General features: G+C 61.2%; 52 protein-coding genes, 1 tRNA gene and 1 pseudogene (1 of these 54 only partly in view). 31 read left to right on the forward strand and 23 right to left on the reverse strand.

All coding sequences use genetic code 11. The features are described from left to right. On the reverse strand, positions 1-76 hold the 5' end (the start) of the coding sequence (locus HRU82_11580) for a ribonuclease (GenBank protein QOJ35540.1). The gene continues 353 nt to the left of window position 1, outside the view; 76 of the gene's 429 nt are visible here — the first part of the coding sequence; it begins with the start codon at positions 74-76; its stop codon lies beyond the left edge, outside the window. A gap of 174 nt (positions 77-250) precedes the next feature. Here HRU82_11580 and pyk point away from each other — a divergent pair, with 174 nt between their 5' ends. From pyk to HRU82_11695, 23 genes are all read left to right on the forward strand, one after another. Further along, complete coding sequence (pyk, locus tag HRU82_11585; GenBank protein ID QOJ35541.1) at positions 251-1,702, forward strand: pyruvate kinase; 1,452 nt, start codon at positions 251-253, stop codon at positions 1,700-1,702. Between the two features lie 3 nt (positions 1,703-1,705). After that, positions 1,706-2,266, forward strand: a complete 561-nt coding sequence (locus HRU82_11590) for a hypothetical protein (GenBank protein QOJ35542.1) — start codon at positions 1,706-1,708, stop codon at positions 2,264-2,266. Next, positions 2,263-2,913 carry an HAD-IA family hydrolase gene (locus HRU82_11595; protein ID QOJ35543.1) on the forward strand — a complete coding sequence of 217 codons (651 nt, stop codon included), beginning with the start codon at positions 2,263-2,265 and terminating at the stop codon, positions 2,911-2,913. Before HRU82_11590 ends, HRU82_11595 begins: the two co-directional genes overlap by 4 nt. Next, the gene (locus tag HRU82_11600; GenBank protein QOJ35544.1) at positions 2,910-4,481 is read left to right on the forward strand and encodes an insulinase family protein; all 1,572 of its coding nucleotides are present in this window, start codon (positions 2,910-2,912) and stop codon (positions 4,479-4,481) included. Before HRU82_11595 ends, HRU82_11600 begins: the two co-directional genes overlap by 4 nt. 56 nt (positions 4,482-4,537) lie before the next feature. Then, complete coding sequence (locus HRU82_11605) at positions 4,538-5,986, forward strand: insulinase family protein (protein ID QOJ35545.1); 1,449 nt, start codon at positions 4,538-4,540, stop codon at positions 5,984-5,986. Between the two features lie 296 nt (positions 5,987-6,282). Further along, positions 6,283-6,807, forward strand: a complete 525-nt coding sequence (locus tag HRU82_11610; protein ID QOJ35546.1) for a macro domain-containing protein — start codon at positions 6,283-6,285, stop codon at positions 6,805-6,807. Positions 6,808-6,813: 6 nt separating this feature from the next. Further along, positions 6,814-7,650, forward strand: a complete 837-nt coding sequence (locus HRU82_11615; protein QOJ35547.1) for an MBL fold metallo-hydrolase — start codon at positions 6,814-6,816, stop codon at positions 7,648-7,650. Positions 7,651-7,668: 18 nt separating this feature from the next. Continuing rightward, positions 7,669-8,625, forward strand: a complete 957-nt coding sequence (locus tag HRU82_11620) for a site-2 protease family protein (protein QOJ35548.1) — start codon at positions 7,669-7,671, stop codon at positions 8,623-8,625. 2 nt (positions 8,626-8,627) lie between these two features. After that, positions 8,628-9,356: a zinc ribbon domain-containing protein gene (locus HRU82_11625; GenBank protein ID QOJ35549.1), complete on the forward strand. Its 729-nt coding sequence runs from the start codon at positions 8,628-8,630 to the stop codon at positions 9,354-9,356. Between the two features lie 70 nt (positions 9,357-9,426). Continuing rightward, on the forward strand, positions 9,427-9,897 hold the full coding sequence (locus HRU82_11630; protein ID QOJ35550.1) for a DUF1566 domain-containing protein: 471 nt from the start codon (positions 9,427-9,429) through the stop codon (positions 9,895-9,897). 204 nt (positions 9,898-10,101) lie between these two features. Further along, on the forward strand, positions 10,102-12,129 hold the full coding sequence (gene hyfB, locus HRU82_11635; GenBank protein QOJ35551.1) for a hydrogenase 4 subunit B: 2,028 nt from the start codon (positions 10,102-10,104) through the stop codon (positions 12,127-12,129). Then, entirely contained in the window at positions 12,117-13,085 is a 969-nt protein-coding gene (locus HRU82_11640; GenBank protein QOJ35552.1) for an NADH-quinone oxidoreductase subunit H, read from the forward strand. Before hyfB ends, HRU82_11640 begins: the two co-directional genes overlap by 13 nt. Positions 13,086-13,087: 2 nt before the next feature. After that, positions 13,088-13,753: a hydrogenase gene (locus HRU82_11645; GenBank protein ID QOJ35553.1), complete on the forward strand. Its 666-nt coding sequence runs from the start codon at positions 13,088-13,090 to the stop codon at positions 13,751-13,753. A gap of 37 nt (positions 13,754-13,790) precedes the next feature. Further along, positions 13,791-15,323, forward strand: coding sequence for a hydrogenase 4 subunit F (locus tag HRU82_11650; protein QOJ35554.1), 1,533 nt, complete (start codon positions 13,791-13,793; stop codon positions 15,321-15,323). Between the two features lie 4 nt (positions 15,324-15,327). Then, a complete protein-coding gene (locus tag HRU82_11655; GenBank protein QOJ35555.1) occupies positions 15,328-16,920 on the forward strand; it encodes an NADH-quinone oxidoreductase subunit C in 1,593 nt (530 codons plus the stop codon). A gap of 53 nt (positions 16,921-16,973) precedes the next feature. Then, positions 16,974-17,495 (forward strand): NADH-quinone oxidoreductase subunit B family protein, encoded by a 522-nt coding sequence (locus HRU82_11660; protein QOJ35556.1) that lies wholly within the window; start codon positions 16,974-16,976, stop codon positions 17,493-17,495. A 303-nt stretch (positions 17,496-17,798) separates the two neighbouring features. Beyond that, on the forward strand, positions 17,799-17,888 hold the full coding sequence (kdpF, locus tag HRU82_11665) for a K(+)-transporting ATPase subunit F (protein QOJ35557.1): 90 nt from the start codon (positions 17,799-17,801) through the stop codon (positions 17,886-17,888). Next, the gene (gene kdpA, locus HRU82_11670) at positions 17,888-19,690 is read left to right on the forward strand and encodes a potassium-transporting ATPase subunit KdpA (protein ID QOJ35558.1); all 1,803 of its coding nucleotides are present in this window, start codon (positions 17,888-17,890) and stop codon (positions 19,688-19,690) included. Before kdpF ends, kdpA begins: the two co-directional genes overlap by 1 nt. 29 nt (positions 19,691-19,719) lie before the next feature. Then, complete coding sequence (gene kdpB, locus HRU82_11675) at positions 19,720-21,843, forward strand: potassium-transporting ATPase subunit KdpB (GenBank protein QOJ35559.1); 2,124 nt, start codon at positions 19,720-19,722, stop codon at positions 21,841-21,843. A 72-nt stretch (positions 21,844-21,915) separates the two neighbouring features. After that, on the forward strand, positions 21,916-22,491 hold the full coding sequence (kdpC, locus tag HRU82_11680) for a potassium-transporting ATPase subunit KdpC (protein QOJ35560.1): 576 nt from the start codon (positions 21,916-21,918) through the stop codon (positions 22,489-22,491). 191 nt (positions 22,492-22,682) lie between these two features. After that, the gene (locus HRU82_11685; GenBank protein QOJ35561.1) at positions 22,683-25,385 is read left to right on the forward strand and encodes a sensor histidine kinase KdpD; all 2,703 of its coding nucleotides are present in this window, start codon (positions 22,683-22,685) and stop codon (positions 25,383-25,385) included. Positions 25,386-25,420: 35 nt separating this feature from the next. Next, positions 25,421-26,116 carry a response regulator gene (locus HRU82_11690; GenBank protein ID QOJ35562.1) on the forward strand — a complete coding sequence of 232 codons (696 nt, stop codon included), beginning with the start codon at positions 25,421-25,423 and terminating at the stop codon, positions 26,114-26,116. Positions 26,117-26,231: 115 nt separating this feature from the next. Further along, positions 26,232-27,431 (forward strand): porin, encoded by a 1,200-nt coding sequence (locus HRU82_11695; GenBank protein ID QOJ35563.1) that lies wholly within the window; start codon positions 26,232-26,234, stop codon positions 27,429-27,431. Here HRU82_11695 and HRU82_11700 read toward each other — a convergent pair. The 3 genes from HRU82_11700 to HRU82_11710 are packed head-to-tail and all read right to left on the reverse strand — an operon-like array spanning position 27,428 to position 29,596. Beyond that, positions 27,428-28,156: a hypothetical protein gene (locus HRU82_11700; protein QOJ35564.1), complete on the reverse strand. Its 729-nt coding sequence runs from the start codon at positions 28,154-28,156 to the stop codon at positions 27,428-27,430. The genes HRU82_11695 and HRU82_11700 overlap by 4 nt on opposite strands. A 13-nt stretch (positions 28,157-28,169) precedes the next feature. Beyond that, positions 28,170-29,117, reverse strand: a complete 948-nt coding sequence (locus HRU82_11705) for an NAD(P)-dependent oxidoreductase (GenBank protein QOJ35565.1) — start codon at positions 29,115-29,117, stop codon at positions 28,170-28,172. Positions 29,118-29,119: 2 nt separating this feature from the next. Beyond that, positions 29,120-29,596, reverse strand: coding sequence for a hypothetical protein (locus HRU82_11710; GenBank protein ID QOJ35566.1), 477 nt, complete (start codon positions 29,594-29,596; stop codon positions 29,120-29,122). Positions 29,597-29,694: 98 nt separating this feature from the next. Between HRU82_11710 and HRU82_11715 the strand changes: the two genes are divergently transcribed. Next, complete coding sequence (locus tag HRU82_11715; GenBank protein ID QOJ35567.1) at positions 29,695-31,059, forward strand: M20/M25/M40 family metallo-hydrolase; 1,365 nt, start codon at positions 29,695-29,697, stop codon at positions 31,057-31,059. Between the two features lie 52 nt (positions 31,060-31,111). Here HRU82_11715 and HRU82_11720 read toward each other — a convergent pair whose 3' ends face one another. The 9 genes from HRU82_11720 to HRU82_11760 form a co-directional block, all read right to left on the reverse strand. Then, entirely contained in the window at positions 31,112-32,158 is a 1,047-nt protein-coding gene (locus HRU82_11720; GenBank protein ID QOJ35568.1) for an NAD(P)-dependent alcohol dehydrogenase, read from the reverse strand. A gap of 138 nt (positions 32,159-32,296) precedes the next feature. Next, the gene (locus HRU82_11725) at positions 32,297-34,024 is read right to left on the reverse strand and encodes a hypothetical protein (protein ID QOJ35569.1); all 1,728 of its coding nucleotides are present in this window, start codon (positions 34,022-34,024) and stop codon (positions 32,297-32,299) included. A gap of 89 nt (positions 34,025-34,113) precedes the next feature. After that, positions 34,114-34,527 (reverse strand): cytochrome c, encoded by a 414-nt coding sequence (locus HRU82_11730; protein ID QOJ37190.1) that lies wholly within the window; start codon positions 34,525-34,527, stop codon positions 34,114-34,116. 60 nt (positions 34,528-34,587) lie between these two features. Beyond that, a complete protein-coding gene (locus tag HRU82_11735) occupies positions 34,588-34,887 on the reverse strand; it encodes a zf-HC2 domain-containing protein (protein QOJ35570.1) in 300 nt (99 codons plus the stop codon). A gap of 28 nt (positions 34,888-34,915) precedes the next feature. After that, positions 34,916-35,548: an RNA polymerase sigma factor gene (locus tag HRU82_11740; GenBank protein ID QOJ35571.1), complete on the reverse strand. Its 633-nt coding sequence runs from the start codon at positions 35,546-35,548 to the stop codon at positions 34,916-34,918. A gap of 68 nt (positions 35,549-35,616) precedes the next feature. Next, on the reverse strand, positions 35,617-36,657 hold the full coding sequence (locus HRU82_11745) for a hypothetical protein (GenBank protein ID QOJ35572.1): 1,041 nt from the start codon (positions 36,655-36,657) through the stop codon (positions 35,617-35,619). Between the two features lie 208 nt (positions 36,658-36,865). After that, a complete protein-coding gene (der, locus tag HRU82_11750) occupies positions 36,866-38,242 on the reverse strand; it encodes a ribosome biogenesis GTPase Der (GenBank protein ID QOJ35573.1) in 1,377 nt (458 codons plus the stop codon). A 563-nt stretch (positions 38,243-38,805) separates the two neighbouring features. After that, on the reverse strand, positions 38,806-43,002 hold the full coding sequence (locus HRU82_11755; GenBank protein ID QOJ35574.1) for a PAS domain S-box protein: 4,197 nt from the start codon (positions 43,000-43,002) through the stop codon (positions 38,806-38,808). 80 nt (positions 43,003-43,082) lie between these two features. After that, positions 43,083-43,706, reverse strand: coding sequence for a class I SAM-dependent methyltransferase (locus tag HRU82_11760; GenBank protein QOJ35575.1), 624 nt, complete (start codon positions 43,704-43,706; stop codon positions 43,083-43,085). A 193-nt stretch (positions 43,707-43,899) separates the two neighbouring features. On the opposite strand from HRU82_11760, the gene HRU82_11765 reads away from it, so the two are divergent. Genes HRU82_11765 through holA form a run of 3 tightly spaced genes read left to right on the forward strand, consistent with a single transcriptional unit; the run spans position 43,900 to position 48,159 of the window. Continuing rightward, complete coding sequence (locus HRU82_11765; GenBank protein ID QOJ35576.1) at positions 43,900-46,335, forward strand: leucine--tRNA ligase; 2,436 nt, start codon at positions 43,900-43,902, stop codon at positions 46,333-46,335. 4 nt (positions 46,336-46,339) lie between these two features. Continuing rightward, a complete protein-coding gene (locus HRU82_11770) occupies positions 46,340-47,026 on the forward strand; it encodes a hypothetical protein (GenBank protein QOJ35577.1) in 687 nt (228 codons plus the stop codon). Positions 47,027-47,046: 20 nt separating this feature from the next. Further along, positions 47,047-48,159 carry a DNA polymerase III subunit delta gene (gene holA, locus HRU82_11775; protein QOJ35578.1) on the forward strand — a complete coding sequence of 371 codons (1,113 nt, stop codon included), beginning with the start codon at positions 47,047-47,049 and terminating at the stop codon, positions 48,157-48,159. Here holA and rpsT read toward each other — a convergent pair. Beyond that, entirely contained in the window at positions 48,140-48,418 is a 279-nt protein-coding gene (gene rpsT, locus HRU82_11780) for a 30S ribosomal protein S20 (GenBank protein ID QOJ35579.1), read from the reverse strand. The two genes, holA and rpsT, sit on opposite strands and share 20 nt — an antisense overlap. Before the next feature lie 97 nt (positions 48,419-48,515). Here rpsT and pyrF point away from each other — a divergent pair, with 97 nt between their 5' ends. Then, a complete protein-coding gene (pyrF, locus tag HRU82_11785; protein ID QOJ35580.1) occupies positions 48,516-49,235 on the forward strand; it encodes an orotidine-5'-phosphate decarboxylase in 720 nt (239 codons plus the stop codon). Between the two features lie 72 nt (positions 49,236-49,307). Then, a tRNA-His gene (locus HRU82_11790) sits at positions 49,308-49,384 on the forward strand. A gap of 161 nt (positions 49,385-49,545) precedes the next feature. Here the strand turns inward: HRU82_11790 and HRU82_11795 are convergent. Further along, positions 49,546-50,379: pseudogene (locus HRU82_11795) on the reverse strand (tyrosine-type recombinase/integrase). On the opposite strand from HRU82_11795, the gene HRU82_11800 reads away from it, so the two are divergent. After that, a complete protein-coding gene (locus HRU82_11800) occupies positions 50,371-50,664 on the forward strand; it encodes a hypothetical protein (GenBank protein ID QOJ35581.1) in 294 nt (97 codons plus the stop codon). The pseudogene HRU82_11795 and the gene HRU82_11800 overlap by 9 nt on opposite strands. A 36-nt stretch (positions 50,665-50,700) precedes the next feature. Here the strand turns inward: HRU82_11800 and HRU82_11805 are convergent, their stop codons facing one another. From HRU82_11805 to HRU82_11840, 8 genes are all read right to left on the reverse strand, one after another. Next, positions 50,701-51,039 carry a helix-turn-helix domain-containing protein gene (locus tag HRU82_11805; protein ID QOJ35582.1) on the reverse strand — a complete coding sequence of 113 codons (339 nt, stop codon included), beginning with the start codon at positions 51,037-51,039 and terminating at the stop codon, positions 50,701-50,703. Positions 51,040-51,041: 2 nt separating this feature from the next. Further along, positions 51,042-52,370 (reverse strand): replicative DNA helicase, encoded by a 1,329-nt coding sequence (gene dnaB / locus HRU82_11810; GenBank protein ID QOJ35583.1) that lies wholly within the window; start codon positions 52,368-52,370, stop codon positions 51,042-51,044. After that, complete coding sequence (locus tag HRU82_11815; GenBank protein QOJ35584.1) at positions 52,364-53,323, reverse strand: hypothetical protein; 960 nt, start codon at positions 53,321-53,323, stop codon at positions 52,364-52,366. Before HRU82_11815 ends, dnaB begins: the two co-directional genes overlap by 7 nt. Positions 53,324-53,572: 249 nt before the next feature. Beyond that, complete coding sequence (locus HRU82_11820; protein ID QOJ35585.1) at positions 53,573-53,776, reverse strand: MerR family DNA-binding transcriptional regulator; 204 nt, start codon at positions 53,774-53,776, stop codon at positions 53,573-53,575. A 143-nt stretch (positions 53,777-53,919) separates the two neighbouring features. Then, entirely contained in the window at positions 53,920-54,528 is a 609-nt protein-coding gene (locus HRU82_11825; GenBank protein QOJ35586.1) for a hypothetical protein, read from the reverse strand. Positions 54,529-54,775: 247 nt separating this feature from the next. Further along, on the reverse strand, positions 54,776-55,129 hold the full coding sequence (locus HRU82_11830) for a hypothetical protein (GenBank protein ID QOJ35587.1): 354 nt from the start codon (positions 55,127-55,129) through the stop codon (positions 54,776-54,778). Positions 55,130-55,192: 63 nt separating this feature from the next. After that, complete coding sequence (locus tag HRU82_11835) at positions 55,193-55,423, reverse strand: hypothetical protein (protein QOJ35588.1); 231 nt, start codon at positions 55,421-55,423, stop codon at positions 55,193-55,195. Beyond that, complete coding sequence (locus HRU82_11840) at positions 55,423-56,100, reverse strand: recombinase family protein (protein QOJ35589.1); 678 nt, start codon at positions 56,098-56,100, stop codon at positions 55,423-55,425. The genes HRU82_11835 and HRU82_11840 overlap by 1 nt, the downstream gene beginning before the upstream one ends. Positions 56,101-56,296: 196 nt before the next feature. On the opposite strand from HRU82_11840, the gene HRU82_11845 reads away from it, so the two are divergent. Next, positions 56,297-57,652 (forward strand): trypsin-like peptidase domain-containing protein, encoded by a 1,356-nt coding sequence (locus tag HRU82_11845; GenBank protein QOJ35590.1) that lies wholly within the window; start codon positions 56,297-56,299, stop codon positions 57,650-57,652. Positions 57,653-57,671 lie beyond the last annotated feature (19 nt).

Raw genomic sequence — 57,671 nt, forward strand, 5'->3', positions numbered from 1 at the left:
CCGCCCAGGCGACGCCCAGGGAGAGCAGGAGTACGGCCCACAACAACAGGAGGCGAGCGGTAAATCGAATAGACATGGCGATCACTGATCCATGACTTCGACAGGGTCAGACCCTAACATGTCACACTGGAGGGGTCAATGTGGCTGCGGAGGAGGATTTTTTGCCGCGTCGAGGTGCGTTTGTTAGAATGACGCCAGTGCCGAAAGGATGGACGGCGGATCGAGCTTTTCCCGCCAACAGAACAGGATCATGCGCAAAGCGAAAATCGTCTGCACCATCGGTCCCGCCAGCGATGGACCGGCCGTCTTGGAACAACTCATTCAGAGCGGCATGAATGCCGTCCGTTTGAATTTTTCCCACGGCACCCATGAATCGCATGGCCGCGCCATCAAGGCGGTTCGCGAGCAGGCTGAGCGTCAAGGTGTGGCGGTCGCCGTCATTCAGGACCTGCAGGGCCCCCGTCTCCGGGTGGGAGAGATTCCCGGCGGCGTCACCCTCGTGGCAGGTCAAGTCGTGCGGTTGCGAACTATGACGCTCCGCTCCGGCGGACAGCTCGGCGCCAGGACGGTGCTGGCCGGCGGTGGACCATTGAACATCCCCGTCACCTACCATGCCATGGCTCAGGACGTGCGGCCTGGGGCGCGGATTCTGATCGACGACGGCCTGGTGGAGTTGAGGGCGGACCGAATTGTCGAAGGGGCGGTGGAATGCTCGGTGGTGGTCGGCGGTACAGTGACGTCGCACAAGGGCATGAATCTGCCGGGCACGGCCGTCAGTGCCCCCACCTTGACCGAGAAGGATCGGGAGGATCTGCGGTTCGGAGTTGCGCAGGGCGTCGATTACATTGCGCTCTCATTCGTGCGCGGTGCCGAGGATGTGCTGGCGGCCAAGCGGTTGATTGCCGATTGCGGCGGAGATGTGCCGATCATTGCCAAGATCGAACGCCACGAAGCGGTGAGCGAACTGGAGGCCATCTTGACCCATGCCGATGGGGTCATGGTCGCTCGAGGGGATTTAGGCGTCGAAATGGGGCCCGAGGCCGTGCCGGTCTTGCAGAAACGCATCATCGCCAGTGCGAACCGGCGCCGCCGGTTGGTCATTACCGCCACCCAGATGCTCGAATCGATGACGCGCCATACGCGCCCGACCAGGGCCGAGGCGTCGGATGTGGCCAATGCGGTGTTCGATGGGACGGACGCCGTGATGCTCTCGGCCGAAACCGCCATCGGGCAGTATCCGGTCGAGACCGTGCGAGTGATGGACCGTATCGTGCGTGCGGCGGAGGTGGAGACCGAACCCGGCGCCGTGCACGGGACCCGGACGGAGGCGGGGCAGCTTCCCTTCCCCGAGGCTATCTGTCTGTCGGCTTCATCGGCCGCGGCCGTGACCGGCGCGGCGGCCATCGTCGCCTTCAGTGAACGCGGGGCTACCGCGCGACTGGTCTCGAAACAACGTCCCGTCGCGTCGATCATCGCCTTTACCCCCTTCGTCCCCATTCGGCAACGGATGGCGCTGTATTGGGGCGTCGTCCCCCACACGATGGCGCAGATCCCGACGACCGACGAGCGGGTGGCCGAGGCGGAGCGCCGGTTGAAGGCTGAAGGGCTGGTGCAGCGTGGGCAACGACTCGTGATCTTGTCCGGGACGAGGGTGGGAGAGCCCGGCGGAACCAACCTGATGAAATTGCACGAGGTGAGTTGACGTATGGGAACAGGAGGGGCGCGAGGGCTGTTCTGCCTGCTCATGTTGGGCTGGTTCTGGTCGATGGCGATGCCGGCCGTTGCGCAGACCAATGCCATCTCCCATTCCCCCGCCAAGGTCGTGGAGAAGTACTTCGCCCTGGATAACAAGGGCGTGCGCCTCGACGCGACCTCGTTCGAGTCGGTGGCGAGTCTCGTGGAGTGGAAGGAGGAGCCGGCCTGGGGCAAGGTCATCGTGATCAGCGGCTTCACCGTGCCGGATGATTTTCGCCAATGGGAGATCGTCAATCGACTGGAGGTGGTGGTGCCGGTCGAGTTTCGGGTCTTGGGCGTGATGTACTTGGATACGGCAGGGTTTGTGCCGGAACCGGGAACGGAGCAAGTGCGGGTGCGGGTCAAGGTGCAGGGGGCGCGGTGGAAAATCGTGGAGCCGCTCGTGCCGCCTCATGTGGGGCAGAAACGAATGCTGAATTTTGTCCGGCAGGCCTTGTTGGAAGAAACAGACAGCGCGAGGCAGGCGTCGTTGACAGTCTTGCAGGCCGCGTTGCGAAAGGCGAAAGAATGACGAAGAAAACGGAAGTCGATCTGCTCATCTTCGACCTCGATGGCACGCTCATCGAATCGAAATGGGATATCGCCGACAGTGTCAACCTGACGTTGCGCGATTTAGGGGTGCCGGAACGGCCACAGGAGGAGATTTTCGGGTTTGTCGGCGACGGCGTGAAAAAGCTCCTGCGCCTCGCGGTGGGGGAAGGCAATCAGGATCTCTACGACGAGGCCCTGCGGGTTTTTCGAGGCCATTACCTCGCCCATTGTCTGGATCGGACCATGTTTTATCCGGGGATCAACGAGGTGCTGATGCATTTCTCGGCCAAACCGAAGGCCGTCGCCACCAATAAGGCAATCGAATACACGAACGTCATTTTGAACGGCCTTGGGCCGCAGCACTTTGCCTATGTGGTCGGCGGCGACAACGGGTTCGGCCTGAAACCGGAACCGGGGATGTTGCTTCACGTCATGGAGCAATTGGGGGTGGACAAAGACCGCACCGTGCTGATCGGCGACAGCACCAACGACATCAACGGCGGGCACAATGCGGGGATTCGCGTCTGCGCGGTGGGCTACGGCATGGGTAATCGCCGGAAGATGGCGGCCTGTCAGCCCGATTGGTTCATTGAACGACCGGAGGAACTGATGGAGCTTTTCCTATGATCAGCAGCGGACGCGTGCGAATGGTAGGCGTCGTGGTCCTGGCCTGGTGCGTGGCGGCGACCGTCCCGGCGCAGGCGGATGCTCCCAGCTTGGCCGACCGAGTCATCGAACATAAGTTGGCGAACGGCATGACGGTGTTGCTGGTGGAGCGGCATCAAGCCCCCATTGTCAGCATCAACATGACGTTCGGCGTCGGCGGGGTCAATGAGCAGGTCGGACAGACCGGCTTGGCCCACCTGTACGAACACATGGCCTTTAAGGGCACGCGGAGCATCGGGACCACGGATTACGAACAGGAACAGGCCGTTCTCGATGAATTGGCTCGGGTCGGGACCGAGCTTGACCAGCGCGAGCGGGACGAGGCCACCCGGGCACAAGCCGAAGGCAAGCAGCCGGTGCCGTCCCAGGCCCTGCAGCAACTCCAGCGGCGGTTCAAGGAACTGCAGGAGAAGGCCGGGGAGTTCGTGGTGGGCAATGAGATGGCCCTGCTCTATCAACGGCACGGGGGGGTGGGACTGAATGCCTCGACCGGAAAAGACATCACGCGATACGTGATCAGTCTTCCGTCCAACCGGTTGCCGCTCTGGGCGGCCTTGGAGTCCGACCGGATGGCCCACCCCGTGTTGCGTGAATTTTACAAGGAACGCGGCGTGGTGATGGAGGAGCGGCGGTTGCGGACGGACGACAGCCCGAACGGCCTGCTCTATGAGACCTTTACCTCCACCGCGTTCCAAGCCCATCAATACGGCGTGCCGACCATCGGCTGGGGGTCCGATATTGTGGCGCTTACACCTGCGGCGACCGAGGCCTTCTTCAAGACCTACTACGGTCCGAACAACGCGACCGTAGCCATCGTGGGCGACATCAACCCGAAGGAGGTCATCGCGTTGATCGAGCAGACCTTCGGGAAGATCCCTGCCGCGCCGCCGATCCCGGAATTGGTGACGGTGGAACCGCCGCAGCGTGGCGAGCGGCGGGTGGAGATCGAATTCGATGCCGAACCGGCGGTGGCGATCGGGTATCACAAACCGACCATCGGCCACCCCGACGATTTCGTGTTCGATGTGATCGACGCCGTATTGACGGAAGGCGTGACCTCGCGCCTGTACGGGCGCCTGGTGCGTGAGAAACGGGTGGCCGCCTCCGTGTTGTCCGACACCAACTACCCAGGTGTGCGCGGACCGAATTTGTTCGTGATCGCGGCGACCCCGTTGGCGCCTCATACGGCGGCAGAGGTCGAGGCGGCGATTTACGAAGAGCTGGAGCGGCTGAAGACGGAACCGATTTCCGCCAAGGAGTTTGAACGGGTGCTCAATGGGTTGGATGCGGATTTGGTCCGCTCGTTGCGTTCCAACAGCGGCCTGGCCTCACAGCTGGCGTTCTACCAGACGGTGGCGGGCGGATGGCGGTACGTGTTGGCCGCGCGAGACCGCATTGCGGCCGTGACGCCGGCCGACGTGCAGCGTGTGGCGTCGCAATATCTCGTCAAATCGAATCGGACCGTCGGTGTTCTCGTCAAGAAACCAGCAGACAAGAAAATAGCTTCGGCAGGCGAGGTGGTGCGATGACGGGCCGAACTCGGAGAGGGGCGCCTGTGGAGCGCGTACAGGACAAAGGAAGGATCATGAGCACAGCAGCGGCGTGGCGGTCGATTGTGTTGGTCATCTTCTGTCTGCTGCTGCAGGTGGCCGTGGGAGCTGCAGCGGACCTGAGCCTCGGCGATCCCCGCACGATGCGGTTCCCCACGGTGGAGTTCAATCCGCCGGACGCAGAACGGATTGTGCTGGATAACGGCATGGTCGTGTACCTGCTGGAGGACCATGAGTTGCCGCTGGTGACGGTGAACGCCACGATCAGGACCGGCAGCTGGCTCGATCCGGCGGACAAAGTGGGATTGGCCGGGATGACCGGGGCTGCGATGCGCACGGGCGGCTCGGCCAAGCTGTCTCCGGACGAGGTAGATGAAGAGCTTGAACAGTTGGCGGCCACGATTTCCATCGGCTTCGCCAAGGAATCCGGGTCGGCCTCCCTCGACGTGCTGAAGAAGGATGTGAAGCGCGGGCTCGAAATCTTTGCGGACCTGTTGCGTCGGCCCGCGTTCGAACCCAGCCGGGTGGAGCTGGCGAAGCTCCAGGCCCTGGAGGGGATCAGGCGCCGACAGGACAGTCCCGGTTCGATCGTCGGCCGTGAGTTTGCCAAGCTGTTGTACGGCGCCGACCATCCGAGCGCTCGCGAGATCAGCACCCGTTCCATCCAAGCCATCACCCGCGAGGACCTGATCACGTTCCACCGACAGACCGTCCATCCCAACGGCATGATCCTCGGCGTGACCGGCGATTTCGAGAAGGGAGCCATGCTGGTTCTGCTCAAGGAGTTGTTCGGTGATTGGGCCAAAGGCGCGGTGCCCGAGCTGAAGCTACCGCCTGTGTCGGAAGCGGAGTTCAAGAGCGGCGCGGTGCGGTTCGTGAATAAGGAGACCTCACAGACGCATCTGCGCGTAGGACATTTGACGATCAAAGAAACCGACCCGGACTATGTCGCGGTGGCCATCGCCAACGACATTTTGGGCGGCAGCTCGTTCCGCAGCAGGCTGTTCAACGACGTCCGCACGAAACGCGGCCTCGCCTATTCCGTGGGCAGCGGCCTTCGGGCCAGCGTGTATGACGAGGGCGTGTGGCTGATGCGGGCCGAGACGAAGTTGTCGTCGACCCAGGAGGTGGTGAACCGGTTCGTGGCCAACATGGAGCGCATGCGGAACGAGCCGGTAACGGATGCCGAGTTGGAGGAGGCGAAGGAAGCCTACGTCAACTCGTTCGTTTTTTCCTTCACGAGCGCCTCCAGCATCGTCAGCCGCTTGATGGACCTGGAGTACGACGGCTTGCCGAAAGACTGGCTGCAGCAGATCCGCGACAAGGTCGTGAAGCTGACGAAAGAGGATATTCAACGCGCGGCGAAGACCCACTTTAATCCCGAGCGTCTGCGCATTCTGGCGGTCGGCTCCGGCGAGACCCTGTCGAAGGTGTTGGCGAACTTCGGCGAGGTGGGGGAGATCACGTTGACCCCGGAAAGTTGAGAGAGGAAGGCAGGTCGAGTGACTCTTTGCTCGCGCAACGCGCGGCCTCGGAAGGCCCTCGTTGGACGCGCGCAATCAGCGTCACATCGACCTGCCTACTTCAAGTGATGGAAGTGTAAAAAGGTGCTCGCTCGATACGCGCAGCGAAGGTCCTGTGGCCAACTGTTGATCTATCAGTTGGAGCCTCATGATGGCTGGGGAACGTGCGTTCCACGACCCTCAAGACCTTTTCCGAAGACGACTACCGCCGGATCATTGCGAGACTGAGTTAGTATCGTGAGCGTCAGGGCGACAATATGGAGCGAACGTTGTCCCTATTAATCTTTGTGGTTCGGGGGAGCATTCTTGAGGCCGAGGCCGACGTCATTGTGAATGCGGCCAACAGCCATGGCATCATGGGCGGAGGTGTGGCAGGGGTGATCAGAAGGGCGGCCGGGCAGGAGGTCGAAGATCAGGCTCGGGCACAGGCGCCGATTCCTGTTGGGCGGGCGGTGTTGACATCGGCCGGGCAAACGAAGTTCAAGGGAGTCATCCACGCTCCGACAATGCCGGAGCCTGGCCTGCGGGTTCCGGCTCAGAACGTCGCGCTGGCGACGAGGGCAGCGCTACTCCTGGCCGATGAGAACGCCTTCGCATCGGTCGCGATCCCGGGGATGGGGACCGGGGTCGGTGGCGTGACGCCGCAGGATGCGGCGGTGAAGATGGTCCAGGAGGTCAGGATGTTCGTTCCGCAGGCGTTACGATCCGTGATCCTGGTCGATGTGGATCAGTTCATGGTGGATGCCTGGCGTAAACAGCTCAGCGCTGAAGGTAGCGGTTAAAAGAACATGCCGCTTGAAGATGAACTGAGTGACATCATCAAGAAGGCCCGGCTGGGTCGGCAGCGGTCGGTTGCCGAGGTCGCACGGGCAGCCGGGCTTGTGGAGGAGGACCTCGCAGAGCTGGAGCGGGGGCGTGCCCCTAGCGGAGCGGCACAGGTTGCATCCGTCGCCAAGGCTCTTGGCTTGAAGCCGGATGCCCTGGTGGAGGTGGCCCAGGGCTGGACACCCGAGGCCCAGCCTGCGTCGACAGCCCATGTCGAAACCGTCTTGGGTTCGATCGGCGGATATGAGGTCAAGGGCTATGTCGTCCATGATCGCGGTGAAGCCATCCTGGTTGACACGGCTTACAATCCGGATGCGATGCTGGCGTTGCTCACGAGCCGGCAGCTCACGTTACGCGCCATCTGCCTGACGCACGGGCATTCGGACCATGCCGAAGGCATTGAGCGCATCCTGCGGACCAGACCCGTGCCGGTGTATCTGGGGCCGGAAGACCTCAACCTGCTCCACTGGCGCCCCCCCCAGGACATACTCCAGGTGCCGCGTAACGGAGAGAGCCTGCAGGTCGGCGGCTTGACGGTACGATTCATGACCACGCCGGGGCACACGCCGGGCGGCATCTGTTATCGTGCCGAACAGGCGGGGCAGCCGCTCTGTTTCGTAGGCGACACGCTATTTGCCGGGTCCATCGGCCGCTCGAATCCGGCCGGTCTGTATGCGGCGCACCTCGACTCGGTTCGTCGGCAAGTGTTGACGCTAGAGGCCGACACGCGGCTCCATCCGGGTCACGGCCCTTCCACTACCGTGCGGGAAGAGTTGGTGCACAATCCCTTTGCGGCCTAGCAGGATGGGGAATGCCGCATGAACCGTGACGGGTCGAAGCAGGGGCCCTTGCAGAACGACCTGATCGAGCCCTCCCTCGACGAGGCAGACGATGAATGGGATGAAGAGGCGCAACCGTTCTTTTCCCGAGTGATCCTCCCGCTGCTCCTATTTGTCCTCACGGTGTTTACCGTGTTATGGGCCGGGGCGTACCAAACCAACACGAATCCGCTGGTCGGGCCCTTGGCGTTCTTGCTGGATGAGCCCGGCGCCCTGTGGCGAGGACTGCCGTTTGCCGCCACCCTGCTCGGGATCCTGGTCACGCACGAATTCGGGCATTACCTGTTCTCGCGCATCCACGGCGTGCCGGCCTCCCTGCCGCTGTTCGTACCGGGCTTGCCGCACTTCGTTGGCACGTTCGGCGCCATCATCCGCATGCGCGCGCCCGTGACGGACCGCCGCGCCCTGTTCGACATCGGGGTAGCCGGGCCGATCGCGGGCTTCGTGGTGGCGGTGATCGCGCTGGTGATCGGGCTGCGACTTTCCACGGTCATTCCCGTGCAAACCGGCTACGGACTCCACCTGGGCGAACCGCTCCTGCTGCAATTCATGTCCTGGCTCATCATCGGGCCCCTTCCGCCCACGGCCGATGTCATCCTGCATCCGGTTGGGTTCGCCGCTTGGTTCGGGCTCTTCATTACCTCGCTCAACTTGTTGCCGATCGGACAGCTGGACGGTGGGCATGTGGCCTACGCGCTCTGGGGAAGCAGGCAACGTTCGGTGGCGGTCGCGCTCGTGCCGATCCTCATGGTGTTCGGCTGGCTCGGATGGAAGGGCTGGTTCCTCTGGGTGGGGCTGGTCGGTTTGATGGGTTTGGCCCACCCGCCGGTGCTGAATCCCGAGCGCCCGTTGGGGCGCACCAGGGTCGTGATTGGGTGGATTGCCTTGGCCATCTTCGCGATGACCTTTTCCTGGGAGCCCTTCATTCTTCGTTGACCATGCCATGCCCACAGTGCGGATGGGAGCAGGCGGCGGACCGCGACGACTGTGAACGATGCGGGACCGTCTTCGCCAAGTATGCGGCGGTGCAAGCGCGCCTGGCGGCAGCGCGGCGACCGGTGTCGCCGAAGGAGCCGACGTGGGTCGACCAGGCCATGACTTGGCTGCTGACCGTCGAGGAGTCGGTGAATCCCTTCTACTTCGGCGGCCGGGTCTTGGTCCTCCTGCTCCTGACGTGGTGGGGGTGGCGGCTCATGCGGGCGCCGCTCGAAACCAACGAGGTCGGTGAGTCGTTTCTGCATCTCATCAACCTGCCGTTCCATGAGGCGGGCCATCTCCTCTTTGTGCCCTTCGGGCGATTCATGATGATCCTCGGCGGCAGCCTCGGCCAGATCCTCATGCCGGTCGTGTGTGTGGGCACCTTTCTCTTCAAGACCCGCGATACGTTCGGTGCGTCGGTCGCCCTCTGGTGGACGGCCGAGAATTTCATGGACCTGGCGCCCTATATCAACGATGCGCGGGCCATGGACCTCATTCTACTCGGTGGGTTCACCGGCAAAGAGGTTGATGCCCACGATTGGAACCATCTGCTGACGATGCTCGGGTGGCTTGAGCATGACCATCGCTTGGCGCAGCTGGCCTACGGCCTGGGCAGGGGGCTCATGCTCCTGGCGTTGCTGTGGGGCGCCCTGCTGCTTCGCCGGCAATTCCGCCGAATCGAGTGGTGACAGAGCCGCGGCCGTCCTTCCCACATAGCCGCCATTGCAATGGCTCGGCACATCGGGCACACTGCCGATCATGACGCCTGCCATCCGTCACTCGTTGCTCCTGTTGCTGCTGATCGTCGTATCGTCGCCGGGCTGGCTCCTGGCCGACCAAAGCGAGTCTCGGTTCGTGTTGACGTTGAACGACGAGGCGGTGTTGGACAGCGCGACCGGTTTAGTCTGGGAGCGGGAGCCGGACTACATCTTCGATGCGTGGGAGCGGTCCATCGCCCGTTGCGCGACCAAGACGGTCGGAGGACAACAGGGCTGGCGCGCTCCGAGCATCGACGACATCAAGACGCTGGTCGATCCTGATCAACAAGACCCTGCCTTGCCGCCTGGCCACCCTTTCCGTAACATCAAGTCCGGTATCTACTGGACCGCCACGCCTCATCCGACCGACGACATCGTCGCCTGGCAACAGAGTTTCCTGTCGGGGCAGGCCGTCACCGACCAGAAGTCGGGCATGCGCCGTCTCTGGTGCGTGCGGGGCGAGCGGCGCTAAGTCGCCATCCTATCTTCTTCACCTGCGCCGATTCCCCCGTTTCCCCGCTCAAGGTTTCCCTCTCAGTTGCGTCTGCCGCCGGAAGGTGATACATGAAAATGAGCGCGACTGGTTTCTTCGTACTTTGACAAATGCAAGAGCTGACGTGTCTCTTGATCCATCCGTGAGTATCACGATGCTCCGTGAGCGCAGGGTTGCGTCGTGATGGCCGCTCTGCTTGCCCTTCTCCTGGCCTGTTATGTCGGCGGGGGGGTGCTCCCCCTGTGCCTGCGGAGATCCCCTCACCTCCAGTCGGTACTGGCGCATGGAGGAGCCGCCGTGGCCGGAGTGAGCGGGGTCGTGTTGGGTCTGGTCGGCTTGCATGCCGCCGAGCCGTTCCGTGTCTCCGTTTCTTCCACCATCCCGTACCTGACCGTTGCCTTGCGGCTCGATCCGCTGGCCTCGTTCTTCGTCCTGATCATTTCCTTGGTCGGCCTGGCCGTGGCGATCTATGCCTTGGGGTATGTGGACGACTATGCCGGACGTCGCTCGTTTCCGGTGCTCGGCTCCCTCCTGAACTGGTTCCTCCTCTCCATGACGCTGGTCGTCCTGGCCGACAATGGGTTCTGGTTCTTGATCCTCTGGGAGGTGATGTCGCTGCTCTCCTATGTGTTGGTCGTGACGGAGCATGAGAAGCCTGAGGTGCGGCAGGCGGGGCTCTTGTACCTGGTCATGACCCATGTCGGGACGGCCTTTATCATCCTGACGTTCTTGATCTTCTTTCAGGTGACCGGGTCGTTCTCCTTCGAGTCGTTCCGGCCTCCCGACCAGCGGCTGCCAGAAGGGCTCCGGTCGGTCGCCTTTTTTACTGCCCTGATCGGGTTCGGCGCGAAGGCCGGCATCATTCCTCTCCATGTATGGCTGCCCTATGCGCATCCCGCCGCTCCGTCGCACGTGTCGGCCTTGATGTCCGGCGTCATGATCAAGACCGCCGTGTATGCCCTAATCCGCGTGTATTTCGACTTTCTGGGCGGCCAGTTTCCCTGGTGGTGGGGGTTCACGATCTTGGGAGTCGGAGCGGTGTCGGCGCTTCTTGGCGTGCTCTACGCCCTTGTGGAGCAGGACCTGAAACGGCTTCTGGCCTTCAGCAGTGTGGAGAACATCGGCATCATCTTTCTGGGTCTCGGCGCCGGCATGATCTTCCACACCTACGGCCTGCCCGACCTGGCTGCGCTCGGTCTCTTGGCCGGCCTCTACCACACTATGAACCATGCCATGTTTAAAGCCCTGCTGTTCTTGGGGGCGGGGTCGCTCCTCTATGCCACACACACGAGAAACATCGAGCGCTACGGTGGGCTCTTACGACGTATGCCCTGGACCGGCCTGTGGTTCCTCCTGGGGGCCGTGTCCATCGCGGCGTTGCCCCCGACCAATGGATTCATCAGTGAGTGGCTCGTGTTTCAAAGCCTCTTCCTGAGCGTCCAGTTACCCACGCTGTTCTTGAAGCTGATGTTGCCGATTGCCGCCGCCATGCTGGCGCTCACCGGGGCGCTGGCGCTGGCCTGTTTCGCGAAGGCCTTCGGCCTGTCGTTCTTGGCCCAGCCGCGCAGTCCTGAATCCCGGCGCGCGAGGGAAGTGCCGTGGCCGATGCGCATCGGCATGGGACTCCTGGCCGTGCTGTCGGTCGTGATGGGAGTGGCTCCGATGCTGGTCATCCCGCTGTTGGACCGCATCACCGCGCCTCTGGCGGGCACGGCGGTCAGTGCCAAAGTGTTGGCCATGGACGGGTGGGTCGTGGCGCCGATGACCGTCGAATTCTCCAGCGTCTCGACGCCGGTGTTAGCGGCGCTGCTGGTTGCCGCCGGAGGGTTAGGATTGCTGCTGGCCAGGACCCTCGGGAATTCATTGTGTACGCGCTTCGTCAAGACGTGGGGCTGTGGGCTGAACCTGACCCCGCGCATGGAATACAGCGCGACCGGCTTCGTGCAGCCGATCAAGCGGGTCTTCGGGACGATCTATCAGCCGACGGTCACACTCGAAACGGAATTCTTGGAACAATCGAAATACTTCATCAAGCAGCAGCGGTTCGAGTTCAGGATCAAGCCGCTCTTCGAAACCTACCTCTATCAGCCGATCGTCGCGTGGTTGTGGACCGCCGCCGACCGGCTGCGGGTCATTCAGGCCGGAAGCCTGCATCTCTACCTGGCCTATATTTTTGTCACGCTGGTGCTGTTGTTGTTATGGGCGGTCTAGGAGAAGTGATCGTGCAAATGTTGCTGGTCGTTGTGCAGGTGATCACGTTGCTCGTCCTGGCGCCGTTCATCGTCGGGTTGATCCGCAAGGTGAAGGCACGATTGCAGTGTCGCAGCGGCGCCGGGTTGCTGCAGCCCTACGCAGATTTGGTGAAGCTGTTCGGCAAGCAGCCCGTGGTCTCTTCCACCACTTCCTGGATCTTTCCCGCCGCCCCCTACATCGTGTTTGCCTCCACGATGGCCGCCGGCCTCCTCATGCCGGTCTTTGTGTCGCACAGTCCGTTGAATTTCGCCGGCAACATCATCGCGCTGGTCTATCTGTTGGCACTGGGCACATTTTTCCTGATCCTGGCCGGCCTCGATGCGGGGTCATCGTTCGGGGGCATGGGGAGCAGCCGCGAGGCCATTGTGGCGACGCTGGCGGAGCCGGCCATGATGTTGTCGATCCTGGCCATCGCCCTGACGGCCGGCTCGACCAATCTCAGTACGATCGTCCACCAATCCGCCTCGCTGGAAGGGGGCCTGCTCGTGCCTCCACCGCACCTCATGGCCTTGGCGGCGCTGTTCATCGTGACCCTTGCGGAGACGGGCCGCGTGCCGGTGGACAATCCCGCCACGCATCTCGAACTGACCATGATCCATGAAGCCATGCTGTTGGAATATTCCGGCCGGTACCTGGCACTGATGGAATGGGCGGCGGGCATCAAGTTGGTGGTGTTCCTGACGTTGATCGTCAACGTCTTTGCGCCCTGGGGCATCGCGACGACCCTGACCCCGGATGCGCTGGCGCTGGGGGTGGCGGTGTACCTGGTCAAGGTCTCGACCCTGGCCGTCGTCATCGGGGTGATTGAATCCATGTTCGCCAAGCTGCGGCTGTTTCGCGTCCCCGAACTCTTGGGCGCCGCCTTTATCCTGTCGCTGCTGGCGTTGGTGTTCTTTTACACACTGAGGGGGTAGTGGTGCCGCTCTCGACCCATCTGGGCTCGCAACTCGTCGATCTGTGCTCGGTGCTGTTGTTGCTCTGCTGCTTCGCCATCGTGGCGCAACGGCGGTTGTCGGCCTGCGTCGACCTGTTCGCGCTGCAGTCCCTGTTCCTTGCGGCGACCGCGGCGCTGGTGGCCTTTCTGACCGGGCACACACACATTTACCTGGCCGCGGTCCTGACCATCGTCATCAAGGTGGTGATCTTGCCGCGCATTTTGAAACGGGTCATCGAACGCCTGAACGTCTCGCGAGAGTTGGTGATGAACGTCAACGTGCCGGCGGGCCTGCTGATCTGCGGAGGCCTCGTGATCGTCGCCTTCTTCATCACCCAGCCCATCATCCCCCTGGGCTACCTGTTGACGCGCGACTCCCTGGCCATTGCCCTCGCCATCATCATGATCGGATTCTTCACCATGATCGCGCGGATGAAGGCGGTGACGCAAATGGTGGGTTTTCTGGTCATGGAGAACGGCGTGTTTCTGGGGGCGACGGCGGCCGCCTACGGCATGCCGCTGATCGTCGAACTGGGGGTCTTCTTCGATGTGTTGGTCGCGGGGCTGATCGTGGGGATCTATACGCACCGGCTCCAGGACGCGTTCGATAGCATCGATACCAGTACGCTGACGGTGTTGAAGGAATGAAGGGCGACAGGATGGACAGACGGGGAGGTTGTGCCGCATGTGGCCGGTGATGGTGCTGCTGGCCGGGCCGGTGGCGGCCGGGTTGCTGAGTCTGGTCATCCGGCGTGCGCGTGTCCTGCACTTGGTGAATTTCTTGACGATGGCGGCCTTGGCCGTCGCGGAAACGCTCCTGACCAGGCAGGTCCTGGCGCAGGGATCGGTCACGACGCTGGGGGACCTCGTGTATGTGGATGCGTTGTCGGATTTCATTCTCGTCATCATTACGACCATTGGACTGTCTTGTTCGCTCTACATGTGGTCCTACATGGACGACCAGGTGGCTCGCGGGGTGATTGCGGCGAAGCGGTTGAGCCTCTTCTTTTTTCTCTTCCACATGTTTCTCTTCGCCATGGTCGCGGCAACGGTGGCGAACAGCCTGGGCGTGCAGTGGGTGGCGCTGGAAGGGACGACGCTGGCCACGACGTTTCTCATCGCCTTTTTCCGTCGCCGGGAATCGCTGGAGGCGGGCTGGAAGTATCTGATTCTCTGCTCAGTCGGTATCGCCCTCGCCCTGTTCGGCGTCGTGTTGACCTATTACTCGTCGGTCCGCGTCCTGGGCGACGTCGGGTCCGCCTTGAACATCACCGCCTTGAGGCAGGTGGCGAACCAATTGGATCCGAACGTGCTCAAGCTCGCCTTTATCTTCGTGCTGGTCGGCTATGGCACGAAGGTGGGGCTGGTTCCGATGCATACGTGGCTGCCGGAGGCCTATAGCGAGGCGCCGGCTCCGATCGCGGCGATGTTGGCCGGTGTGTTGGAGACGGTGGCGGTGTACACGTTACTGCGCAGCAAGGCGCTGGTGGATCAGGCCTTGCCGCCGACGTTTACCGGCAACCTCCTGCTGACCTTCGGGCTCCTGTCATTCCTCGTGGCCACCCTGTTTGTGTTGATCCAACACAACTACAAGCGCCTCTTCGCCTATTCGAGCATCGAACACATGGGACTGGCGATGATCGGGTTCGGCGTCGGCGGCTCGGTCGGCACGTTCGGCGGGCTGTTCCACCTTTTGAATCATGCGCTGGCCAAGGCGCTCGCCTTCTTCGTTGCCGGCAACATCCATCGACGGTGCGAGACCTTGGAGATCGACGACGTGCGTGGCCTGATCCGCGCGCAACCCATCACGGCCGTGGCGCTGATGGCAGCCGGTTGCGCCCTGGTGGGACTCCCGCCCTTTTCACCGTTCGTGAGCGAACTTCTGGTGGTGTCGTCGTTGGCGGCGCAGGACTTTGCTTCCGATACGATGCAGGTCGGGCGCTTCGTCACCGTCACAATCTCCGACGAGATGCGGAGCCTCGGCATTGTCGCGCTTTTCCTGCTGTCGGCCGTCGTCCTATTCGGGGGCTTCATGTCGCGCATCGGTGCCATGGTCTGGGGAATTCCTCCCGCGCGGCTCACGCAGGGGGAACCCTGGACGGTCGGCCACGTGCCGGTGGTGATCATGGTGGCAGCCTTGCTGGGGCTGGGGTTCGTGTTGCCGGGCCCGATCCAGGCCCTCTTGAGCGGGGCGGTCCAGGTGGTGCTGTTGAGGTGAGGGGATGAGCGAATCCTGTCCGATCGTCGAGCAGCTCCAAGGGACGTTTCCGCAGGCCATTCTGGATGTGCGGATGCAGCAGGGTGTGCCGCTGGTCCGACTGCGCACACAGGACCTGCCGATCGTCGTCCATTTCGTGCACCAGCAGCCCGCTCTACGGGGCTCGCTCTCGTTGTTGTGGGCGATCGATCACCGGCCGCGCGAGGCGCGGTATGAGCTCTGTTATCTGTTCACACTCGCAGAGCGGAAGGAGTGGCTCTTGCTGACCACTGATCTGCGAAGCGATGAACGGGAATTCCCGTCGGTGACACCGCACCTGCATGCGGCGAAATGGTACGAGCGAGAAATCCGTGATCTCTTCGGCCTGATTCCGGTCGGGCATCCCGACATGCGGCGACTCGTCCGCCACGAGCACTGGCCGAAGGGCTGTCATCCCTTGAGGAAGGACTTTCCCTGGGATCGAGTCGTGGCGCGGGTACAGGGGCAATATGCCTTTCGAAGAATTCAGGGCGAAGGGGTCTTTGAAGTCCCTGTGGGCCCGATTCACGCCGGTATCATCGAGCCGGGCCATTTCCGTTTCTCCGTCGCGGGGGAACCGATCATGCAGCTCGAGCTGCGTCATTTCTGGAAACACCGCGGGGTGGAAAAACTATTTGAGCAGCAGGGTCTCATGGAGGCGGTGCCCCTCTCTGAACGGGTGTCCGGTGATACGACCGTGGGCCACAGCCTGGCCTATTGTCAGGCCGTTGAAGAATTGTGTGGGATCGAGGTGTCGGACCGGGTCCGTTATTTGCGGAGCCTGTTTCTCGAACTGGAACGGCTGCACAACCATATCGGGGATGTGGGGGCGATTTGCAACGATACCGCCTATGCCTTGGCCCATGCCCATTGCGGGCGCCTGAAGGAACAGCTCATGCAACTCAACGAGCGGGTGAGCGGGTCGCGGTTCCTTCGCGGCGTCCTCTGCGTCGGTGGGGTGGCGATCGACGTGCCGAATGCGCAGCTCCTGCAGGTGGAGTCGGAACTCGATCGGCTGGAGCAGGAGTTCAGCGGTGTAGAGAAGATTCTGTTCGCAAACGCCTCGTTGACGGAACGGCTGGAGCATACGGGAGTCCTGACCGAGCGGGTCGCCTGGGATCATGCGGCGGTCGGCGTCGTGGGGCGCGCCTCCGGCATCAATCGCGATGTGCGGCGTGATCGTCCGTTTGCCGCCTACGATCAGCTTCAACCGAAAGTGGCGCTGTACCGGTACGGCGATGTGCGGGCGCGAATGAGGGTGCGGTTGGATGAGGTACATGAGTCGATACGCCTCGTGCGTGAGATTCGTCGCCGCCTGCCGCAAGGTCCGCTGGTCGCGCTTTCGACGCGTGACCCCCAGCCGGGCGACTGGGCGCTCGCCGCCACGGAAGGCTGGCGAGGGGAGATCCTCTATATGGTCATGGCCGGTGCAGAGGGGCGCATTCATCGCTGCAAAGTGCGTGATCCCTCGTTCGTGAATTGGCCGGCCATCCAGTGGGCGGCGGTGGGGAACATCGTGCCGGATTTTCCGTTGATCAACAAAAGTTTCAATTTGTCATACGCCGGGAATGACTTGTGACGAGAGAGTGACGGAAAGCAGGCGGCTCGGCCGCTCTGTGTGATGGAGGACCCATGTTTCGGATCATTGCTAAGAGCCTCGCGACCGGCGTCGTGACGGGCCGGCATCCAGAGGCGGATCACGCTCTGGAGCCGGTCAGCCCTGAGGCGATCGAAAAGGCCAAGCCTTTCCGGCGTTCTCTCACGATTCGCGCGGTGGATACCGGGTCCTGCAACGCCTGTGAGATGGAGCTGAACGCGTTGATCAATCCGATCTATGACGTGGAGCGATTCGGGGTACACATCGCCGCTTCACCGCGCCACGCCGACGCGCTGGTCGTCACTGGTCCTGTGACCGTGAACATGGAGCGGCCGCTGAAGGAAGTCTACAAGGCGACCCCTGATCCCAAGCTTGTGATCGCCCTGGGGGATTGCGCGCTGACTTGCGGAGTCTTCAAGGGCAGTTATGCGGTCACCGGTCCGGTGGACCGGCACCTGCCTGTGGATGTGCGTATTCCCGGTTGCCCGCCTAAACCGGCGGAGATCCTCGCGGCGTTGTCCGACCTGCGAGGAGAGAACCTCCCGCCCCACCAATGACCCTCGTGCGCCGCCGCCTCCTGCGTTTTTCTATTTCCATTCTTCCACCGGTTCGGCTTCGATCCTGCCCGGCCACGATCCAGTCTGAGGGGGATGTCTTCACGGGAAGGAGGGCTGGCAGCGTCCAGGTTTTTACGCCGTTTTTACATTGGGTTTGATAGCCTGGAAATGTCGGTACAGACCCGCAGCCTGATCGAAACCAGATCGGAGACGCCATGGATGTCCTGTACATCTCCATCACCATCGGATTCTTCATCCTGTCCAGCTGGCTCATTCGGGCCTTGGATCGTCCGTAGGGGGCACGTGAACGCGATGGATGTGCTGGCGACGGTGCTGTCGGTGGGTGTACTGATTTATCTCATGGTCGCCTTGCTAAAACCGGAGTGGTTCTGATGACGATCAATGCGTGGTTGCAGATCGGCCTCTTGATCGTCTTGCTGCTTGCTTTGGTGAAGCCCCTGGGTTGGTATATGGCTCGAGTCTACGAGAATAAGCCTTGCGGACTAGATCCTCTTCTGGCTCCACTGGAGCGAGCCCTGTATCGAGTGTGCGCTATCCGGCCCTCGGAAGAAATGGATTGGAAGGGCTACGCGACCGCGATGCTCTGGTTCAATGCGGTCGGCATGCTGCTCCTCTACGGAATGCAACGACTGCAAACCTACCTCCCCCTCAATCCGGCTGGATTGCAGGCTGCCTCGCCAGATCTCGCCTTCAATACGGCGGCCAGCTTTGCCACGAATACCAACTGGCAAGCCTATAGCGGGGAAACGACGCTGAGCCACTTTACGCAGATGCTCGGCTTGACGGTTCAGAATTTTGTCTCCGCGGCAACCGGCATGGCCGTCCTCGTGGCGTTGATTCGAGGCCTCACTCGACGGAGTGCCACCACGCTTGGAAACTTTTGGACCAACCTCATCCGCACCACGTTATACATTCTCCTGCCGCTGGCCCTGCTGCTGTCCCTGCTGTTGGTATCGCAGGGAGTCGTCCAGACCATCAGCCCATCCCCTACGGCAACGCTGCAACAGCCGGTCAGTTATGACAGGCCGGTGATGGATGAAAACGGTCGGCCGGTGTTAGATGCCCAGGGAAAGCCGAAAACCGAATCTGCCACGGCAGCCGAACAGGTGCTCGCGATAGGGCCCGCAGCCTCGCAGGTCGCGATCAAACAATTGGGTACGAACGGCGGAGGGTTCTTCAACGTGAACTCGGCGCATCCCTATGAGAATCCCACCCCCTGGTCGAATCTGCTCGAACTCCTTTCCATGCTCATGATCCCGGCGGCGCTGTGTTACACGTTCGGGCTGTTGGTCGGCGATACCCGCCAAGGCTGGGCATTGCTGGCCACAATGATGATTCTGCTGCTCTGTTTCGTCCCGATCGGACTGTGGGCTGAACAGAGCGGCAATCCCCTGTTGGCCGTGGTTGGCGTGAATCAGGAGGCGCATCCCGGTCAAGCCGGTGGGAACATGGAAGGGAAGGAAACACGTTTCGGCATCGCCAACTCAGTCCTGTGGTCGGCTGCCACGACCGCTGCCTCCAACGGTTCCGTGAACTCGATGCACGATTCCTATACGCCTCTCGGCGGGCTGGTGCCGCTGTTCCTCATGCAGTTCGGCGAAGTGGTGTTCGGCGGAGTGGGTTCCGGCCTTTACGGCATGATCGTCTTTGCGATCATCGCGGTCTTCGTCGCGGGGCTGATGGTCGGACGAACACCGGAATATCTGGGAAAGAAAATAGAGCCTTACGAAATGAAAATGGCCGCCTTGCTGATCCTGATCATGCCGATGGTGGTTCTGGGAATGACGGCGCTCGCGGTCGGGCTCACGGCTGGCACCTCCTCGGTGTCGAATCCGGGCGCCCACGGCTTTAGCGAGATTTTGTATGCCTACACATCGCAGGGCAACAACAACGGCAGCGCCTTTGCCGGCCTCAATGCCAACACGCCCTTCTACAACATCACCGGCGGCATTGCGATGCTGATCAGCCGATTTTGGCTCGCGATTCCAACACTCGCATTGGCCGGTGCCTTGGCGCGAAAGAATCTCGTTCCTGCCGGTCCTGGCACACTGCCCACTCATACGCCTTTGTTCGCAGTACTCCTAATGGGCGTCGTCATCTTGGTCGGCGCCCTGACGTTCGTGCCGGCGATGGCACTCGGCCCGGTCGTCGAACACTTACTGATGATCAGATGAAAGGAAGAAAGCAGGCGGGAGATACAGAAATGGCAACCGACACATCTCAACTCAGGGGGCGGTCCTTGTTCGAGGGCGCGATCGTGAGGCAAGCCATCTCGGATTCGTTCGGAAAGCTCGATCCTCGGCATCAGATCAGGAATCCGGTGATGTTTGTGGTGTGGATGGGGAGTCTGCTGACTTCGCTGTTGTTCGTGCAAGCTTTGCTCGGGGCGGGGGAGGCCCCTGCCGGCTTCATTTTGTCCATTTCGGTATGGCTTTGGTTTACCGTGTTGTTTGCCAATTTCGCAGAAGCCATGGCGGAAGGACGAGGCAAAGCCCAAGCCGCTTCGTTACGGGAGGCGCGCCGCGAGTTGCAGGCCAAGAAACTGGGCATCGCGGAAGGCGTAGCCGATGGCATCTGCGTGCCTGCCTCTGTCGGCAAGCCTGGTGAGAGGTATGTGGTAGTGTCCGCAAGCACGCTCAACAAGGGGGACATCGTGCTGGTCGAGGCCGGGGACGTGATTCCGTGCGATGGAGAGGTCGTGGAGGGCGTGGCGTCCGTGAACGAGAGCGCGATCACCGGTGAGAGCGCCCCGGTCATCCGCGAAAGCGGAGGCGATCGCAGCGCGGTCACCGGCGGCACCAAGGTCCTTTCTGATTGGCTCCTGGTCTGTGTCACAGCCAGCCCGGGCGATACGTTTCTCGACCGCATGATTGCGATGGTCGAAGGCGCTACGCGCCAAAAAACGCCGAACGAAATCGCCTTGAATATTCTGCTGGCGGCCTTGACGATAATGTTTCTCCTGGCCGTAGTCACGCTGTTGCCGTTCTCCTCGTATAGCGTCACCGCGGCCGGCCAGGGTTCGCCTGTTACGGTCACAGTGCTTGTTGCTCTGCTGGTCTGCTTGATCCCGACCACGATCGGGGCCTTGCTCTCCGCTATCGGGATCGCCGGCATGGATCGCATGGTGCAAGCCAATGTGATCGCCCTGTCGGGAAAGGCGGTTGAAGCGGCCGGTGACGTCGATGTGCTGCTGCTCGACAAGACCGGCACCATCACGTTGGGTAACCGCCAGGCCACGGCGTTCATCCCGGCTGACGGCGTCAGCGAACGGGTTTTGGCTGATGCTTCTCAGTTGGCGTCTCTGGCGGATGAAACCCCGGAAGGGCGCAGCATCGTCGTGCTCGCCAAGGAAAAATATGGACTGCGTGCTCGTGAGATCCATGAACTGGGCGCCACATTCATTCCATTTACCGCGCAGACACGCATGAGCGGCGTCGATATGGAGGGTCGGCGTATCCGCAAGGGATCGGCGGAAGCCATCGAAGCCTCTGTGGCGGCGGTAGGAGGTCAGTTCTCGGTCCTCGTCCATTCGACGGTGGACGCGATTGCCAAACAGGGTGGGACGCCTCTGGTCGTGGCGGAGGGGGCGAAGGTCTTGGGAGTCATCGCCCTGCAGGACGTCGTCAAAGGGGGTATCAAGGAACGGTTTGTGGAACTGCGGCGGATGGGAATCAAGACCGTGATGATCACGGGAGACAATCCGAAGACGGCGGCGGCGGTCGCGGCGGAAGCCGGCGTCGATGATTTTCTCGCTGAAGCGACCCCGGAGGCCAAGCTGAAGCTGATTCACGAGATGCAGGCCGGCGGGCGCCTCGTGGCCATGACGGGTGACGGCACGAACGACGCGCCGGCCTTGGCCCAGGCTGATGTGGCGGTGGCCATGAATACCGGGACGCAAGCCGCAAAGGAAGCGGGAAACCTCGTGGATCTGGACTCCAACCCGACCAAGCTGATCGAGATCGTCGAAATCGGCAAACAACTGCTCATGACGCGCGGCGCGCTGACAACCTTCAGCATCGCAAACGATGTCGCCAAATATTTTGCCATCATCCCGGCCGCCTTCGCGACGACCTATCCGGCCTTGAACGCGCTGAACGTCATGCATCTCGCGACACCCCACAGTGCGGTCCTCTCGGCCGTGATTTTCAACGCCTTGATTATCATCGCGCTCATTCCCCTGGCATTGAAAGGCATCCGCTATCGACCGATGGGCGCCGCTCCGCTGCTGCGGCGACATCTGCTGATCTATGGACTCGGAGGCGTCATTGTCCCATTCATCGGGATGAAGCTGATCGACATGCTGCTGGTTGTGTTGCGCCTCGTATGAGGTGTGAGAGAGAAGCAGAGACGCTTATGGAGCGCCCTGACGCATTGAGACGGCAGGGAAGGATGGCGGAGGATGAAGGAACAACTGAAACAGGCGTTGATGGTTTTCCTGGCGCTGGCTGTGCTGACCGGTGTTGTATACCCGCTGGCGGTCACCGGTTTAGCGCAGGTCTTATTTCCACATCAAGCGAATGGAAGCCTGATCGTCCAGGATGGCAAGCTGATCGGTTCGGAGCTGATCGGACAGCCATTCAATGCGCCTGGATACTTCTGGAGTCGGCCATCCGCCACCTCGCCGTTTCCGTACAACGCCGCCGCCTCATCAGGATCGAATCTCGGCCCCACCAATCCTGCTCTTGCCGAGGCAGTCAAAGCGCGTATCGCGGCTTTGCGCTCAGCTGATCCGGATAACGACTCTCCGATCCCGGTCGATCTTGTAACGGCGTCAGGGAGTGGACTCGATCCCCATATCAGTCCTGCCGCCGCGGCCTATCAGGTCAAGAGGGTGGCCAGGGCACGAGGGCTGGATGCTGCCGATGTCCAACGGCTCGTGGCCCGACATATCGAAAGGCGCCAGTTCGGATTGCTCGGTGAGCCGAGGGCGAACGTTCTCTTGTTGAATCTTGCGTTGGATAAGATGCGGAAGTGAGATCGACTACGGCGCTGGGATGGCTGCCGGTTTTGCCTTGTCATCTTCGGTCTGCCGTAGCTGTTCGTCGCAAACCGACGAGGCCGTATAGACTCGTGCGGGGAAGGCATCCGTTGACGCCCCATTCCTTCGCTCCTAGAATTACCCGCGTAGAAGGTGGCGTGCTCTGTACGGTCTCGGATGAGTAAGATATGGACGTGCAACGACCCGATCCCGATGCGCTGCTCAAGCTGGTGCAGGCCGAGCAAGCTGGGCGCGTGCGTGGAAAGCTGAAGGTCTTTTTCGGGGCCACGGCCGGAGTCGGTAAGACCTATGCGATGTTGCAGGCGGCCCACGAGCAGCAGACCGACGGCGTGGATGTGCTCATCGGCGTGGTCGAAACGCACGGGCGCGCCGACACTATGGCTTTGGTGAACGGACTCGAACTCTTGCCGTCTCGGTCCGTCGAGTACCATGGGAAGACTCTTCAGGAGTTCGATTTAGACGCCGCCCTTGCCCGACACCCGAGCATCATTCTCATCGATGAGCTGGCCCATACGAACGCGCCTGGCTTGCGGCATGCCAAACGTTGGCAAGACGTGCAGGAACTGCTGAGCGTCGGCATCACGGTCTACACCACGGTCAACGTGCAGCACCTAGAGAGTTTGAACGACGTGGTCGCGCAGATCACGGGTGTGCGGGTGCGCGAAACCGTCCCCGATTCGGTGCTCGAACGGGCGGATGACGTGGAATTGATCGATCTTCCTCCCGATGATCTGCTCCAGCGGTTGAAAGACGGCAAGGTCTATGTGCCGGAACAGGTGCAGCACGCCATCCAGAATTTTTTTGCGAAGGGCAATTTGCTTGCGTTGCGCGAGCTCGCCCTGCGCCGAACTGCCGAACGCGTCGACCAGCAGATGGAAACCTATCGTCGCGACCACGCGGTGGTGCAGACCTGGCCGGCTGCCGAGACGATCATGGTCTGCGTCAATTTGAAACCGCGCGGGCCGAGGCTGGTGAGGGCGGCGCGTCAAATGGCGGCCGGCCTGCATGCTAAGTGGCTTGCCGTCTACGTCCAAACGCCTCGTCATCTCACGTTGTCGGAAGCTGAACGAACGCGCGTGGTGGAAACCCTGCGTCTGGCTGAGAAGCTCGGCGCCGAGACGATCACGCTGACCGGCGATCAAGTCCCACAGGAGCTGCTGACCTTCGCGCGAAGTCGGAATGTCACGAAGATCATTGTCGGCAAACCGGTGCGTGCCTGGTGGAAGGAATGGATGTTCGGTTCCGTCGTGTCGGACCTCGTCCGGCGCAGCGGCGACATCGACATCTATGTCATCACCGGAGAGGCGGGCGAAGGTCGACCGCTGGTGAGGCGGACGCTGCAGCCCACCAGCGACTGGTCGAAATATGGATTTGCCGGCCTCGGTGTGACGCTCTCCACGGTCGTGGCGTGGGCGATGTTTCCCTATTTCGGCTCCGCGAACCTGATCATGGTGTATCTGCTTGGCGTGGTATTTGTGGCGGTTCGCTGCGGGCGTGGCCCCTCGGTGCTGGGCTCGGTGCTGAGCGTCGCGACGTTCGATTTCTTTTTCGTCCCTCCCTACTTCTCATTTGCCGTCTCGGATATCGAATACCTCCTCACCTTTGCCGTCATGTTGGTCGTGGCCTTGGTGATCAGCAATCTGGCGGTGCGGATCGGCCGCCAGGCGGAGATGGCGCGGTACCGTGAACGGCGAACCGGCGTGCTCTACGCCATGAGTCGCGATCTTGCAACCCATCGCGAAGCTGCGATGTTGGCCAACGTTGCGGCCAAGCACCTGCGCGACGTTTTCGACAGCCAGGTTGCCATGTTTCTGGCCGATGCCGAGCAGCGCTTGCAATTGCAGCGAGGTGAGCAGTTATTCTTCGAGTTCGATCCCAAGGAAATGGGAATCGTGCAGTGGGTCTTCGATCACAGCGAACGAGCCGGTCTTGGGACCGATACGCTGCCGGGATCCAGTGCGTTGTACCTGCCGCTGGTCGGCTCGACGGGTGCGATCGGAGTGGTAGCTGTACGCCCGGCCCAGTCCCATCTTCTTCTCGACCCAGAGCAACTCCACCTGCTCGAATCTCTCATCAATCAAACAGCGCTCGCGATCGAACGCACGAAGCTGTCGGAGGAGGCGCAACGCGCGCATGTACAGGCGGAAACGGAGCGTATGCGAAATGCCATACTCAGCTCTGTCTCTCACGACCTGCGGACGCCATTGGCCGCCATTACCGGCGCGGCGAGCAGCCTGTTGGACGACTCGGGCCGGCTCGATGTCGCCTCAAAGCGGGAGCTTGCGCGTTCCATTTATGAAGAATCGGGCCGACTTGATCGCCTCCTCCGGAATCTCTTGGAGATGATGCGGCTGGAAGCTGGAGCGGTACAGCTCAAGAAGGAATGGCACCCCCTTGAGGAAGTGGTCGGGGCCGCATTGGGGCGGTTGGAGAGCCGCTTGCGCAACCATGTCCTCCACACGAACATTCCGCCCGACCTTCCCCTCGTCAACGTCGACGGTGTGTTGTTGGAACAGGTGGTGATCAATCTGGTCGAAAACGCTCTCAAGTATGCGCCGGCTGGCACGGCCATCGAGCTATCGGCCTTGGCCGGGGATCGGGAAATGGTGGTGGAGGTTGCCGATCGGGGACCGGGCCTGCCGCCGGGGGAAGAGGGGCGGGTCTTCGAGAAGTTTTATCGGCTCCAGCCGGACCGGGAAGGCGGCGTGGGGCTGGGATTGACGATTTGCCGAGGCATCATCGAGGCGCACGGCGGCCGCATTTGGGCGGAGAACCGAGCGGGACAGGGAGCCTTGTTTCGCTTTACGATTCCGTTGATCGAGCGACAGCCCACCGCGTATCCCGAGTCGAGTGGGGCTCGCTCCGCCTAGGCTCGGGCTGATCCCCATCGACCCGCTCCAATCCTATGACCCAAGAAGCTTCGATACTGCTGATCGAAGATGAGCCGGAGATCAGACGGTTCCTGCGGACCTCGCTGCCGGCGCATGGATTGAGGCTGTATGAATCGTCCACCGCGAAGGAGGGGCTGATCGAGGCGAAGGCAAGAAACCCCGATCTGATTCTCTTAGATCTCGGCCTTCCGGATCTAGACGGGAGTGAAGTGATTCACGCGTTGCGGCAGTGGACCTCGACGCCGATTATCGTGCTGTCCGCGCGAGACCAGGAAGAGGTGAAGGTGGCGGCACTCGATCTTGGGGCCGACGACTATGTGACGAAGCCGTTTGGAATCAACGAGCTGCTGGCGCGAATGCGCACCGCCCTTCGCCATGCCGCACGTCCTGAATCGGAGGCGGCCTCCTCGGTCTTTACGGTGGGCAACATCCGCGTGGATCTCGGACGGCGGCAGGTCTTCGTCTCAGACAGCGAGATCCACTTGACCCCGATCGAATACAAGCTGCTCACGACGCTCATTCGCTACGCCGGCAAGGTCATCACGCATCGGCAACTTCTGAAGGAGGTGTGGGGCCCTTTACATGTGGAGGAAGGGCAGTATCTCAGAGTGTACATGCGGCAGTTGCGTCAAAAGATCGAGCCCGACCCCGCACAGCCCCGCTATCTTGTCACGGAACTGGGGGTGGGGTATCGCTTGCGGACGGAATGACTGTTCCACGGATGAGTCGCCACTTCGCTGCTCTGTTCTGTAATCTTTATCCCGTCTTGATACGGCACAGTGTAAAGTCCATCTCGTGAACAGATTGGTGTCGGAGTTGAGAGAGATGGGACGATACCTCCTCTGTGTCTTGGTCCTCGGCGCGACGATGACGGTCCCCGCTGGTGCGGTGGAACCCCCATCTCAGACAATCGAGGCCTCACTGCAGCCAGGGGCAAGCCCCTCGGAGTCGACACCGGTTCCGACCAGCCTCTGGCATTACGGCGCCTATCTCGATGTCGGGTATGTCGTGAATTTCAACTTCCCCGAGAACCATCTGTGGCGGAACCGCTCGACGGCCTCGCGGCACAATGAGTTTGCGCCGAACATGGCCTTAGTTTCTGTCCGTAAGGAGGCGACGGAGGCTTCTCACTGGGGCATGGAGTTCGGGGTACAAGGCGGGTACGACTCGGAACGGTTCGCGTTTCTGCCGGGTGAGCGCGAGGTCGACGGCGCCGATACCCTGCGGCACATTCACCGCGCGAATGTGTCGTATCTCGCCCCGGTCGGCAGGGGCCTCATGGTCACCGCGGGGCTCTTTAACAGTCTGATCGGGTATGAGTCGCTCTATGCCAAGGACAACGTGGCCTATACCCGGTCTTGGCTGGCCGACAATACGCCGTACATGATGTTCGGCGTGAATGCCAAGTATCCCGTCACCGATCGGCTCACTGTCGCGGCCTTTGTCATCAACCGCTATTTTCACTTGGCCTATACCAACGATCAACCGTCCTATGGCGGGCAATGGTCATATAGGGCCACGCCTCGCCTCACGCTGACTCAGACGGTCTACGGCGGCCCGGATCAGACGAATACGGCCCTCCAGTTCTGGCGCGTGTATGCGAACAACATCGTCGAGTGGAAAAGCGACGATGTAACCCTCGCGGCCACTTACGACATCGGGACAGAGAACATCGTCGATCGTCCCGGGCACCCCAGGGCCTTCGTCATGGGCGGTAACATCGTTGCGCGGTGGCATGTCTCCGGTCCCTGGGCCTTGGCCGTTCGGCCCGAGTTCTACTGGGATCGGAACGGACGCTGGACGGGGTCGGAGCAATTCGTGAAGGCGGTCACCTCAACCGTGGAATACCGAATTCCTTACAAAGGCACACAGACGATCGTGCGGTTGGAACATCGCTGGGACGAATCGACCGGTGCCGGAGGCGGATTTTTTCGACGGGGTGAGATTCAACCGGGGGTGATCAGCCTGACGCCGAATCAGCATCTGTTGCTGCTGGGGCTCCTCTGGGTGTTTGACGGCCCCTAGTCGGCGGCCCGTTGCTTCTCCCTCACCAATCGCACCATCTCTGCGACTTCACGCCCGAACCGCTCCAAGGCCACATCTTTGGCCTCAGCGATCGCGTCCCGGTCTTCCAGCGAGGGGGCCGGGCCGATGAGTGTGGTCTCCCCTTCCGCCGTTTGGGTGCCGTAGAGGTAGCCCGTTCGCACGTCCCAGAGCGTGCCTTCCATCATGAAGAGCGCGTGACTTTCCGTGCCGTGGGCCAGGTACAGGCCCACGCCGGTGGCGTACCAGGCGGCATGGCCGTTGTTATAGCGCTCGACGGCCGAAGCTCCATCGATGACCAGCAGGGCATCGGCATGATACCGGGCAGCCGCCAGGCGAAGGTCGCGAAACGTCGTGCCCTGCACCGTCGAATCGGCCAGGACGAAGCTCTCTCGCACGATCCCTTCTTCCGTGACGGGGGCCAGCGCCCGGATCAGGCGGTCGGCGTCGGCACTGACCCAATCCGCGCGTCGCAAGGAGGGCGTGGTCGGAAACTCACGCGGCTTGAAATAGACGGCCAGGCGATAGGGTGTCGTCAACTGCGGTTGCAGCGCGAGGGTGGCGGCGATGTCTTGATTGGTGACCACATCCGGATGGTCGTGGAAAGCTTGCTGAAGGAGTTGCCGATTGAGCCCGCGCCCGCCGCAAGCCGATAGGGTCAACAGCAGGAGGCAGAGGCAGGCAAGCGCAACGAGGGATCTGTTCATAGGAAAGCTCCTGTCATGGCGCTGCAGGCCGACCATCAGGACTCTTTTGTGAGAGGGCTTCGAGCGCGAGCATGAGGGCGTGAGTGCCTGAACGCCCATGTCCCAGCGCCGTCACCTTCTCATACAGCTGATGGGCCAGTGCCAGCCCAGGCAGGGTGAGCCCACGCCGCCGAGCTTCCTCCAGCGCGATCCCCATGTCCTTGATGAAATGTTCGACGAAGAAACCGGGGTCGAAATTGCGGGCCAGAATGCGCGGTGCCAGATGATCCAGCGTCCAGCAGGCGGCGGCTCCACCGCGAATCGACTTCAGCATGCGGTCCAGTTGCAGGCCGGCTTGCACCCCATAGAGCAGACTTTCGCAGACGCCGATCATGGTCCCGGCGATCACGATCTGGTTGCAGAGTTTGGTATGTTGTCCCGCGCCGGGTCCGCCCTGATGTACGATCTTTTTCCCCAGACATTCGAACAGCGGCATGACGGCCTGGACCGCCGGAGCGGCGCCGCCGACCATGATAGACAGCGTGGCCTGGCGTGCGCCGACATCGCCGCCGGACACGGGCGCATCGACGGCGTAAGCGCCACGCTCCTGCGCCGCTTCGGCGATCTGCTTGGCCAGCGAGGGGTCGGTGGTCGTCATATCGATGAACACCATGCCCGGGCGCGCAGCATTCAACAGCCCCCGCGCGCCGAAATATACTTCGTGCACATCCTGCGGAAATCCTACTATCGTGATGACCACGTCGGTCTGCGCGGCGACCGCAGCCGGCGAGCCGGCCCACACCGCTCCCTGAGCCGGAATGGTCGAGGCTTTGCTCCGGCTGCGGGTGTAGAGCGTGATTCCGTACCCGGCTTCGTGAAGATGGGTACACATGGGCGCACCCATGACACCGGTGCCGATCCATCCTACGCGGGTGTAGGCCGGCGCGACGAGCCTGGGGGCGGTGAGGTGCCGATCGCTCATGGTCAGTCCGCCAAGGGGGTAATGCGGGTGGCGATGGCTTGCACGATGCCTTCCTGATCCATGGCGATCTTGCCGCCCTTGAAGCTCAAGGCGTACCCGCCGTGGCTGGGGGCCTGGATGGTCGCCTCGATGGCGACACGCGCGCCGTCTTCCACATCCGGATCCTTGACCAAGGGGATGCCGCAGAGGCCGGGTACCGCGACGGGCAGGCTGGCGGTGTCATCTTCCAGGGTGAACAGGTATCCGCCGTAACAGGTGGAACCGGCCGGAATCTCATAGGGGTCCAACGGCTGAACATTGCGCACCGTGCCGTGAAGCGTGATCTGGCGCAGGTGGAACAGCGCCGGATCGGACAACACCTCCTGGATCGTCGTCGTGGCTTCGGCTTGGAGGGGTGAAGGAACCATGGGGATGCAGGCTAGGGCGAAGGATAGCCATAGGGAGAGGCAAGGATCGACTCGGAAGGGACGTAGGCGCATCGGCGGCATTGTACCATTGTCCGGGGGGCGGTGTGACCAGCGTAGGTTTTCGTCCAACGAGTGGCTATAATCCTCGCCCATGACAGGGAGGACCGGCGATGCGCGACTTTCAGCGGCAGTTGGAGACCTATATCAAGGATGTTCGCCCGCGATATGAAGACATGTTGGGTCAAGCCGTGGAGATTCCCTCCATCAGCATGGACCCGACCCATGCGCCCGACGTCCATCGCATGGCGGAGTTGGCAGCCCAGTATCTGCGGGATTTCGGGGCGGAGGCGCAAGTAGTAACGACACCGGGCTATCCGGTGGTGTCGGGAGGCTGGACGGTCGATCCTCGCTATCCGACGGTCACGGTCTACAACCATATGGACGTGCAGCCGGCCCAAGAACCGGAATGGAAGCAGGCCCCGTTCGCATTCCGCAAGGCGAACGGCTGTTATCACGGGCGCGGCGCAACGGACGACAAGGGCCCCGCGTTGGCCGCGCTGTTCGGCGCGCGGTACGCCATGGAGCAGGGGCTGCCCATCAACGTCCGGTTCTTGTGGGAATTGGAAGAAGAAAACGGTAGCCCGAGTTTTTCCGCCGCGATCAAAAACCGCGCCGCGATTCCACGGCCGGATTCGGTCATCATTTCGGACACGATTTGGCTGTCAAAGACCCAGCCTGCGATGCCCTACGGGTTGCGGGGGCTGCTCGGGGCACGATTGGTCCTCCGTACCGGCGACAACGACGCCCATTCCGGCGTCACGGGCGGCGCCGCTCGGAATCCCCTGGCCGAGTTGATGGATCTCGTGCATGCCTGCGTCGAGGTGAAAACCGGCCACGTGAAGATTCCCGGTTTCTACGATGATGTGGTCGAGCCCACCAAGGCGGAGATCACGAGTTTCCTCAAGTCAGGCTTCCAGGTGACGCGATTCAAACGGGCCTACGGGTTCAAGACGCTTCGGACGGAGAATCCGGCGGAGGTCATGCGCCGGATCTGGGCGGCCCCGACCTTCGAAGTGCATGGGCTGGTCGGCGGCTATCACGGGCCTGGGGTGAAGACGGTGGTGCCGGGCCATGGCGAACTGAAGATCAGCATGCGGCTCGTGCCGAATCAGACGCCGGAACGGGTCTTCAGCCTGCTCAAGCACTATGTGGCGAAGCTGAATCCCTCGGTGAAGGTCGAACGCGAAGGAATGTTGCATCCCTTCCGCGGCGTCTTTGACGGCCCCTACGTCGAGGCGGTCAAGCGTGCCGTACGGGCGGGGTTTGGGAAAGCCCCTGCGTTCATCCGCGAGGGCGGCTCCATCGGCGCCGTCGTGACCATGCAGAAAACGTGGAAGGTCCCGATTCTCTTCATGGGCTTGAGCTTGCCGGAACATGGGTATCACGCCCCCAACGAATATTTCGATTGGGGGCAGGCCTCGGGCGGGATGAAGGCCTTTGCGCATTACTTTGCGGAACTGGCCGTTCATCGATGATACGGATGCCCGGAGCCTGGCGCATGGCTGCAACTCAAGCAGATCCTCTGGGTTACTTCAGAGAACTGAGGTCGATGACGAAGCGGTAGCGCACGTCCCCACGCACCAGCCGATCGTAAGCCTCGTTGACTTGCTGGAGGGGGATCACTTCGACGTCCGCGCCGAGCTTGTGCTTGGCACAAAAATTCAACATGGCTTGGGTCTCGCGGATGCCGCCGATCAACGATCCGACCAGGCGCCGCCGCTGCATGATCAAGGGGAAGGCTCCAAGCTGAGCCGGCGTATCCGGCACGCCGACCAAGATCATCGTCCCGTCGGTCTTGAGCAATTCCAAATAGGCATTGAGATCATGGGGGGCAGAGACGGTGTCGAGGATGAAATCAAAATGCTTGGCCAACTGCGCGAAGGTCTCGGGCGCACCGGTCGCATAAAAGGCATGCGCTCCCAGGCGCTTGGCGTCGGCCTGTTTGTCGGACGAGTGGCTCAACACGGTGACCTGTGCGCCCAGGGCCCTGCCGATTTTCACGGCCATATGCCCCAAGCCGCCCAGCCCGATGATCGCCAGACGATGTCCTTTCCCGACGCCCCACCGGCGTAGCGGAGAATAGGTCGTGATACCGGCGCAGAGGAGGGGCGCCGCCTGCTCCGGGTTCAATCCCTTGGGGATCTTCACGAGGTAGCGGTGATCGACCACGATTTTCGTGGAGTAACCGCCGTAGGTCGGTGTGACGCCGTCGCGCTCCTTGCTGTTGTAGGTGAAGGTGAGAGGCCCTTCGCAGTATTGTTCTTCCCCCTTCTTGCACTGGGGGCACTTGCGGCACGAATCGACAAAGCAGCCGACCCCCACCATCTGGCCGACCTTGAAATCCGTGACGCCGGCGCCGACCTTCTCCACCACCCCGACGATTTCATGGCCCGGCACCATCGGGAAGAGCGACCCGCCCCATTCATCGCGGGCTTGATGGACGTCCGAATGGCAGATGCCGCAGAAGCGTATCTCGATGAGCACGTCCTGTCGACGGACCGTACGGCGAGCAAAACGAAACGGGACCAATGGACTCGTCGCGTTCATGGCAGCGTAGCCTTGGACATCGATCATGCGGGCGGTTCCTTTCTTGTATGAGAGCCCCTCGCCGTCGAAGGACGGTCGAAGATGAGGGCGCCGGGGAACAGGGGAGCGGTGGTTGTCCGGATGGGGCGGACCGGGGGCTCACCCCGGTCCCGTCCACAGCGATGATTAGGCGTGGGGCCCACCTGCGGTAGCCAAGATCGGCTGAAACATCGGGTCTGCATCGAGCACGGCCTTGAGCAGTTCCGTATGGAGGAAATAGCGCCAGATTTCGTCGGTCTTGCCCGGCACTTCATCGAACCAACGTTTGGCTTCGGTCAAGTGATGCAGCATCTTCGCCTTGTCGCCGTAGTTCGGCAAAAAGATCATGCTGTAAGCCATCGTGTATTCGGCGAGGAATTTGTCGAGCGGGAGGTCGGCCTGCGCCAACGACGCCTCGGCATCGGCGTAGGCTCGCGGTGTTTCTTGATCGTGCAGAATGCGGTTCCAGGACACCTTGTTGATGCGCGACCAAGCCAGCTGGAGCAGCGCTTCCGCCTTCGGCGTCCGGCGGTTGTCCGGAATATCCCTCACGAGGGTTTCGAACGTCTCCACCATCGGCCCTTGGTCATTGTTCCAGCGGTAGGCCACACCCAAACGGAAACGATTGTCGAGTTGCTCCGGCCTGATGCTGACCAAGGTCTGGAGCGCCGGGATCAGCCGATAGAGGTGATCGGCCGGCGTGGGTTCGGAGAGGCCGCCCATTTCCATGCTGTTGGACAGGTCCAGGCGGGCCCCCTGCGCATAGATGTTCCAGTAGAACTCGTCCACCACGATCCCTAGCGCAGGATCCTTCACATTCAGGTTGTGATTGTGGCGGCCCTCGCGCAGCAGCACGCTGTAGAGATGGCGCGACAGCACGGTCAGGGCGTCGGGTTGTTTCGGGTCGATCAACAACACCCGATTGAGCAGCGCGACGCGGTCGCGCAATTCAGGAAACCCAGCGGCTCGGGCGGCGGCGGCGGTCAAGGTGCCCGGTTGGTCCTCCGGGCCCCACCACACCAGGCTGTCGGGCAACGCGCGGCTGGTTTCCGTCGCAAAGGGAATCTTTTCCGTCACCATGCCAGGGGCGTCCGGTTGGGGTTGGGTCGCGACCGGCAGATTGAACACGGCGGCGTCACCCGGGAACCCATGGGCCTTCAACCCGGTGAAGACGACCCACTGGGTCGTCACGGATTTCAGGGCGCGCCGGGGTTTCTTAATCGTGTTGGTCCATTTCACATTGCCGGCGGCATAGGTGATCGGGGAGGTGAGCGGGTCATGGTATTGCACGGAGACTTGCACCAATGTGGCCGGCACGCCGACGACCTTGCCGGTGGTCGTGAGTCGGAAAGAACCGGCCGGAAGCGGCCGGCTGTTCAGCGCGGTGAGTTGAATCCCGGTTCCGGGAGGCGAGATGCCCAGCACGTCCATGACAAAGGCGGAGCCCGGTGCGCCGGGGAGGTTGTCGCCGAAGAACACCAGCGGCCCCGTGCTCGGCCAGATGACATCCATGGCAATGTCGGTGCGTTTCAAGAATGGGGCATGGGCCGCATCCAGCGTCTGCCAACAGGCCTCGTAAGAAGGGTCGGAGGACGGGGGATAGTGTGTCACTTTCTTGGACGCGTTCGTGACCAGGCGATATTGACAGGCGAAGTCCAGCTGTCCCGTGGTGATATGGTCGCCATGGGCCACGGCTTCGGCATAACGCAAGGCTGTTTGAACTGCGGTCGTCTGTTTGGGGGCGGCGGTGGACTTTTGACGTTTCGCGCTAGCCGCTAACAGGGGATCGGCGGTCCCGACCCAGAGACCGGCGGTGAGCGCAATGGTCAGAATGGCAATCGACTGTGGTCTATTGAACCGGTTTCCGCGAATCATGCGAACGACCTCCGCTAGCAAGAAAAGAATGTCACTCTACCATGAGGCTCTTTTCATTCGAAAGAGGTGAGCGAGGGGGATCATGTCGGTCAAGGACTGGGCGGTGGCGGCGTCCCCGGACGGCTGAATCGGACCAGCGAGCGGATGTACTGCAGCACCGCCTGCTGCTCTTCCGCTGAGAGCACGCCTTCCCAGGGCGGCATGGAAGTGCGCGATTTCCCCTGGGCGATGGTGCGCAACAATTCGCGATCGGTCTTGGCAGACGTTCCGGCGGAGACCAGGTTGCCCGGTCGAGGAGAAAGAAACGGCGCCTTCGGGCCGTCGCCCTTGCCGGTTGGGCCGTGGCACTTCAGGCAATGGCGCTCATAAAGTGCTTGGCCACCGTTGTGGCTGTCGAGAGATTGCGCAAGAACCAGCCCGGCTGCCGTGCCGGTCAGTAGAAGGACGAGCAGGCCACGTGACCGATCGAATGGCGCCTTCCGGGAGCGGCGGAACTGGGTGATGGCTTGGCTTCCGCCTCGAGGTTCGCGGCCGCAGTCAGCATCGCAGGAGCCTACGGTCGATTAGGCCGAAGTCGCCGCCTTGAGGATCTCTCGACGCAGGTTGGCACGATCCCGTGAAGAGAGCGCAGGGGACGGGCGGTGCTGACATAAGCGGACCGTCTGGCGCAAGGAGTCGAGAAAGACCTCGCAGTTCGGGCAATCGCCGAGGTGAGCGCGAATCTCGTTGCAGACGTCGCCGGACAGTTCGTCATCCAGGTAGGCCGACAACCGCTGCAGGATCTTGACGCAGTTCCGTTTCCCATGGTGCTGGTGAGGGGTGGGCTTTCTCGTGCCTGAGTATGTGCGAACGCGATCGGCCATGATGATCTGCTTTCCTGACTATACCAAACTATCCGTGCCGAGTGTGAGCCCCGTGTGGCTGTTGTCCGTCGATACCCTTGGCGCTGAGTTCCTTTCGTACGAATAGTCGGGCTCGATGTAGCCGCGACTTGACGGCGCGCTCGTTCAGACCGACGATGCTGCCGACCTCCTTCGCGCTCAGGCCCTCCATGTCGCGGAGCACCAACACCATGCGGTATTTCGGCGGCAACTTTGCGATGGCCCGATCGAGAATGTGGCGCAGTTCCTTATTTTCCAGCGCCTCCTGGGGGCTCATGCCTTCCACCGGCACTTGCAGGGTCAGCTCACCTTCAGATGTCGGGATAAATTCCTCCAAGGAGAGCTCCCGTTCCGGCTCTCCCTTGCGTTTCCGGCGCATGCGCAGGCAAGCGTGGGAGGCAATGGCGTAGAGCCAGGTCGACACCTGTGCGTCGCCGCGAAACCGGTCGTAGGCTCTATAGGCGTTGAGGAAGGTTTCCTGGACCAAATCCTTGGCCGCTTCGGCTTCTCCGCAGAGACGATAGGCGAAGCGGTACATTACGTCGACGTGATCACGATACAGCTGATCGAAGGTGCCGCCTGTTTGAGAAGGCAGCAGGTGCCCGTCTGCCGGCTCCGCCCGATCTTTGAGGTGGGAAGCCATATGCGGGGGGAGTCTACGGGCTGGCGATTTAGACTGTCAAGCGATGGGCGGGAGCGGGAATCTGCCGGTCAATTGACGCGACGAACGTCCACCAGTCCGCCATCCTGGTCCAATTCGACGGTGATGGGCGTGCCTTCTTTCAGGGCCGCCAGGGCGGATGGGCGTTGGGTCAGGGGGATGGCCTGCGCGCCTTCCGGGGTGTGCATGAGGAGTGAACCCCGCGCCTCAGACTCATAGGCGAGTGGTCCGGACAAGAACCGCCGGGATGGGGTCGAGAGACCGTCCTGATAGAGGTCGATGGCCACATGCCGCTCCTGCACCCACACCGACATTTCCTGTCCTGCCTTGGCATTGCGCACGCCGGTTTTTCCGCTGACGGTGACGATGCCGAGCGGAGTCTTGAGGAAGACATAGTTGGACTTGAGTTTCGACACCGTGCCATTGAGTAGGAGACGCACTTCGGACTGGGTGCGCGGCACCTGGTTCACCTGCAGGTCGAATTGGACCTCATGTAACCCCCGCACGTTGCCCGCCTGATCGACTTCGAGGGCGACCGGAAGGTGGTCTGGCCGAGCGGCGACCTTCGACGCGAAATTGCCCAGGGAGATCGGGCGGTCACCTTCCGGCGTCCACAGGGTCAGCGTCGTCTGGTCTCCTGAGGAAAAGTTCGCCGGCGCGCTGATGTACCGATGCACCAGCGTCCCCGCTCCTCGTTCGCGAATATCGATGACGGACGTCGTGCCATGGACCCACAGCGTGATCTTGTGCGAGTTGCGAATGTCACGAAGGCTAGTCTTCGAGCTGAGGGAAAGCGGTCCGATGGGGGTCTGCAAGAACACGATCCCCGGTTTGGAGCGCCAGATCGAGCCGGAGATTTGGACTGAGGGAGAAACGGGGGGCGCGGCGGAGTCCGGCGTCTCCTGCAGCTCGTGGGATTCCGCCTGGTCGCCGCTGCTCACTTCCGACGAGCCCGTGGCCGGCACGGCCTCGGCGGCGGGATCAAGGGCCTCTGCCCACGTGGGCGCTGCCAGGCAGGGGAACAAGGCGACCGTACTCAGCAAGAACGAATGAACCAGCAAGCCCGTGCGGGAAACCGTCGAGTTGGCCATGGCGGTACCGAACCCTTGTGATGGAAGTGTGTGACGCCGACTGTGAGAGCAACAACCTGTCGGGGTCCGAGAGAGCAGGCTCTGGTGGCGTTCAATGTCTTTTGTGCGAATAACACGCCGGGGGTATTCAGTCAAGCGTAAAGCCGTGGCGGTGCGTAGGACGCCGTGACGGCGCCGCCTCAGGGCATCAGCAGGACGAGGAATTACCTCACTTCTTCCGGACGAGCAGGCGCAGCGGGGTGCCTGAAAACCGATATTCTTTTCGAATTTGGTTTTCCAGGTAACGGAGGTACACGGAGGTCATGTCTTGGGGATGGCCGACGAAGAGTGCGAAGACCGGCGGGCGTGTTGCAACTTGGGTTAGGAAGGCGGACTTCACCGCCTTGCTCGGCTTGCCCTTTTTGACCGGCAGGGGGTGCTCCTCGAGCACCGATTGAAAAAACTGATTCAAGGTGCCGGTCGGGACCCGCTTGCAGAACGAGAAATAGACTTGATCGATCAGCGCAAAAAGCCCGCGGAGAAAATCCGGTTCCAACGCGGAGATGAACAGCACCGGCGCCCAGGAGAGGAAGGGGAACCGTCGCGCCAGGTCGGCCTTGTAGGCATCGCGCGCATTCGGCTGCTCATTCTTGAGGTCCCACTTGTTCACCACCAAAATGCAGCCGCGGCCCTGGCGAAGGACCAGGCCCGCGATCTTCGTATCCTGTTCGGTGACGCCCTCCTCCGCATCCAGCACCAGTACCGCCACGTCCGACCGGCCGATGGCGCGTAACGACCGAGCGACGCTGTAGCCCTCGATGCCCCGTTCGACCCGTCCCCGCCGCCGAATGCCCGCCGTATCCGTCAGCACATATTGCCGGTCTTTGAATGTGGCGATCGAATCGACCGGGTCACGGGTCGTTCCTGGGACATTACTCACGACGACGCGCGCTTCGCCGAGGACCGAATTGACGAGGGTGGATTTGCCGACATTCGGGCGTCCCACGATTGCGATCCGCGGAATGTCTGCAGTCTCTTCTCCCTCGTTCGGCTCCGCCATATGGGCGAAGAGATCGTCCAGCAGCTCGGCCACGCCGATGCCGTGTTCGGCGGAGAGCGGATAGAGCCGTTCCTGCCCCAAGCGGTAGAAATCGGCCACCAGGTTGTCGGCCTTCGGCGTATCGATCTTGTTGATCACGTAGAAGACGGGTTTCTCGGTTCCGCGCAGGGTTTCCACGACTTCTTCATCCGGCGGCGTGAGGCCGGTGCGGCCATCCAGGACGAGGATCAAAATATCCGCTTCGGCGATGGCCAATTGGGACTGCTGCCGGATGAGCGCCAGCATGCCTTCACTGGCCGTCGGGTCGAGCCCGCCCGTATCCACGAGGCGAAAGCGGCGGTTGCGATAGGCGGTATCTGCATAGTTCCGATCCCTGGTCACTCCCGGCACGTCATCGACGATCGCGGCCCTGGTACCGAGAATGCGGTTGAACAGGGTCGATTTTCCCACGTTGGGCCGCCCGATGATGGCGACCACCGGCAGGTGGGTGCCTTCCGGCGTAAACAACGGGGTAGCGGGGCCTGGTGTGGGTTTGGCGCGCGGCATGGTGACTCGTTGGGATTGATCGTTCCGGACCGTATCACACCGATTTCATCCAACACAACGCCTCGTCTTGCGGGCCACGCTCCGGTATACTCTCTCCATGCAGCAGCCTAGGGCGAACGGATCACCCCATACGGTCGACTGGAATGAGATCGACGACGTGTTGCTCGACATGGACGGCACCCTCTTGGACCGTCACTTCGACAATTTTTTCTTCGAGGAGGAATTACCTCGACGATATGCGGTCAAGCATGCCTTGGGTTTCGAGGAGGCGCGGGACCGGCTCCTGTCGATGTATCGCTCGGTGGAGGGAGAGTTGGCCTGGACCGATCTGCATTATTGGGCGAGACGGGTGGACATCGACGTGGTGGCGTTGCACTGGGAACTCGATCACATGATCGGATTCCTTCCCGATGCGGAGGCGTTCTTGATGTCGCTCCGCCGTTTGGGGAAGCGCGTCACTATCCTCACCAATGCCCATCGCGCCGGGGTGGAGGTCAAGGCCGCCAAGACAGGGTTGGATCGGCATGTGGACCGCATTGTCGATGCGTTCGAGGTCGGGTGGCTCAAGATGCGAGAAGAATATTGGCCCACCTGCCGGCGCTTGGTCGGTTTCGACCCGGCGCGCGCCCTCTACATCGATGACGACGAACAATGTTTGGCGGCCGCGGCACGGTTCGGCATCGGTCGCATCTTTCATCGCTCCAAGTCGAGTTCCCAAGCCCACCCGGTGCCGTCCGACCGGTTCGCCTCGATCGACTCCTTCCGCCTGATCTTGCCCGATTGATTGCCGGCACGGCCCCACAGGTGGCGTGCATCACTTGATGGGGTCGAGGAGATCGCGCAGCTTCTCGGCCAGTTCGGCAGGGAGGAACGGCTTTTGGATGAAGCCGGTTCCCGGTTCGCTGAGAAAGGTCGGCAGCACGCTCCCTTCGGCATACCCCGACATGAACAACACCCGCAGGTGCGGCCATTGCCGCCGCAGGCGTTCGGCCACAGCCGGACCGGTCATGTGCGGCATGACCACGTCGGTAACCAGGATGCTGAATCGGCTCGTTGACGGCTGCGGCGAGGTGTAAGGCGTCTTGCCCATTGGAGGCTTGCAAGAGCCGATAGCCGTAATCGGTGAGCACATGGGCGAGGAGTTGCCGGACCGCCTCCTGGTCCTCGACCAGCAGAATGGTCTCGGTACAGCGTTGGGCTCGTGATACCGTCGCCAGGGGCGCGGTGGGCAGAGGAGCTTCGACCAGCGGGAAGTAGAGGTCGAAGGTCGCACCATCCCCGGGCAGGCTATCGGCAAAGATGAATCCTTGGGTCTGTTTGACGATGCCGTAGACCATCGCCAGGCCAAGCCCTGTCCCCTTCCCTTCCTCTTTGGTCGTGAAGAAGGGCTCGAAGATATGCGACAGCGTGTCCCGATCCATGCCCTGTCCGGAATCCTGCATCCTCAGAAGCACGTAAGCCCCGGGAGGGAGAGTCGGATAGAGGCCCGAGGTGTCCGGATTGCTGGCGACGATTCTCGTCGACATGGTCAAGCGCCCGCCCTGGGGCATGGCGTCTTTGGCGTTGACGGCCAGATTCAGCACCACTTGGTCGATCTGGCCGCGATCGGCGCGAATGGTGCAGGGAACGGCGACCAGGTCCTTCGACAGCGCAATGTCCTCGCCGATCAGTCGTTCAATCATGGCGGCCATCGACACCAGGGCTTCGTTCAAATCGAACACCTCCAGGGCGAGCACTTGGCGGCGGCTGAAGGCGAGCAGTTGTTTGGTCAGGGCCGCTGCCCGTTGGCCGGCGCTGAGGATTTCCGCGAGCGAGTCGTGCAGCGGATCTTCGTGGCGCACCTGATCGAGGAGCAGCGCGGCGCAGCCGTTGATGACCGTGAGCAGGTTGTTGAAGTCGTGTGCAACGCCGCCGGCTAGCCGGCCGATGCCTTCCATCTTGTGGGCCTGTCGCAGTTGATCCTCAAGCAGTTTGTGTTCGGTGACATCGATGAAGAAACCGATCGAGCCGAGGGTCTGGTTGCGATGGCCATGGAGGAGCGAGCCCCACATGTTCACGTCGACGAGGGTCCCGTCTTTTCGGAGGCGGCGCAGTTCCAGGTTGCGCGAGGCCCTGCCGCTCATGACGGATTGCCAGAGAGCCTCGGAGGCCTCTTCCTGTCCCGCCGGGACATACGGCAGTTCTCGACCCAACACCTCCTCCTTCGTCCATCCGAACATGGCGGCTGCGGCGGCATTCCAGGTCGTCACATGCCCGACGTGGTCCAGTTCGATGATGGCCAGCGGCGACTCTTCGATGATGGTTTCGAGGTGGGCCGTGGTCCGACGCAATTCGGTACTCCGTTCACGCAGGTGCTGTTCGAGCGATTCTTGAGCCCGCCGTCGGTCGGTGGCTTCGAGCGTGAGGGTCGCGATAGCCGCCAAGGAGGCGGCGAAGGTCCGCTCCTCCGTGCTCCAGACCCTGGTGGTTCCGATATGTTCGAGGCTCAGAACCCCGATCACACGGCCGTGCCGTCGGATCGGCGCACCCAGCAACGCCACGATGCCCAGCGTCTGCAAGTAGGAGGGGGCCAACTCGCTGGTACGCGGATCGGTCCGGGCATCCTGTGCGGCCAGGGAATAGGGCTCGTGTTCCAACGCGCGGAGATAGGCGGGATATTGGCCGACCGAGAGGGTTCGCCCTCTGGTGTGTTGGCCGGTCTTGGCCTCGTACACATCATGGAGCACCAGGGCGGATCGGGTCTCGTCGAAGAGCCAGATGCCGGCTCGTTCGACCGCGCAGGTGCGCGCCGCATCTTCCGTAATGACGGCAAAGGCATCGGCGGGGTGGCCGGTGTGGATGGCCGGATGCTCAGCCAGTTGATGGAGGACAGCCTGCTGGGTTTGGAGGGTGTCCAGGCGGAGCCGTTCGATTTCCTCGCGCTGCTTACGCTCCGTGATGTCTTCCGAAATGCCGAGGAGATAGCGGGGTATGCCGGCCTGATCGTAGAGCGGCAGCTTCTTGGTGTGCAGCCAACGCAGCCCCAAGTCCTTGGTTTGGATGGGCTCGGCCGGAATGTCGAGGAGGCTGTGCCCGGCCAGGACCTCGCGATCGCGTTGGGTAAAATGCTCCGCCTGCTCGCGGGGAAAGAAGTCGAAATCGTTTTTGCCGAGCAAGGTTTCCCGCTTCAGTCCCAGCAGCTGTTCTCCAGCCCGGTTGATCTGCACGAACCTTAGGCCGTCGGCCTGTTTCAGAAACACCATATGGGGGATGTGTTCGACGATCGATTCGAGCAACTGACGAGTCTGCGTCAAGGCGTCTTCGATGCCTTTCCGTTCGGTGACGTTCTCGCAGGCAATGACGAGGTCGTAGCGCCCTTCCTGGTTGCGCACCGCCCGTGCGGCCTCTCTTGCCCAGAGGACGGTCCCATCCTTCCGGATCTTGCGGAACTCCCAACGGAGGATGTCGCCCGGATGGTGCAGACAATCGGCGAAATGGCGTTGGAGGGTCGCGTGGTCCTCAGGATGGACGATCAGGGTCACCGGCTTGCCGATGAGTTCCTCGGGACCATAACCCAGTTCGAGGGACGTGGTGGAATTGACCGCGAGCAAGATCCCTGTGGCGTCGACCGTGAGCAACATTTCCGGGCTGCTCTCAAACAGGGCGCGATACCGATCCTGGCTGATGCGAAGGGCTTCCTCCGCCTGCTTCCTCGCTGAAATGTCCCGCAGCACGGCTTGAAAGCCGGTGACTTCGCCCTCGCGTTGCAGCAGCTGCACATTCTGTCCGACCCAGATCACGGGCCCGTTTCGCGTGACCATGGGGAACTCATAATAGGTGCTGGGAATCTTTCGCAGGAATTGGCGGATGTAGAAATGTTCGGTCGCGCGGCGGTGGTCGGGATGGACCAGGTCCAGCGAACGATGGCCGAGCAATTCCGTTTCATGGTATCCGAGAATCCGCACGACGGCCGGATTGATGAAGGTGAACCGGCCGCTCCGATCGGTGCGGTAGATGAGGTCTTGGGCATACTCCATGACGAAGCGGTGGTGTTCCGTTTTCACATTGAGGAACAACTCCATCTGCGCGCCTTCCTGCAGCTGCAACGAGAGCTGATCCACCAGGTGCGCGTTGTGGTCCTTCAGGCGAAGCAGTTCCAGAACCGTGGAGGACATGCGGAAGGCCGTGTAGACCATGAGCAGCGAGAACAGCAACGTGCAGACCGCCATCGCGACGGCTTGCCCGGTCCCGAGGGTCAGCAACCGGATCAGCAGCGGCAGCAGCGTGGGAACGGCGAACGACAAGAAGGCGTCGAAGCGTGGCGCGAGGCTTGAGGAAGCACCCGCGGTGATCCCTCCCAGGATAAAGGCCAAGAACAGCTGGTGGGCCGGGGAAGAGCTGGGGAAGAGGAAAATCGCCGTCATCCCCCAACCGAGTCCCGCCAAGGAGGTTCCCGCCAGGAACAGGCGGTTCCAAGAGGCCAGGTCGTTCGTGGTGGGCTTGCTGGCCGTGAAAGCCCGTGTCAGCCGGTAGCGACCGGCCGCCAGGCTGGCCTGGTAGGCCAGCCAGCCGAGCAGGGCGTTGTGCGGCACGATTTCCCAATCGACCAGTACCAGCGCGATCGCGCAGCCGCCTCCCGCCAGCAGCGCCGCCGGCAAGGCCTGGTACAGGAGGGTGAGCCGTTGGAGTTCGAGTTGGGATTCTCGGGCAGCCGGACTCGGTGGCGGCGGGGAAAGGGTCGTGCTGAGATCCTTGTGCGGGGATGGTTGCGAAGCCGACATCTCGTTCCGTCTCGCGTCGTGGATGCCGGAGTGGGCACAGCTCCGCCGTCAGTGTACAAAATCAGTCGATTCGATTCAATTTATGCCGACGGAGACGTGGGCGGATGGGGCAGTGCTGAGGTCGTGGCGGGGACGGCCTGCCCCCGGTACAATTCCCCGCCGATCCGAGGGACACCTGAGAGGACGTATCGATCCAGCTGTGACAGCCGAAAGCCCGCTTGAATGATGAGTTGATCGATCCGTCGATTGAGATGGCAGCCGCAGCCCACGATGTTTTGCAGCGGATTCAGCCGATCCTGCCAACAGGCGACGCCGGGATCGTCGCTTCGGCCATGTTCGAGGAACAGCAGGCGTCCTGCCGGCTTGAGCACGCGTCGCACTTCGCGGAGCGCGGCGATCGGATCGGGAATCGTGCAGAGGGTGAAGGTGCTGACCGCGCAGTCGAACATCGCATCGTCGTAGGGGAGGCGCTCTGCGTTCACCGCCGTGAAGAAGACCGGAAACGGCGCCGGTGCCGTCCGGGAGGCCACCCGTTCCGGCAGCAGGGGGGCCGGATCGGCTGCGTGGAGGGCCGTAACCGCAGCGGGATAGTGAGGCACGTTCAGTCCGGTTCCGAACCCGATTTCCAGCACGACCCCATGCGTGGCGCTCAGGAGAGTGCGGCGCTCGGCTTGAAACCGTTCGCCCCGCAACACCCAGTCCATGAGGCGCGGAAAGATGTACGTAGCGTAGAGCGACAGGGGCCACCTCGATCGTTCCGGCCCATTTCACCAGGAGTTTCCGCGGCGATCAAGGCCGCCCCGCAGGCTGCCTTGTCGCTCTCCGCGCCGTATGCTAGAGTCGTCCGTTCTCGTCCCCTGTCGGACCACCCTGACTGATGCAATCGAGTACAAGCGGATGAGCAAGACCTACGATCACCTGACCGTCGAGGCCAAATGGCAGGCCTATTGGGAACAGCACCGTCCGTTCCGCGCGCTGGACGATGCGTCGAAACCCAAGTTCTATTGTCTCGACATGTTTCCCTATCCTTCTGGGTCCGGCCTCCATGTCGGGCACCTCGAAGGCTATACCGCGACCGACATTGTGTCCCGCTATAAACGCATGCGCGGGTTCAACGTGCTCCATCCGATGGGCTGGGACGCCTTCGGCCTACCGGCGGAGCAGTATGCGGTGAAGACCGGCGTCCATCCGGCCGTCACGACGGCGCAGAACATCGCGACGTTCAAACGCCAGATGAAGCGGGCCGGGTTGTCCTACGACTGGGACCGCGAACTCAGCACCACGGACCCGGACTACTATCGCTGGACACAATGGATCTTTCTCAAGCTCTTCGAGCGCGGCCTGGCCTACGTGGCGGAGGTGCCGGTCAATTGGTGCCCGGCGTTGGGCACCGTGTTGGCCAACGAAGAGATCGTCGATGGCAAGAGCGAGGTCGGCGGCTTCGATGTCGTTCGGAAACCCATGCGGCAGTGGGTCCTGAAGATCACCGCCTACGCCGAGCGGTTGCTCGATGACCTCGCCCTGGTCGAATGGCCGGCCAGCACCTTGGAAATGCAAAAGAACTGGATTGGCCGCTCCATCGGGGCGGAGGTTGATTTCCCCCTTGCCGATGTCCACGGCAATCTGCGGGTCTTCACGACGCGGCCCGACACCCTCTTCGGCGCGACCTACATGGTGTTGGCGCCCGAACATCCGCTGGTGGAGGTCGTGACTGCCGAAGCGCAGCGTGCCCAGGTGACGGAGTATCGGGAGGCCGCCGCGCGCAAGAGCGATTTGCAGCGCCAGGAATTGGAGAAGGAAAAAACCGGGGTATTCACGGGCGGCTTCGCCGTGAATCCCGTCACCGGTGAACGCTTGCCGATTTGGATTGCCGACTACGTGCTGATGAGCTACGGCACGGGAGCGATCATGGCGGTCCCGGCCCACGACGAACGAGACTGGGCCTTCGCCACCCGCTACCATCTGCCGATTCGGGAAGTCATCGCCGGTGGGGATGTCAGCCGCGCGGCCTTCGTCGACACGGGCCGTGGCAAGGTCGTGAATTCCACCAGAGCCGACGGTTCGTTGTCGATCGACGGCTTGGTTCCAGCGGACGCGATCCCGAAGATCACTGCCTGGCTTGAGGCGCAGGGCAAGGGAAAGAGGACCGTCAATTACAAGCTGCGTGACTGGCTTTTTGCCCGTCAGCGTTATTGGGGCGAACCCTTTCCGGTGCTGTGGGTCGAGGGACAGCCGCAAGCCTTGCCGGAAGAACAGCTGCCGCTGCGTTTGCCCGAAGCCAGCAACTTCAAACCGTCGGGAACGGGGGAAAGTCCCCTCGCGAATCTGGAGGACTGGCTCCAGACCACGGATCCCCGCACGGGCAAACCCGCTCGGCGCGAAACGAATACCATGCCGCAATGGGCCGGGTCTTGCTGGTACTACCTGCGGTTCATCGATCCTCGGAATCCGCGGCAGCTGGTCGATCCGGTCAAGGAACAATATTGGATGCCGGTGGACCTCTATATCGGCGGCAGCGAACATGCGGTGTTGCATCTGCTCTACAGCCGGTTCTGGCACAAGGTGCTGTATGACGCGGGCATCGTCTCGACGCCCGAGCCGTTCAAAAAGTTGGTCCACCAGGGCATCGTGCTGGGTGAGGACAATCAAAAGATGTCCAAGTCGCGCGGGAATGTCGTGAATCCCGACGAGATGATCGATCAGTTCGGGGCCGATGCGGTGCGGCTCTACGAAATGTTCATGGGGCCGTTGGAATCGATGAAGCCCTGGAGCACGCGGGGGGTGGAAGGCATCACGCGTTTCCTCGACCGGGTCTGGCGATTGATGGTCGGGGAGGACGGTGCCCTGAGCGCTGCGGTGGTCGATAGGCTGCCGACGGCCGAGCAGCAGCGACTCCTGCATTACACGATCAAGAAAATCACCGACGATATCGAGGCATTGCGCTTCAACACCGCCATCTCGCATATGATGGTCTTCACCAATGAGATGACCAAGCTGGAGCAGCGCTCCAGGGCCCTGTTGGAACCCTTCCTGCTGCTGCTCTCGCCCTTTGCGCCCCACGTGACCGAGGAGCTGTGGGAGCGGCTGGGCAAGGCGCCCTGCGCCGGTCAGCAACCCTGGCCCGCGTATGATCCGGCGTTGGTCGTGAGCGACCGGCTGACGATTCCGATTCAGGTCAACGGCAAACTGCGGGCGAAAGTAGAGACCGAGGCAGGTGTCTCGCGTGAGCAGGTGGAGGCTAAGGCCAGGACCGAGATTGCCGAGTGGCTCGAGGGAAAGGTCGTGAAGAAGGTCATCTATGTCGAGAAGAAGCTGATCAACTTCGTGGTGTGAGGCCGTGTCGCAGGGAGTGAGGACCAGGCAAGGGAAGCCGCTGGAGCTGCGGGGATCACGAGGGGTCCTGCTGCCGCTCCTGTTGTGCCTGGCCTTGTTCGGTATAACGGCCTGCGGCTACCAGTTTCGCGTCCAGGGCGACGGCCCGACGATCGGCGGCACGCAGGAGCCGGCGGTGAAGCGACCGAAGGCGCCGCGGCTGGCCATTCTCCCCATTTCGAACAGTACCTACGAAGCCAATTACGAGATCAAGCTCGCCAATTACCTGCGGCGCGAATTTTCCTCCGGCGCCGGCGCGCAGATCGTGGGGTCGTCTTCCGCCGCCGATCTTTACCTGTCCGGCCAGATCATGCAGATTTCTCTGCCGACCCTGAGTTTCGATCGCACCACTACCTTCGAGAGTCGCGTCGAAATGCTCGTGAGCGTGCGCATCGAGGATGCGAAGACCAAGCGTGTGGTGTGGTCGCAGGTGTCCAAGGGCACATCGGAATTCTTCCTGACCCAAGATCTGCAATTCAACCGCGTGCTGCAGAACCGGGCGTTGGAGCAGGCGGGAGGGTTCATCGCCGAAGACTTGGCTTCCCGATTCCTGCTGTTCCTCGATACCGGCGAATTGGAACGAGTGTTGGCGCGTCCGGTCAAGGCTGATGCCCCGCCCGCCAACGGTGTTGACGCGGGGGCCGGACGTTAAGCGATGGCGAAGTGAGTGACATGAGTACCTCGGTCATGAGCCTGGAGTTGGCGGAGTCCCTGAAGCGGGCCGGCATCCAGCCGGTCTATGCCGTCGTGGGCGAAGAAGACTATCTGCGCGATAAGTCCGTTGCAGCCATCCGGGCCGCCGCGTTGGGCGCGGAGGCCGAGTGCGGATTCAATTACGATGTCTTTTACGGCGACGATGCAGCGCTTGAAGATGTGTTGGCCTGCGCGGCGGAGGTGCCGGTGTTCGCGGGGCGGCGCGTGGTGGTATACAAGTCGGCCGAAAAGCTGTCGGCGCGAGAGGGAGACAAACTGTTGTCCTACCTGTCGGCTCCAAACGAGACGACCACGCTGATCGTGACCAGCGCCAAGCTCGACGGTCGGCTCAAATGGACGCAGGCGCTGGGAAAACGTGCAGTGACCGTGAATTGCGCGCCGTTACGCGAGGGACAACTGCCGTCCTGGATCAGGCAGGAGGCGGCGGCTTTGGGGCTGAAGGTGCATGAGGAGGCCATACCGCTCCTCAAGGAAGTGGGCGGCGAGTCTCTGTATGCGGTCCGGCGAGAACTGGAAAAGCTGGCTGCCTATGTGCCCGCCGGTCAGATGCTTCAACCGTCGGACGTAGAGGCACTCCGTGGGACCGAGCCCGGCGCGTCCGTGTTCGATCTCGTGAATGCCATCGCCGCGCATGATGCCGGGCGCGCCATACGGATTTTAGCCAGAAACCTGGAGAACGGGGAGGCGCCGTTGCGTATTCTCGGTGCCCTGATCTGGCAATACCGTCGACTGTGGAAAATCAAAGAGCAGGTCGGCTCAGGCGGTCGAGAGGGGGAGGCGGCTCGGCAGTTTCGTCTGGATCCTGCCAAGGTGCGGGGCTTTTTGGAACGATTCTCCGACGCGCATCTCGCGCAGGCGTTTCACTGCTTTCTGGAAACCGACTCGAAGCTCAAGGGCGGCAGCGGCAGCGCGCCTGTCCGTGTCATGGAGGATCTGCTGCTGCGGCTGTGCGGCCGGCCGGCAACGGCTTCGCCTCGCACGGGCCCTGCCCAAGCGGAGACACCGGTCACGCGACCGTCGAAGTCGAGACCGGTGTCGAACGTGAGAACAGTTACGCGTGGGAAGCGGTGAGGGCGTTCACGCGGGTGGTCAATCGGGAAACGCGGCGCGACGCCGTGTTCTGCTTCAAGACACCCTTGGTGACGGCCTTGCTCAACGCCGCGGTCGCTTGCCGCAACGAGGTCTTGGCTTCGTCGGGCTTCTTGGCCGCAATGGCGTCCTGAACCTTACGGATGACGCTGCGGACCGCGCTCAGCGTGGCGCGGTTACGCAATCGGCGCTTTTCGGATTGACGGGCCCGTCGGATCGTCGATTTGTGAACAACTGGCATAGGGGTTCTCCTGCGTTCAAAGCCTGCGTTTGTATCACAGGAAGAGAAGTGGGGTCAAGAACTGGGAAAGGAGTCGGCCGACCGGGGCCGCATGATCATGATGACCGCCGTTGATGCAAGAGATCGGTTGATCGTGGCATTGGATGTGCCCTCCGCCGCGGAGGCGGAAGCGTTGGTGGATAGACTGGGGGAGCAAGTCCGGTTCGTGAAGGTCGGGCTGGAGCTGTATACGGTGGCCGGGCCCGACATCGTGCGGAAATTGGTCGACCGGGGCAAACGCGTGTTTCTGGATCTCAAGTTCCTCGACATCGAGGAAACCGTCCGTCGCGCCACGGCGCGGGTAGCGGCCATGGGGGTGACGTTCTTGACGATCCATGCCAACCGCAAGGCGTTGGTTGCGGCGGTACAGGGACGGGGAGAGTCGCCGCTGAAGTTATTGGCCGTGACGGTGCTGACCAATTTTGATGGTCAGGATTTGCAGGATATGGGCATTCAGCGGACTGTCCAGGATCTGGTGACCGCCCGCGCCGCCTTGGCCGCCGAAGTTGGGTGCGACGGGGTGGTGGCTTCCGGGCAGGAGCCGCAGGCCATTCGCGCCAAGGTGGCCTCCGACCTCCTGATCGTGACGCCGGGGGTGCGGCCGACAGGCAAGGGGATCGACGACCATGCTCGGGTGACGACACCGACCCAAACGATTGCGGCCGGCGCGGATTATCTGGTAATCGGACGTCCCATTCGCGATGCGCAGGACCCTCGGCAGGCAACCGCTGCGATTCTGGAGGAGATGCAGGCGGCTTTCGACGGGAAAGGTCGGTGAGTGTGTGGCGCTGCGGTTGCGACTGTTCTCCCGGGTTTGTTAAAATGCCGGTTCGCCAGCGACCGCAGCATGGTGGGTGTAGCTCAGGTGGTTAGAGCGCCGGATTGTGGATCCGGAGGTCGCGGGTTCGAAGCCCGTCACTCACCCCAACCCTTCTCTCCGTAAATACTGGATACTCCACACGATCTGACGACGCGGGCATGATCACCGGTGGCGGTGGTTGCGCCGGGGTTGCGGATTGGGCCCTGGCAAACCATGCCGCGGCTGGCGTATCGAGGCGGTCCACCGCTTGTTTGTTCCCTCCCGGAATCAGGTGTCCGTACAGATCGACGGTCACCTGAATCGAAGAATGCCCCATCTGCTCTTTCACGTAGACCGGGCTTTCGCCTTGCTGCAACAGCAGTGAGGCGAATGTATGCCGGAGGTCGTGGAATCGCACCTTCCTGAGCTTCGCCTTCGTGAGCAGGCCATAAAACACCCGATCGCGCAGGTTGTGGGGATGCAGGAGCCCGCCGGTCTCACTGCAGAAGACCCATGGTGGGGTATCGGTCCATTGGTTTGCTGCAGCTTCAATTTGGCGCTCTGTGCGGAGATCTTGCAGCGTCTGGGCCAACTCCCTGGACATGTCCACGCGTCGGCTCTCGCCGCTCTTTGGCGTGGTGAGCTTGAAGTGGGTATAGTTGCGCCGGACTTCGATGAAGCGTCCGTGCCAATCGATGTCATCCCACTGGAGTGCGAGTAGCTCGCCCATGCGGAGCCCAGTCCGAACGGCACAAAGAAACAAGGGGTAGTATCGGGGCAGCTTGGTCTTGGCGGTCTCGATCAGCAGGGCCACTTCCTCACGCGTCAGAGGGGAAATCTTGTGGCGTTTGGTGATCTTCGGAAGGAACTTCCCCGGCTTCAGCGCAGGGTTGACCTTCACCAGGTTGTCTTCGAGCGCGTGGCTCAGAAGGCTGCTGAGGCAGCGGACGATGTTTTGCACGGTCTTGGGAGATTGGCCCTTCCGTAGGCCAGTCAGGGCCAAGGCTTTGACCTTCTCGCGGGTAATGTCCTGCAAATCGAGGTGTTTCAACGTCGGTAAGATGTCTCGATCCAGCAGCTTCTTGTAGTCGTCAAAGGTCGTGTGTTTCCGCGTGTGCTGAATCCTCTCCAAGAACACTTCGGCATAGCGTTCGAGGGTCATACCGGACTTCTGGCTTTGAAGGGCTGGTTGGCCCAGGGCAAGGCGTGCCTGGATCTGCTGCGCGGCCTGCTTGGCCGCCTTCTTGGCCGGCTCACCGACGCCGATCCGCTTGGCCTTTCGCATGCCCTGGTGGTCGATGAAGATCCACCAGGCGCCCTTCCATTGCCGAATCTTTACGCCCATGGGGTTGACCTCGTATGTGAAGGTGCGACATCACACCATCGCGCTGGGATTCGGCTATTGTGACTCCTCAGGTCCATTCGACCATGCTCCGCTGCCATCCTACCAAGACAGCTGTTTGCTGAACAAACCGTCCAGGACATCATCAACGAGTGTGCCTAACTCCGTCGAGGGCCGAACTGTTCGGAACTGATTGATCCAGACATCGAAGTCCTCTCGACGGATGAGAATCTTGCCTCCGATACGATGATGGGGCAGAGGGGCCAGAGGATCGGTCAGGCGGTCCCGCAACCAGCGAACCGAGCACGAACTGTAACCGGCCAAGGCCTTCAAGTCGAGGTATCCCGGAAGTTGCAGGGCTGACGAGGCAGCCAGCGTTAAGCATCCTCGTTCCTCCAATGACACATCTGGTTGTAAGGCATTCGGTTGATGCTGTCTCATTCTCAGTCCGCCGGCAGATCCTCAAACTTGGCATATTGCTCACGGAACAAAAGCCTTCGGTCTCCAATAGGCCCGTTCCGCTGCTTTCGAATAAGGATCTCTGCCACTCCCTTTTCCGACGTAGCGCGGTTGTAGACTTCTTCTCGATAGATGAACACGACGACATCGGCATCCTGCTCAATGGCGCCGGAGTCTCGAAGGTCAGAGAGCATGGGGCGTGGATCATCGCGGCTATCGCATGCTCGAGAAAGTTGGGAGAGCGCGATGACTGGGATGTCCAGCTCCTTGGCCAACAACTTGAGCGCCCGTGAGGCATCCGCAATGCCTTGCTGTCGCGTTTCTGCCGTGGAAACTTGGAGCAATTGAAGATAGTCCACCACGAGCAAGTCCAGCCCTGTTGAGGCATGAAGGTTTCTGGCTTTCGCGGCGACTTGTTCCACGGTGAGCTGTGTGGAGTCATCAATCCACATCGGCAGGACTTCCAGCTCATTGGAGACAGTAGCGAGGGCGTTCCATCCGCGTGGAGTCAGTCGTCCGCTTCGTAAGGCGTGGAGATCGATTGCGGCTCCCATTCCGTGGAGTCGAAGCCCGATCTGACGACGCGACATTTCCAGTGACAAAATGCCAACCCGAGCACCGTTCTTGGCTGCCGCAAGCGCAGAGCTCAGGGCAAGGGAGGTTTTTCCCATGCTGGGGCGGGCAGCGAGAATGATGAGGTCCGATCGCTGCCAGCCCCCCAATAACTCATCCATTGATGCAAAGCCAGTGGGTATCCCGACCAACGCGCCCACGTCTTTGCGCTTCGCCATCTGGTCTACAAAGTCCACAGTCTCGCGGACAATGTAATCGAGCGTCATCCAGCTTCGCTCCTCGCGGCCGGAAGCTAGTGCAAAGAGTTTCTGTTGTGTTTCCCGGAGGAGGTTCTCGGCGGGTTCGTTCCGGTAGGCGCCCTCACTGACTTGGGCTGCGAATCCAATGAGGACTCGCCTGATGGCATGATCTCGGACGATGCGAGCATGCGACGCGATATTCGCGGAAGATCCTACAGCTGACAACAACTCCGCCAGTCCGGCACGTCCTCCCACCGCGCTAAGCTGCCCCGATTGCTCTAGCGCATTGCCCACCGTGAGAAGGTCAATCACGTCGCCTGCCGCAGCTAGTGATGCCATGGCGGCGAATATCCGCCGATGACGACCATCATACCAATCGTTCAGGCCCAACAATTCCTGAGCTTTGACCAGTGCTGCTGGATTGAGCAAGATCGCACCTAGGATGGCACGCTCGGCATCGGCATCATGTGGCTGGATGCGTGGGGTATCACAGGTCAGCATGTAATGGCTCCAGAATTGAGAGTCTGTACAAAGTGCTTAATGCATCGAGGTTCATCCGAGTTACAGTTAGGGGCGGGTGGAGCGCCGCACTGACTCAATAAGAGGTCTCCAGGTTTATGGATCCGTTTCGTGCAGGTGCGGGGAAGCGACGATTTTGTCATTGTCACTTTGTGCTCTGGTTCGATCCATTCGCGCCACGGTTCATCTTTGTTGCCGTTGCGCAGCCATCGGTGAGGGTCCTTGATGCCGATGCCCTCTGATACCGTCTTGCTGGTTGCATAGTGTTGGACGGCAATGAGTACTTGGCCATATTGGTCCGGTGGGATGCGTTGCCATTTCCTCAAGGCCTCGGACCTTCCTACACGCTTCCCATTCCGCATCGGGTAGCGGTTCCAGAATTCTTCAAAGCCCTCATCGACCGCCGGAGGTATATCTTGTTCCGGCTCCTGCTCCTGCTCCTGCTCCTGGATGGGACATGGCTCTGACTTGGCATGTTCGATGCCATCTCCGAAGGCTTGCCAGATGCCATCGCCCATGGCTTCCTTGAACTTATGGGACCTTGTTTCGAGATAGGATCGGCACCGCTGAATCAGGCGGAGTTTCTCCTGGCATTCAGGAAGTAAGTCTAAGGCAGCGACCCATGCCTTCGTGACCGAGTTGGGGCCTTCAGGCTCGTTGTACCGAAGAAAGTTTGGAATCCCGACCCACGAAGCCTCCCTACAGGCCTCTACGAGGCCCAGCGTGGCAGCCTCATGGACAGCTGACGCGAAGCGCTTTGCCGTCCAGCCCAGCTCGGCCGCCAATCCTGGCAATGTGCCGCGCATGGCCCCGAGAGCTGTCATGTGTGGGTGAGTGAGCAGGAAAACAAATGCAAACTTCCCGTCATCAGTGAGCGCACGAAACTTCTCATCGTTCCAGATACGCGGGTCGATCTTTCTGTATCGGACAGCCATGACTTACCGCCTTCCTCGGCCCATGGACCGGAGGCGCGTCGCTGCATATTTTCGAAACGCATGAGCTTGAAGTGGGGGAAGATGGCTAGCGATCACTTTTACCCAAAAGGCCGTTCGCGCCACAGTTTCTGAGCTAGGTAGGTGGGTTCGCCGTTGACCTTGTGCTCTAACAGTGCTATCTCTTTTCATAAGCTGGTTCCTTTCTCTATGCCGCGATTCGAGTTCGTACCTCGAGTCGCGGCGCGTATTTTAGTTGCCCGCTGATTCCTCTCCTGGATGCCCTCGCCGTTCCATCGCTAACCTCTCGACATCAAGTGCACGGAAGATTCGACGACCTCCTGGTGTCCGCATGGCGGACAGGCGCCCTCTCCGTTCTAGCGAGCGAACGTTGTCTGGTGTACAGCCAAGAACCTTGGCTGCGTCACAAGTGGCTAAGAACTGGTCATGATGCATTGCACACCTCCATTGCGAATCCTTGTCCATGGATCACGGATAATGTTTATCTCAAGAATCCTGGGAGGCCGCGACCACATTTCGAGCCTCGAAGTGTGGTCATGGATTTGTGTGAGGATAAAAGGGCTTGTTCGCGATGGGGGTCAGCGATGAAGGAGCCGCTTCAGGAGAGATTCGCTGGAGATCGGATGCAGGTATTCCAGCACTAGGGCATTCAGCTTGCTAATGGATGTCTCTTCGCCGACTTTCCTCAGGATCTTATTCAGATCTTGAGCAGTCAGATCGGGCTGCCGATGCCAGCAGGACACACGCTGGGCCTCGGCAATCATCGCCGACAAATGCTCCCGGCACCAGGTTGGTCGCTGGGCTCGCCGGATAGAGGTTCCTGTGGGGTAGCTATGTGCTCGTCCAAAGGCGCGAAGCAATTCATCTTGCCGACGAAGAGTCCTGATGTGGCAGGTTTGCTTGCCGACAGTTCGACGGTAGATGTCGAAATCATGCCGCAGATTGGTGGGCTGGCCCGCTGTCGGTCCCAACAGCCATTCAAGTTTGGCTGCCGTGGCGGCATCAGATGGCAGCCCCTCGGTAGACGTTGTCAAATCGAGTAGGTCTAGTTGCGCATGCATAGCTGCATAACGACGCAATGCTTCAGCTGTTGTCTGGTTATAGAGGCCGAGCAGATTAACCGCCAAGTCAAAGAGCGCCCGCGCTGTCGATGGCTTGAAAAGAAACTCATGAGGCGGCGCGACCAAGATGGTGCCTACAAGATCGGAGAGTGCAGCGGTGCGTGCCTTAAAAGCAGAAGTGTTCTCCGTCAGAGGTGAAGATGGGGAAGGAGAAGTACTTTTAGCTCTCGCGGTTGAGACCGGGGAAGTGGGGGGCCGGTGTCGAGGCACGTTTTCCTCCTGGCTAGATGCCTGGTTGAGGAAGGGAGGCACGGGCGCCAGGAACACCCGCCGATCGGTTCATGAGGCCGACCGTTGCCGCCCTTGTACCTGCTTAGCTCTCGTGTGTCGATGTCACGGGAACGAGGTGCAATCCTGCGTTGCCGTTCCCATCAGCTCCTTGCCGAAGGGCTGCAGTTGGGGTGAGGCACTCAATTAATTTGCGCAATCCATTCGCCAAATCCTCGGTCCCATCGAGTTTTTCGTCCAGCATTTGTAAGAGGCCGCTCAAATTCACCGGATCGATTTTCCTGCCACCTTTGCAGAGGGCGAGGAGGATCCTCACCGTGCCGTGAATAGACTGCAGGTCGTCACAGAGCGTACAGACATCCCCCATTTCTCCGTCCAATTGACCATCAGTCAGGCCGATCTGAACTTGATAGGATTTTGCCTGCTGAGAGGTACCCATGACCATTGATCACCACCCTTTCTGGTTCTGTATGGAGTTAAGGTCTATACGTGCTCAGTCTTACTATTCCTTCTCCTTGCCGGCGAGTGTTTTAGAGGCAAACAGGTGCAGCCGTATAAGGTAATCCGTCAATGTCAGGCTGCAGGCCTTCGCCACGCGATGCATGTCATCCCGCTCTTGCCGTGTGACGCGAAACGTGATGGGTGTGTCTTTTACGAGGACATCGCGGAGACGATCGGGGGACACATCTCTCAGCGCTGCGGCGAGTCGGTCAAATCGCTTGGATTGCTTCATTACACTACCTTTCTGAGGATTCCTCGGATAGATTCCGGGCTCCAGGCCGTCCGTGTTTTAGTGGGTATGCCTCTTTCGGTCAAAGCTGCTGCGATTTCGCGCAGGCTGCAGTCTTGCGTTCTCAGTTCCTGCATTAGGCGAATCGCCTCCTGTTCTTTAGCGTGGGGGATCAGGTCCACCCCATTCACTGCCAGGCTGTATCCGAATGGAATGCGGCCGCTGATGCGTTTACCCTGGTGGCGGAGATGTGCCAGCGCAGTCCTGGTCCGCTCAGCCACTTGGTCGCGCTCGAATTCAGCCAACACGGCAAGCATCCGGAAGACCATTTTCCCTGCAGCCGACGTCGAATCAATCCGCTCGCTGAGGCTAACCAGGTCGGCGCCGCTCTTGGACAGGCGCTCGCTGATGGCAATCGCATCAGTCGTGGATCTCGCCAGTCTGGAAAGCGAATAAACAACAAGGATGGCCTTCAGCTTGCACGCTTCAGCCAGAGCGGCTTGCAGAGCGGGGCGATTATCGGCCCGCCCGCCAGAGAGTCCCGCGTCAACGTGTACAGTGGCGAGTTCGCATCCGTTCGCGAGACTCCAGGCTTCTATCCGGGCTTGTTGCGCATCGAGGGAGGCACCGTCTTTGGCCTGCCCTTCGCTGCTAACCCTACAGTAACCGACGGCTTTCATGTGTCACCCCGCTCCAATGTACATATTGTATGCAGTATTCTGGCAGAAATCAAGCCCCCCGCGGCGGATAAACGGAAATCGTCTTTGTCAATGACCGTGCGGTTACTGACAGGACGTTGCTTGACTGAGGAAGGTTTGCCGGTGAAGAATTGCTGGCCTGTGTCCCCGCACGGATCATCAATCCACAGCTGGAGGTATGATGAGCCAACTTCTATTCACATTGCTGATCCTATTCGTCATGCCCACATATGCAGTGTCGGGCGATTTTGATGATGGTCTGGTGGCGTATGATAGGCAGGACTATACGACGGCATTCGCGAAGTTTAAAAACGCCGCCATAGGATCAATACCTCCGTACGACGAATGGCTTGCAACAGCCCGCTCGGCCAATCCTGGCGTGTCGGACGAAAAGTTGGGTTGGTCCCATTTGGTGGAAGACCTTGAACATGAGGGGAACCGTGCGAACGCAGGGTTCTATCTCGGCCTATTCTACGAAAAGGGACTAGGTGTTCCACAGGATAAACAGAAAGCCGTGCGGTGGTACCGGTTTGCTATAGACTCCGACCACGAAATGGCTCTCTTCAATCTTGCAGTCTTATATGCGAACGGACAAGGAGCTCCACAAAACTATCAGGAAGCCCTCAGGTGGTACACGAAAGCGGCGGAGGCTGACCATGCGGGTGCGCAGTATGTTCTCGCCGTCCTATACTACCGCGGGAAAGACAGACCCCAGGATTATGTCCTTGCCTACATGTGGGCTAATCTTGCTGCCTCGCACGGGGATGGCGATGCCATAAATGAGCGTCGCGACATCGCGAAAGTTATGACTCCTAGTCAGGTCGCCGTAGCTCAAGGGTTGGTTCGCGAGTGGAAGCCGAAAGTTGGCTCGATCCCTGATCTCCTGCAGGGCAGCGGTGGGGGCGAGCTGGCGGCGAGCGGCACTGGGTTTGTCGTCAGCCGCCAAGGATACGTCCTGACCAACTATCACGTAATCAAAAAATGCGGGACTGTTCGCGCCACAGCAGAAACTGGCAAGAAACAGGTCACGATTGCCGGGATTGATGCGGAGAATGACCTAGCGCTCCTCCAACTTCCTCATTCCGTTCAGAGTGCGGCTCGCTTTCGCGAAGGACGCACGATCCGGCCAGGAGATGACGTAGTTGTAGTCGGCTTTCCCTTGCCCGGCTTGCTGGCGACTGAAGCACAGGTGACTATCGGCACGGTGAGTGCACTGGCAGGCATCGGCAACAATACGCGCTTTCTTCAGATCACTGCCCCCGTTCAACCCGGCAACAGCGGTGGGCCACTCTTGGACCAGGGCGGCAACATTGTGGGTGTTGTGGTCAGTAAGCTGAATGCCGTAACTATCGCCAAAACGACCGGAGATATTCCGCAAAACGTCAACTTCGCCATCAATGGTTCCGTCGCGAAGGCGTTCCTTGACTCTCAGAGCGTGGCGTATGAAACAAGTGTCTCCTCCCGAGCCGTGGAGGCTGCCGAGATCGGAGCTGCAGCGAGGAAATTTACACTCCTGCTGGAATGCTACCGATAGACGCGACGAAGCCGTGGTC

This window comes from Nitrospira sp., assembly GCA_015709715.1.
Classification (GTDB): Bacteria; Nitrospirota; Nitrospiria; order Nitrospirales; family Nitrospiraceae; genus Nitrospira_A.

Bases quoted from the DNA above. Each gene is read 5' to 3' on its own strand.
- dnaB (QOJ35583.1), bottom strand. From the start codon at position 52,370: ATGCTGACCTGTGATACCCCACGCATCCAGCCACATGATGCCGATGCC.
- HRU82_11815 (QOJ35584.1), bottom strand. From the start codon at position 53,323: ATGGCTGTCCGATACAGAAAGATCGACCCGCGTATCTGGAACGATGAG.
- HRU82_11640 (QOJ35552.1), top strand. From the start codon at position 12,117: ATGGGCGGTCTAGGAGAAGTGATCGTGCAAATGTTGCTGGTCGTTGTG.
- HRU82_11695 (QOJ35563.1), top strand. From the start codon at position 26,232: ATGGGACGATACCTCCTCTGTGTCTTGGTCCTCGGCGCGACGATGACG.
- HRU82_11835 (QOJ35588.1), bottom strand. From the start codon at position 55,423: ATGAAGCAATCCAAGCGATTTGACCGACTCGCCGCAGCGCTGAGAGAT.
- HRU82_11765 (QOJ35576.1), top strand. From the start codon at position 43,900: ATGAGCAAGACCTACGATCACCTGACCGTCGAGGCCAAATGGCAGGCC.
- HRU82_11735 (QOJ35570.1), bottom strand. From the start codon at position 34,887: ATGGCCGATCGCGTTCGCACATACTCAGGCACGAGAAAGCCCACCCCT.
- kdpA (QOJ35558.1), top strand. From the start codon at position 17,888: ATGACGATCAATGCGTGGTTGCAGATCGGCCTCTTGATCGTCTTGCTG.
- HRU82_11650 (QOJ35554.1), top strand. From the start codon at position 13,791: ATGTGGCCGGTGATGGTGCTGCTGGCCGGGCCGGTGGCGGCCGGGTTG.
- HRU82_11845 (QOJ35590.1), top strand. From the start codon at position 56,297: ATGATGAGCCAACTTCTATTCACATTGCTGATCCTATTCGTCATGCCC.
- HRU82_11700 (QOJ35564.1), bottom strand. From the start codon at position 28,156: ATGAACAGATCCCTCGTTGCGCTTGCCTGCCTCTGCCTCCTGCTGTTG.
- HRU82_11690 (QOJ35562.1), top strand. From the start codon at position 25,421: ATGACCCAAGAAGCTTCGATACTGCTGATCGAAGATGAGCCGGAGATC.
- HRU82_11660 (QOJ35556.1), top strand. From the start codon at position 16,974: ATGTTTCGGATCATTGCTAAGAGCCTCGCGACCGGCGTCGTGACGGGC.
- kdpC (QOJ35560.1), top strand. From the start codon at position 21,916: ATGAAGGAACAACTGAAACAGGCGTTGATGGTTTTCCTGGCGCTGGCT.
- HRU82_11705 (QOJ35565.1), bottom strand. From the start codon at position 29,117: ATGAGCGATCGGCACCTCACCGCCCCCAGGCTCGTCGCGCCGGCCTAC.
- pyrF (QOJ35580.1), top strand. From the start codon at position 48,516: ATGATGACCGCCGTTGATGCAAGAGATCGGTTGATCGTGGCATTGGAT.
- HRU82_11820 (QOJ35585.1), bottom strand. From the start codon at position 53,776: ATGCATCATGACCAGTTCTTAGCCACTTGTGACGCAGCCAAGGTTCTT.
- HRU82_11630 (QOJ35550.1), top strand. From the start codon at position 9,427: ATGACGCCTGCCATCCGTCACTCGTTGCTCCTGTTGCTGCTGATCGTC.
- kdpB (QOJ35559.1), top strand. From the start codon at position 19,720: ATGGCAACCGACACATCTCAACTCAGGGGGCGGTCCTTGTTCGAGGGC.
- HRU82_11590 (QOJ35542.1), top strand. From the start codon at position 1,706: ATGGGAACAGGAGGGGCGCGAGGGCTGTTCTGCCTGCTCATGTTGGGC.
- HRU82_11620 (QOJ35548.1), top strand. From the start codon at position 7,669: ATGAACCGTGACGGGTCGAAGCAGGGGCCCTTGCAGAACGACCTGATC.
- HRU82_11745 (QOJ35572.1), bottom strand. From the start codon at position 36,657: ATGGCCAACTCGACGGTTTCCCGCACGGGCTTGCTGGTTCATTCGTTC.
- HRU82_11600 (QOJ35544.1), top strand. From the start codon at position 2,910: ATGATCAGCAGCGGACGCGTGCGAATGGTAGGCGTCGTGGTCCTGGCC.
- HRU82_11840 (QOJ35589.1), bottom strand. From the start codon at position 56,100: ATGAAAGCCGTCGGTTACTGTAGGGTTAGCAGCGAAGGGCAGGCCAAA.
- HRU82_11605 (QOJ35545.1), top strand. From the start codon at position 4,538: ATGAGCACAGCAGCGGCGTGGCGGTCGATTGTGTTGGTCATCTTCTGT.
- hyfB (QOJ35551.1), top strand. From the start codon at position 10,102: ATGGCCGCTCTGCTTGCCCTTCTCCTGGCCTGTTATGTCGGCGGGGGG.
- rpsT (QOJ35579.1), bottom strand. From the start codon at position 48,418: ATGCCAGTTGTTCACAAATCGACGATCCGACGGGCCCGTCAATCCGAA.
- HRU82_11720 (QOJ35568.1), bottom strand. From the start codon at position 32,158: ATGATCGATGTCCAAGGCTACGCTGCCATGAACGCGACGAGTCCATTG.
- HRU82_11830 (QOJ35587.1), bottom strand. From the start codon at position 55,129: ATGGGTACCTCTCAGCAGGCAAAATCCTATCAAGTTCAGATCGGCCTG.
- HRU82_11715 (QOJ35567.1), top strand. From the start codon at position 29,695: ATGCGCGACTTTCAGCGGCAGTTGGAGACCTATATCAAGGATGTTCGC.
- HRU82_11685 (QOJ35561.1), top strand. From the start codon at position 22,683: ATGGACGTGCAACGACCCGATCCCGATGCGCTGCTCAAGCTGGTGCAG.
- pyk (QOJ35541.1), top strand. From the start codon at position 251: ATGCGCAAAGCGAAAATCGTCTGCACCATCGGTCCCGCCAGCGATGGA.
- HRU82_11625 (QOJ35549.1), top strand. From the start codon at position 8,628: ATGCCATGCCCACAGTGCGGATGGGAGCAGGCGGCGGACCGCGACGAC.
- HRU82_11805 (QOJ35582.1), bottom strand. From the start codon at position 51,039: ATGAGACAGCATCAACCGAATGCCTTACAACCAGATGTGTCATTGGAG.
- holA (QOJ35578.1), top strand. From the start codon at position 47,047: ATGAGTACCTCGGTCATGAGCCTGGAGTTGGCGGAGTCCCTGAAGCGG.
- der (QOJ35573.1), bottom strand. From the start codon at position 38,242: ATGCCGCGCGCCAAACCCACACCAGGCCCCGCTACCCCGTTGTTTACG.
- HRU82_11755 (QOJ35574.1), bottom strand. From the start codon at position 43,002: ATGTCGGCTTCGCAACCATCCCCGCACAAGGATCTCAGCACGACCCTT.
- HRU82_11725 (QOJ35569.1), bottom strand. From the start codon at position 34,024: ATGATTCGCGGAAACCGGTTCAATAGACCACAGTCGATTGCCATTCTG.
- HRU82_11615 (QOJ35547.1), top strand. From the start codon at position 6,814: ATGCCGCTTGAAGATGAACTGAGTGACATCATCAAGAAGGCCCGGCTG.
- HRU82_11760 (QOJ35575.1), bottom strand. From the start codon at position 43,706: ATGGACTGGGTGTTGCGGGGCGAACGGTTTCAAGCCGAGCGCCGCACT.
- HRU82_11710 (QOJ35566.1), bottom strand. From the start codon at position 29,596: ATGCGCCTACGTCCCTTCCGAGTCGATCCTTGCCTCTCCCTATGGCTA.
- HRU82_11595 (QOJ35543.1), top strand. From the start codon at position 2,263: ATGACGAAGAAAACGGAAGTCGATCTGCTCATCTTCGACCTCGATGGC.
- HRU82_11610 (QOJ35546.1), top strand. From the start codon at position 6,283: ATGGAGCGAACGTTGTCCCTATTAATCTTTGTGGTTCGGGGGAGCATT.
- HRU82_11740 (QOJ35571.1), bottom strand. From the start codon at position 35,548: ATGGCTTCCCACCTCAAAGATCGGGCGGAGCCGGCAGACGGGCACCTG.
- HRU82_11655 (QOJ35555.1), top strand. From the start codon at position 15,328: ATGAGCGAATCCTGTCCGATCGTCGAGCAGCTCCAAGGGACGTTTCCG.